Origin of the sequence: Caulobacter sp. Root487D2Y, assembly GCF_001427165.1 — a bacterium.
In the GTDB taxonomy this organism is placed as follows: domain Bacteria; phylum Pseudomonadota; class Alphaproteobacteria; order Caulobacterales; family Caulobacteraceae; genus Caulobacter.
Genome location: NZ_LMFD01000011.1, coordinates 56,627 through 108,055 on the forward strand (window position 1 = coordinate 56,627; position 51,429 = coordinate 108,055).

64 protein-coding genes and 1 tRNA gene (2 of these 65 only partly in view) are annotated in these 51,429 nt (G+C 69.0%); 38 read left to right on the forward strand and 27 right to left on the reverse strand.

Annotated elements, in window-relative coordinates; all coding sequences use genetic code 11:
- Positions 1 to 101, forward strand: partial view of a response regulator gene (locus ASD38_RS16180; RefSeq protein WP_082554672.1) — the 3' portion only. The gene continues 2,464 nt to the left of window position 1, outside the view; the window shows 101 of its 2,565 coding nt (coding positions 2,465–2,565); the start codon falls outside the window, past its left edge; its stop codon occupies positions 99 to 101.
- Here the strand turns inward: ASD38_RS16180 and ASD38_RS16185 are convergent.
- Positions 98 to 724, reverse strand: coding sequence for a DUF2306 domain-containing protein (locus tag ASD38_RS16185; RefSeq protein WP_056461578.1), 627 nt, complete (start codon positions 722 to 724; stop codon positions 98 to 100). The genes ASD38_RS16180 and ASD38_RS16185 overlap by 4 nt on opposite strands.
- A 136-nt stretch (positions 725 to 860) precedes the next feature.
- Between ASD38_RS16185 and ASD38_RS16190 the strand changes: the two genes are divergently transcribed.
- Positions 861 to 1,622 (forward strand): LytTR family DNA-binding domain-containing protein, encoded by a 762-nt coding sequence (locus ASD38_RS16190; RefSeq protein WP_056461931.1) that lies wholly within the window; start codon positions 861 to 863, stop codon positions 1,620 to 1,622.
- Positions 1,623 to 1,711: 89 nt separating this feature from the next.
- Here the strand turns inward: ASD38_RS16190 and ASD38_RS16195 are convergent, their stop codons facing one another.
- On the reverse strand, positions 1,712 to 2,152 hold the full coding sequence (locus ASD38_RS16195) for an RrF2 family transcriptional regulator (protein ID WP_056439046.1): 441 nt from the start codon (positions 2,150 to 2,152) through the stop codon (positions 1,712 to 1,714).
- A 113-nt stretch (positions 2,153 to 2,265) separates the two neighbouring features.
- Here ASD38_RS16195 and ASD38_RS16200 point away from each other — a divergent pair, with 113 nt between their 5' ends.
- Complete coding sequence (locus ASD38_RS16200) at positions 2,266 to 2,673, forward strand: group III truncated hemoglobin (protein ID WP_056439049.1); 408 nt, start codon at positions 2,266 to 2,268, stop codon at positions 2,671 to 2,673.
- Between the two features lie 32 nt (positions 2,674 to 2,705).
- Positions 2,706 to 3,929 (forward strand): NO-inducible flavohemoprotein, encoded by a 1,224-nt coding sequence (gene hmpA / locus ASD38_RS16205; RefSeq protein ID WP_056439052.1) that lies wholly within the window; start codon positions 2,706 to 2,708, stop codon positions 3,927 to 3,929.
- A 152-nt stretch (positions 3,930 to 4,081) separates the two neighbouring features.
- On the opposite strand, the gene ASD38_RS16210 is transcribed toward hmpA, so the two are convergent.
- Positions 4,082 to 5,233, reverse strand: coding sequence for an aminotransferase (locus tag ASD38_RS16210; protein WP_056461582.1), 1,152 nt, complete (start codon positions 5,231 to 5,233; stop codon positions 4,082 to 4,084).
- Between the two features lie 155 nt (positions 5,234 to 5,388).
- Here ASD38_RS16210 and ASD38_RS16215 point away from each other — a divergent pair, with 155 nt between their 5' ends.
- Complete coding sequence (locus ASD38_RS16215) at positions 5,389 to 5,646, forward strand: GlsB/YeaQ/YmgE family stress response membrane protein (RefSeq protein WP_056439057.1); 258 nt, start codon at positions 5,389 to 5,391, stop codon at positions 5,644 to 5,646.
- 75 nt (positions 5,647 to 5,721) lie between these two features.
- Here ASD38_RS16215 and typA read toward each other — a convergent pair whose 3' ends face one another.
- Together typA and ASD38_RS16225 are read right to left on the reverse strand one after the other, a co-directional pair.
- The gene (typA, locus tag ASD38_RS16220) at positions 5,722 to 7,557 is read right to left on the reverse strand and encodes a translational GTPase TypA (protein WP_056439060.1); all 1,836 of its coding nucleotides are present in this window, start codon (positions 7,555 to 7,557) and stop codon (positions 5,722 to 5,724) included.
- Positions 7,558 to 8,123: 566 nt separating this feature from the next.
- A complete protein-coding gene (locus ASD38_RS16225) occupies positions 8,124 to 9,056 on the reverse strand; it encodes an N-formylglutamate amidohydrolase (protein WP_056461584.1) in 933 nt (310 codons plus the stop codon).
- A 178-nt stretch (positions 9,057 to 9,234) separates the two neighbouring features.
- On the opposite strand from ASD38_RS16225, the gene cpdR reads away from it, so the two are divergent.
- The 3 genes from cpdR to ASD38_RS24920 all read left to right on the forward strand — a co-directional run bounded on the left by cpdR (position 9,235) and on the right by ASD38_RS24920 (position 11,364).
- Positions 9,235 to 9,591, forward strand: a complete 357-nt coding sequence (gene cpdR, locus ASD38_RS16230; protein ID WP_012284930.1) for a cell cycle two-component system response regulator CpdR — start codon at positions 9,235 to 9,237, stop codon at positions 9,589 to 9,591.
- Positions 9,592 to 9,702: 111 nt separating this feature from the next.
- Positions 9,703 to 9,777, forward strand: a tRNA-Val gene (locus ASD38_RS16235).
- Between the two features lie 387 nt (positions 9,778 to 10,164).
- On the forward strand, positions 10,165 to 11,364 hold the full coding sequence (locus tag ASD38_RS24920) for an OmpA family protein (RefSeq protein WP_056461587.1): 1,200 nt from the start codon (positions 10,165 to 10,167) through the stop codon (positions 11,362 to 11,364).
- A 261-nt stretch (positions 11,365 to 11,625) separates the two neighbouring features.
- Here the strand turns inward: ASD38_RS24920 and ASD38_RS16245 are convergent, their stop codons facing one another.
- The 4 genes from ASD38_RS16245 to motA form a co-directional block, all read right to left on the reverse strand.
- A complete protein-coding gene (locus tag ASD38_RS16245) occupies positions 11,626 to 12,021 on the reverse strand; it encodes a DUF6491 family protein (RefSeq protein ID WP_056439066.1) in 396 nt (131 codons plus the stop codon).
- Positions 12,022 to 12,051: 30 nt separating this feature from the next.
- Positions 12,052 to 13,872, reverse strand: a complete 1,821-nt coding sequence (mnmD, locus tag ASD38_RS16250) for a tRNA (5-methylaminomethyl-2-thiouridine)(34)-methyltransferase MnmD (protein ID WP_056461590.1) — start codon at positions 13,870 to 13,872, stop codon at positions 12,052 to 12,054.
- An 86-nt stretch (positions 13,873 to 13,958) separates the two neighbouring features.
- The gene (locus ASD38_RS16255; protein WP_056439070.1) at positions 13,959 to 14,279 is read right to left on the reverse strand and encodes a hypothetical protein; all 321 of its coding nucleotides are present in this window, start codon (positions 14,277 to 14,279) and stop codon (positions 13,959 to 13,961) included.
- 135 nt (positions 14,280 to 14,414) lie between these two features.
- Positions 14,415 to 15,284: a flagellar motor stator protein MotA gene (gene motA / locus ASD38_RS16260; protein ID WP_056439073.1), complete on the reverse strand. Its 870-nt coding sequence runs from the start codon at positions 15,282 to 15,284 to the stop codon at positions 14,415 to 14,417.
- A 194-nt stretch (positions 15,285 to 15,478) separates the two neighbouring features.
- Between motA and ASD38_RS16265 the strand changes: the two genes are divergently transcribed.
- A complete protein-coding gene (locus ASD38_RS16265) occupies positions 15,479 to 16,831 on the forward strand; it encodes an MFS transporter (RefSeq protein WP_442857042.1) in 1,353 nt (450 codons plus the stop codon).
- 4 nt (positions 16,832 to 16,835) lie between these two features.
- Here the strand turns inward: ASD38_RS16265 and ASD38_RS16270 are convergent, their stop codons facing one another.
- Together ASD38_RS16270 and ASD38_RS16275 are read right to left on the reverse strand one after the other, a co-directional pair.
- Positions 16,836 to 17,852 carry a SphA family protein gene (locus ASD38_RS16270; protein WP_082560773.1) on the reverse strand — a complete coding sequence of 339 codons (1,017 nt, stop codon included), beginning with the start codon at positions 17,850 to 17,852 and terminating at the stop codon, positions 16,836 to 16,838.
- A gap of 125 nt (positions 17,853 to 17,977) precedes the next feature.
- Positions 17,978 to 19,264, reverse strand: a complete 1,287-nt coding sequence (locus ASD38_RS16275) for a lytic murein transglycosylase (RefSeq protein ID WP_056461596.1) — start codon at positions 19,262 to 19,264, stop codon at positions 17,978 to 17,980.
- Positions 19,265 to 19,378: 114 nt separating this feature from the next.
- Between ASD38_RS16275 and ASD38_RS16280 the strand changes: the two genes are divergently transcribed.
- The 7 genes from ASD38_RS16280 (at position 19,379) to ASD38_RS16310 (ending at position 23,211) form a co-directional block, all read left to right on the forward strand.
- The gene (locus tag ASD38_RS16280; protein ID WP_056461599.1) at positions 19,379 to 19,774 is read left to right on the forward strand and encodes a DUF805 domain-containing protein; all 396 of its coding nucleotides are present in this window, start codon (positions 19,379 to 19,381) and stop codon (positions 19,772 to 19,774) included.
- Positions 19,775 to 19,906: 132 nt separating this feature from the next.
- A complete protein-coding gene (ykgO, locus tag ASD38_RS16285; RefSeq protein WP_018061125.1) occupies positions 19,907 to 20,032 on the forward strand; it encodes a type B 50S ribosomal protein L36 in 126 nt (41 codons plus the stop codon).
- Positions 20,032 to 20,649, forward strand: a complete 618-nt coding sequence (locus ASD38_RS16290; RefSeq protein WP_056461602.1) for an HAD family hydrolase — start codon at positions 20,032 to 20,034, stop codon at positions 20,647 to 20,649. The genes ykgO and ASD38_RS16290 overlap by 1 nt, the downstream gene beginning before the upstream one ends.
- A gap of 79 nt (positions 20,650 to 20,728) precedes the next feature.
- A complete protein-coding gene (locus ASD38_RS16295) occupies positions 20,729 to 21,604 on the forward strand; it encodes an NAD(P)-dependent oxidoreductase (RefSeq protein WP_056461605.1) in 876 nt (291 codons plus the stop codon).
- A gap of 74 nt (positions 21,605 to 21,678) precedes the next feature.
- Positions 21,679 to 21,948 (forward strand): DUF2312 domain-containing protein, encoded by a 270-nt coding sequence (locus ASD38_RS16300; RefSeq protein WP_018112952.1) that lies wholly within the window; start codon positions 21,679 to 21,681, stop codon positions 21,946 to 21,948.
- Between the two features lie 145 nt (positions 21,949 to 22,093).
- Complete coding sequence (locus ASD38_RS16305) at positions 22,094 to 22,453, forward strand: hypothetical protein (RefSeq protein WP_056439088.1); 360 nt, start codon at positions 22,094 to 22,096, stop codon at positions 22,451 to 22,453.
- Positions 22,454 to 22,731: 278 nt separating this feature from the next.
- Complete coding sequence (locus ASD38_RS16310; RefSeq protein WP_082554684.1) at positions 22,732 to 23,211, forward strand: winged-helix domain-containing protein; 480 nt, start codon at positions 22,732 to 22,734, stop codon at positions 23,209 to 23,211.
- Positions 23,212 to 23,224: 13 nt separating this feature from the next.
- Here ASD38_RS16310 and ASD38_RS16315 read toward each other — a convergent pair whose 3' ends face one another.
- Positions 23,225 to 24,700: a sigma-54-dependent transcriptional regulator gene (locus ASD38_RS16315; RefSeq protein ID WP_056439094.1), complete on the reverse strand. Its 1,476-nt coding sequence runs from the start codon at positions 24,698 to 24,700 to the stop codon at positions 23,225 to 23,227.
- Positions 24,701 to 24,888: 188 nt separating this feature from the next.
- Between ASD38_RS16315 and ASD38_RS16320 the strand changes: the two genes are divergently transcribed.
- Positions 24,889 to 25,101, forward strand: coding sequence for a hypothetical protein (locus ASD38_RS16320; RefSeq protein ID WP_056439097.1), 213 nt, complete (start codon positions 24,889 to 24,891; stop codon positions 25,099 to 25,101).
- A 6-nt stretch (positions 25,102 to 25,107) separates the two neighbouring features.
- Here the strand turns inward: ASD38_RS16320 and ASD38_RS16325 are convergent, their stop codons facing one another.
- Positions 25,108 to 25,512, reverse strand: a complete 405-nt coding sequence (locus ASD38_RS16325) for a hypothetical protein (RefSeq protein WP_056439100.1) — start codon at positions 25,510 to 25,512, stop codon at positions 25,108 to 25,110.
- A 173-nt stretch (positions 25,513 to 25,685) separates the two neighbouring features.
- On the opposite strand from ASD38_RS16325, the gene ASD38_RS16330 reads away from it, so the two are divergent.
- The 5 genes from ASD38_RS16330 to ASD38_RS16350 all read left to right on the forward strand — a co-directional run bounded on the left by ASD38_RS16330 (position 25,686) and on the right by ASD38_RS16350 (position 30,942).
- Complete coding sequence (locus tag ASD38_RS16330) at positions 25,686 to 26,336, forward strand: hypothetical protein (protein WP_056439726.1); 651 nt, start codon at positions 25,686 to 25,688, stop codon at positions 26,334 to 26,336.
- A gap of 70 nt (positions 26,337 to 26,406) precedes the next feature.
- On the forward strand, positions 26,407 to 28,197 hold the full coding sequence (locus ASD38_RS16335; RefSeq protein WP_056461608.1) for a M3 family oligoendopeptidase: 1,791 nt from the start codon (positions 26,407 to 26,409) through the stop codon (positions 28,195 to 28,197).
- Between the two features lie 12 nt (positions 28,198 to 28,209).
- A complete protein-coding gene (locus ASD38_RS16340; protein WP_056439107.1) occupies positions 28,210 to 28,572 on the forward strand; it encodes a nuclear transport factor 2 family protein in 363 nt (120 codons plus the stop codon).
- A 3-nt stretch (positions 28,573 to 28,575) separates the two neighbouring features.
- On the forward strand, positions 28,576 to 29,958 hold the full coding sequence (locus ASD38_RS16345; RefSeq protein WP_056461612.1) for an ABC1 kinase family protein: 1,383 nt from the start codon (positions 28,576 to 28,578) through the stop codon (positions 29,956 to 29,958).
- Between the two features lie 129 nt (positions 29,959 to 30,087).
- Positions 30,088 to 30,942, forward strand: a complete 855-nt coding sequence (locus tag ASD38_RS16350; RefSeq protein WP_056461937.1) for a pirin family protein — start codon at positions 30,088 to 30,090, stop codon at positions 30,940 to 30,942.
- Positions 30,943 to 30,946: 4 nt separating this feature from the next.
- On the opposite strand, the gene ASD38_RS16355 is transcribed toward ASD38_RS16350, so the two are convergent.
- Together ASD38_RS16355 and ASD38_RS16360 are read right to left on the reverse strand one after the other, a co-directional pair.
- Positions 30,947 to 31,531: a hypothetical protein gene (locus ASD38_RS16355; RefSeq protein WP_056461614.1), complete on the reverse strand. Its 585-nt coding sequence runs from the start codon at positions 31,529 to 31,531 to the stop codon at positions 30,947 to 30,949.
- Positions 31,521 to 32,033, reverse strand: coding sequence for an RNA polymerase sigma factor (locus ASD38_RS16360; RefSeq protein WP_056461617.1), 513 nt, complete (start codon positions 32,031 to 32,033; stop codon positions 31,521 to 31,523). Before ASD38_RS16360 ends, ASD38_RS16355 begins: the two co-directional genes overlap by 11 nt.
- A gap of 143 nt (positions 32,034 to 32,176) precedes the next feature.
- Between ASD38_RS16360 and ASD38_RS16365 the strand changes: the two genes are divergently transcribed.
- From ASD38_RS16365 to ASD38_RS16400, 8 genes are all read left to right on the forward strand, one after another.
- On the forward strand, positions 32,177 to 32,650 hold the full coding sequence (locus ASD38_RS16365) for a PaaI family thioesterase (protein ID WP_056439119.1): 474 nt from the start codon (positions 32,177 to 32,179) through the stop codon (positions 32,648 to 32,650).
- Between the two features lie 3 nt (positions 32,651 to 32,653).
- Positions 32,654 to 33,577: an alpha/beta fold hydrolase gene (locus ASD38_RS16370; protein ID WP_056461620.1), complete on the forward strand. Its 924-nt coding sequence runs from the start codon at positions 32,654 to 32,656 to the stop codon at positions 33,575 to 33,577.
- A 215-nt stretch (positions 33,578 to 33,792) separates the two neighbouring features.
- Positions 33,793 to 34,812, forward strand: a complete 1,020-nt coding sequence (locus ASD38_RS16375; protein WP_056461623.1) for a glycosyltransferase family 9 protein — start codon at positions 33,793 to 33,795, stop codon at positions 34,810 to 34,812.
- A 60-nt stretch (positions 34,813 to 34,872) separates the two neighbouring features.
- Positions 34,873 to 35,103, forward strand: a complete 231-nt coding sequence (locus ASD38_RS16380; protein WP_056439128.1) for an aa3-type cytochrome c oxidase subunit IV — start codon at positions 34,873 to 34,875, stop codon at positions 35,101 to 35,103.
- Between the two features lie 120 nt (positions 35,104 to 35,223).
- On the forward strand, positions 35,224 to 36,366 hold the full coding sequence (locus tag ASD38_RS16385; protein ID WP_162252143.1) for a Re/Si-specific NAD(P)(+) transhydrogenase subunit alpha: 1,143 nt from the start codon (positions 35,224 to 35,226) through the stop codon (positions 36,364 to 36,366).
- A gap of 132 nt (positions 36,367 to 36,498) precedes the next feature.
- Entirely contained in the window at positions 36,499 to 36,834 is a 336-nt protein-coding gene (locus ASD38_RS16390; RefSeq protein WP_056439131.1) for an NAD(P) transhydrogenase subunit alpha, read from the forward strand.
- A gap of 27 nt (positions 36,835 to 36,861) precedes the next feature.
- Entirely contained in the window at positions 36,862 to 37,752 is an 891-nt protein-coding gene (locus ASD38_RS16395) for a hypothetical protein (RefSeq protein ID WP_056461626.1), read from the forward strand.
- Position 37,753: 1 nt separating this feature from the next.
- On the forward strand, positions 37,754 to 39,172 hold the full coding sequence (locus ASD38_RS16400; protein WP_056461630.1) for an NAD(P)(+) transhydrogenase (Re/Si-specific) subunit beta: 1,419 nt from the start codon (positions 37,754 to 37,756) through the stop codon (positions 39,170 to 39,172).
- Between the two features lie 91 nt (positions 39,173 to 39,263).
- On the opposite strand, the gene ASD38_RS16405 is transcribed toward ASD38_RS16400, so the two are convergent.
- From ASD38_RS16405 to ASD38_RS16420, 4 genes are all read right to left on the reverse strand, one after another.
- Entirely contained in the window at positions 39,264 to 39,545 is a 282-nt protein-coding gene (locus ASD38_RS16405; RefSeq protein WP_056439140.1) for a DUF2442 domain-containing protein, read from the reverse strand.
- Positions 39,542 to 39,808, reverse strand: a complete 267-nt coding sequence (locus tag ASD38_RS16410) for a DUF4160 domain-containing protein (protein ID WP_056439143.1) — start codon at positions 39,806 to 39,808, stop codon at positions 39,542 to 39,544. Before ASD38_RS16410 ends, ASD38_RS16405 begins: the two co-directional genes overlap by 4 nt.
- A 147-nt stretch (positions 39,809 to 39,955) precedes the next feature.
- Complete coding sequence (locus tag ASD38_RS16415; RefSeq protein ID WP_056439146.1) at positions 39,956 to 40,306, reverse strand: UrcA family protein; 351 nt, start codon at positions 40,304 to 40,306, stop codon at positions 39,956 to 39,958.
- Between the two features lie 48 nt (positions 40,307 to 40,354).
- Positions 40,355 to 40,705, reverse strand: a complete 351-nt coding sequence (locus ASD38_RS16420; RefSeq protein WP_056439149.1) for a UrcA family protein — start codon at positions 40,703 to 40,705, stop codon at positions 40,355 to 40,357.
- Positions 40,706 to 41,033: 328 nt separating this feature from the next.
- Here ASD38_RS16420 and ASD38_RS16425 point away from each other — a divergent pair, with 328 nt between their 5' ends.
- Entirely contained in the window at positions 41,034 to 41,822 is a 789-nt protein-coding gene (locus ASD38_RS16425) for a M23 family metallopeptidase (RefSeq protein ID WP_056439152.1), read from the forward strand.
- A 68-nt stretch (positions 41,823 to 41,890) separates the two neighbouring features.
- Positions 41,891 to 42,835 (forward strand): alpha/beta fold hydrolase, encoded by a 945-nt coding sequence (locus ASD38_RS16430; protein WP_056461633.1) that lies wholly within the window; start codon positions 41,891 to 41,893, stop codon positions 42,833 to 42,835.
- A 217-nt stretch (positions 42,836 to 43,052) separates the two neighbouring features.
- On the opposite strand, the gene rpsU is transcribed toward ASD38_RS16430, so the two are convergent.
- Positions 43,053 to 43,292 (reverse strand): 30S ribosomal protein S21, encoded by a 240-nt coding sequence (rpsU, locus tag ASD38_RS16435; protein WP_155856916.1) that lies wholly within the window; start codon positions 43,290 to 43,292, stop codon positions 43,053 to 43,055.
- Between the two features lie 180 nt (positions 43,293 to 43,472).
- Here rpsU and ASD38_RS16440 point away from each other — a divergent pair, with 180 nt between their 5' ends.
- Positions 43,473 to 44,141, forward strand: a complete 669-nt coding sequence (locus tag ASD38_RS16440; protein WP_056439160.1) for a COQ9 family protein — start codon at positions 43,473 to 43,475, stop codon at positions 44,139 to 44,141.
- Here the strand turns inward: ASD38_RS16440 and ASD38_RS16445 are convergent.
- Positions 44,138 to 44,845: an aspartate/glutamate racemase family protein gene (locus ASD38_RS16445; RefSeq protein WP_056461638.1), complete on the reverse strand. Its 708-nt coding sequence runs from the start codon at positions 44,843 to 44,845 to the stop codon at positions 44,138 to 44,140. The genes ASD38_RS16440 and ASD38_RS16445 overlap by 4 nt on opposite strands.
- Before the next feature lie 93 nt (positions 44,846 to 44,938).
- Here ASD38_RS16445 and ASD38_RS16450 point away from each other — a divergent pair, with 93 nt between their 5' ends.
- A complete protein-coding gene (locus ASD38_RS16450) occupies positions 44,939 to 45,325 on the forward strand; it encodes a RidA family protein (protein WP_056461641.1) in 387 nt (128 codons plus the stop codon).
- Positions 45,326 to 45,457: 132 nt separating this feature from the next.
- Here ASD38_RS16450 and ASD38_RS16455 read toward each other — a convergent pair whose 3' ends face one another.
- Positions 45,458 to 45,844 (reverse strand): VOC family protein, encoded by a 387-nt coding sequence (locus ASD38_RS16455; RefSeq protein ID WP_200941408.1) that lies wholly within the window; start codon positions 45,842 to 45,844, stop codon positions 45,458 to 45,460.
- A gap of 224 nt (positions 45,845 to 46,068) precedes the next feature.
- Here ASD38_RS16455 and ASD38_RS16460 point away from each other — a divergent pair, with 224 nt between their 5' ends.
- Positions 46,069 to 46,704, forward strand: coding sequence for a hypothetical protein (locus ASD38_RS16460; protein ID WP_056439169.1), 636 nt, complete (start codon positions 46,069 to 46,071; stop codon positions 46,702 to 46,704).
- On the opposite strand, the gene ASD38_RS16465 is transcribed toward ASD38_RS16460, so the two are convergent.
- Both ASD38_RS16465 and purE read right to left on the reverse strand, forming a co-directional pair.
- Positions 46,701 to 47,798, reverse strand: a complete 1,098-nt coding sequence (locus ASD38_RS16465; protein WP_056461644.1) for a 5-(carboxyamino)imidazole ribonucleotide synthase — start codon at positions 47,796 to 47,798, stop codon at positions 46,701 to 46,703. The two genes, ASD38_RS16460 and ASD38_RS16465, sit on opposite strands and share 4 nt — an antisense overlap.
- Complete coding sequence (purE, locus tag ASD38_RS16470; RefSeq protein ID WP_056461646.1) at positions 47,798 to 48,301, reverse strand: 5-(carboxyamino)imidazole ribonucleotide mutase; 504 nt, start codon at positions 48,299 to 48,301, stop codon at positions 47,798 to 47,800. Before purE ends, ASD38_RS16465 begins: the two co-directional genes overlap by 1 nt.
- Before the next feature lie 283 nt (positions 48,302 to 48,584).
- Between purE and ASD38_RS16475 the strand changes: the two genes are divergently transcribed.
- The gene (locus ASD38_RS16475; protein ID WP_056439177.1) at positions 48,585 to 49,304 is read left to right on the forward strand and encodes a GGDEF domain-containing protein; all 720 of its coding nucleotides are present in this window, start codon (positions 48,585 to 48,587) and stop codon (positions 49,302 to 49,304) included.
- A 74-nt stretch (positions 49,305 to 49,378) separates the two neighbouring features.
- On the forward strand, positions 49,379 to 49,858 hold the full coding sequence (locus ASD38_RS16480) for an OsmC family protein (RefSeq protein ID WP_056461649.1): 480 nt from the start codon (positions 49,379 to 49,381) through the stop codon (positions 49,856 to 49,858).
- Here ASD38_RS16480 and ASD38_RS16485 read toward each other — a convergent pair.
- The 3 genes from ASD38_RS16485 to ASD38_RS16495 form a co-directional block, all read right to left on the reverse strand.
- On the reverse strand, positions 49,855 to 50,076 hold the full coding sequence (locus tag ASD38_RS16485; protein WP_056439183.1) for a YdcH family protein: 222 nt from the start codon (positions 50,074 to 50,076) through the stop codon (positions 49,855 to 49,857). The two genes, ASD38_RS16480 and ASD38_RS16485, sit on opposite strands and share 4 nt — an antisense overlap.
- Before the next feature lie 79 nt (positions 50,077 to 50,155).
- Positions 50,156 to 50,605: a TIGR02444 family protein gene (locus tag ASD38_RS16490; RefSeq protein ID WP_056461652.1), complete on the reverse strand. Its 450-nt coding sequence runs from the start codon at positions 50,603 to 50,605 to the stop codon at positions 50,156 to 50,158.
- A gap of 22 nt (positions 50,606 to 50,627) precedes the next feature.
- Positions 50,628 to 51,239, reverse strand: coding sequence for a UbiX family flavin prenyltransferase (locus ASD38_RS16495; protein WP_056439189.1), 612 nt, complete (start codon positions 51,237 to 51,239; stop codon positions 50,628 to 50,630).
- Between the two features lie 130 nt (positions 51,240 to 51,369).
- On the opposite strand from ASD38_RS16495, the gene ASD38_RS16500 reads away from it, so the two are divergent.
- Positions 51,370 to 51,429: the 5' portion of a YdcH family protein gene (locus tag ASD38_RS16500; protein ID WP_035072566.1), read on the forward strand. 114 nt of this gene lie beyond the right edge of the window; only the first 60 of its 174 coding nucleotides appear in the window; its start codon is at positions 51,370 to 51,372; the stop codon falls past the right edge of the window.

Genomic DNA, 51,429 nt, shown 5'->3' on the forward strand with positions numbered 1-51,429 from the left:
TCGCCAAGCCGATCGACCTGCGCGACCTGCTGTCGGTGCTGGTCCAGGTGCTGGACAGGCAGGGCGCGACCCAGGCCGCCGCCGAAACCGTCAGCGCCTAGAGCCTTTCCCGACCTGATCGCGCCGGACGGCCAAGGCCGCCGCGCAGATAGAGCTCGATCAGGATCAGGTTCGGGATCCACGCCAGGAACGATGAGGCGCGATAGGCGTCCAGCGGCGCCATCCCCAGCATCGGCAGCACCACGATGTAGATCCGCAGGGTGACCGCGGCGAAGGTCATGGCGAAGGAGCGCAGCATCCAGGCCCGGTGGTCGTCGAAGCGGCGCGCCATCGCCAGGCGCCAGCCCTGGAGGTTGGCCGTGATCCAGCAGACGGCCAGGCTGGCGAAGCCGACCGTCGCGATGGGGCCGGCCGTCGTACCGAAGGCCATGACCAGGCCGCCGATCCCGCCGGCCAGGCAGCCGACCACGTAGACGCGTCCCAGCGTCCGATGCAGGGCGGGAAGGCGCCGCCGGACCCAGGGCAGGAACTGGATCGGCCCCACCAGCAGCGCCGTCGCCGCTCCGGCCACATGCACGTCCAGCCACGGCCGCGCGAACAGGTTGGCCAGGATGTCGGGCGACAGCAGCCCGACGCGCGGCAGGTAACGGTAGGAAAACAGCGCCACCGCCGCGCTCATCAGCGCATACAGGGTCCAGAGGCTCCAGGTCAGGCGTCGGGTCATGCGGATCTCCAGGGTTTAGCGGAGATTGCGAAGGTCGCCGACCGGCGCTAGGCGAGGTTGCGTGAGCGGCGCCAATTCTGCGCGAACGGGACGGCGGCGGCCATTTGCTGGGTTGGGGGCGATTTTCGGGGTGACGATGCGGGCTGACCCACGAGCGACCGTCAAGCGCGGGGCGGCGGACCTGGCGCTGCTGCTGGCGATCGGCCTGTTCATGGGCGCGGTCGGGCCGTACGGCACCGACGGCCTGCCGCCGCGCCAAGTCTATGTCTACTGGCTGCTGTGCATCGTCGGGGGCGGGCTGATCGGCGTCGCCGTCGACGAGACGATCGGGCGGCGGGCGCCGGGGTTCTGGCGCCGGCTGCTGGCCACCACCGTGCTGATGACGCCGCCGACCACCCTGCTCGTGATGGCGGCGGGTCATGTCGTGGCGGGTGGAGCGCTGAGTCTGGCGCGCTATTGGCCGCTGCTGTGGCAGGTGTTCCTGATCTCCATTCCGGTCATGGCGATCCGGGCCCTGGTCTGGCGGCGGCCGCCGCCCGTGGTCGAGACCCGGGTCGTCGTCACGCCGCCCCTGCCGGAAGCCGAGGCGGCCTTCCGCCGCCGGCTGTCGGCGCGGCGAAGGGCGGCGCGGTTGATCGCCATCGAGGCCGACGACCACTATCTGCGCGTCCACACCGACGCGGGGTCGGAGATGATCACCCTGCGCCTCGCCGTCGCCCTGGACGAGCTGTCGGGCGCGCACGGCTTTCAGACCCATCGTTCGTGGTGGGTGGCGGCCGAGGCGATCGAGGGCGCGCGCTGGCGGCGCGGCGGCGGCGAGCTGCGCCTGGCCGGCGGCCTGACCGCTCCGGTCAGCCGGAGCCACGCGGCCACCGTCAAGGCGGCCGGCTGGTTCTGAAGCAACCGCGCGATCGCGCGGATTGCTCGAGGTTTTCGTTTTCGCATCGCGTTTGCGGAAAACCGGTCGCCACTTTTCCGCGCGGTGCTCTAGGCGGGCAGCGCCGCGGGGTCGGTGATGCCGAACAGCGACCGCATCTGGTGACGCTGATCCAGCAGGTCTTCCAGGCTGTACTTGTCGAGCACCGCCATGAAGGCCGCCGTCGCCTCGTTCAGGACGCGGGGCAGGGTGCAGGCGGGGGCGATCACGCAGCCGTCGCAGTCGACCAGCTGGAACCCCTCCTCGGTCTGGCGCACCACCTGGCCGATGCTGATCTGGTCGGCGGGCCGGGCCAGGGCGACGCCGCCGCCCCGACCGCGCACGGTGCGCACGAAGCCGGCCTTGCCCAGGTCCTGCACCACCTTCATCAGATGGTTCTGCGAGATCTTGTAGAGGCCAGCGATCTCGCCGATCGACGACAGGCCGTCGTCGCGCGCCGCCAGGTGCAGCAGCACCCGCATGGCGTAGTCGGTGTAGCGCGTCAGGCGCATCGGAACTCCAGCCGCCGCCGCCTAAGGGCGATTACGTATAACAAGTATTTCTATTGCATGTTCTGAGGGCGGCTCATAGATGCACTTGATAAGCATCAATTAGGCCTCCCGCCATGGACCCCCGTCAATCCGCCGAGATCGAAGCCGTGCTGCCGGCGCTGTTGGAGCGCTTCTACGCCCGCGTGCGTCAGGACGCCGAACTGGGTCCGGTGTTCAATGATGCGATCGGCGACTGGGATCATCACCTGGGCGTCCTGACCGACTTCTGGTCGTCGGTGATGCTGGCCAGCGGCCGCTACAAGGGCAATCCGATGCAGGCCCACATGCGGCACGGCGCCCGGATCCACCCGGAGATGTTCGAGCGCTGGCTGGCGATCTGGACCGAGACCACCGACGAGATGGTCTCGCCGCCGGTCGCCGCCGACATGCAGGCCAAGGCCGCCCGCATCGCCCAGAGCCTGAACCTGGCCATCACCTTCCGCCTGCCCAAGGCCGAACCTGTCCAACCCGCGGTCTCCTGACCGCGCCCACTACCCAAACACGGAGAAACACTATGGCGGCTGCGCTTAGCGCGGACACGATCACGCGCGTCAAGGCCACGGCTCCGGCCCTGGCCGAGCATGGCGTCGCGATCACCCTGGCGATGTACGCCCGGCTGTTCCAGGACGACCACATCAAGGCCCTGTTCAACCACGCCAACCAGAGCAGCGGCGCCCAGCCCAAGGCTCTGGCCGGCGCGGTGCTGGCCTACGCCCAGAACATCGACAATCTCGGCGTCCTGCTGCCGGCGGTCGAGCGCATCGCTCAGAAGCATGTCGGCTACCACATCCTGGCCGAACACTATCCGTTCGTCGCCACGGCCCTGCTGGGCGCGATCAAGGACGTGCTGGGCGACGCCGCCACCGACGAGATCCTGGCCGCCTGGGGCGAGGCCTTCTGGTTCCTGGCCGACATCCTGATCGATCGCGAAGCCAGGATCCGCGCCGAGATCGAGGCCGTCGACGGCGGCTGGACCGGCTGGCGCGACTTCGTGGTCGCCGAGAAGATCCGCGAAAGCGCGGTGATCACCTCGTTCGTGCTGCGGCCCAAGGACGGCGGGCCGGTGATCCCGCACAAGCCGGGCCAGTACCTGACCTTCCGCTTCGACCTGCCCGACGCGCCCCAATTCTCGCTGCAGGGCGAGAAGCGCAACTATTCGATCTCGGCCGGCCCCAACGACGAGAGCTACCGCATCTCGGTCAAGCGCGAGGACCTGGGCGCGGCCTCGCGGTTCCTGCACGACCAGATCCGGATCGGCGACATCCTGCAGGCCACTCCGCCGGCCGGCGACTTCTTCCTGGCCGACCGGCCGGACCGTCCGGTGGTGCTGCTCAGCGGCGGGGTCGGCCTGACGCCGATGGTCAGCATGGTCGAGCACATCGCCAAGGCCCATCCGGAGCTTGAAGCCCACTTCGTGCACGGCGCGCTGAACAGCCGCGTCCACGCCCTGGACGGCCACGTCCGGACCCTGGCCAAGGACCACGGCGGCGTCTCGGTCACCACCTTCTACAGCGAGCCTCTGGCGGGCGACCGGGCCGGCCAGACCCACGACGTCGACGGGCTGATCACCCTGGATTGGCTGAAGGCGAACACGCCGTTCGACCAGGCCGACTTCTATCTGTGCGGCCCCAAGCCGTTCCTGCGGACCTTCGTCGACGGTTTGGCGGGGGCGGGCGTGCCGGCCGACCGGATCCACTACGAGTTCTTCGGCCCGACGGACGAGGCGCTGGCGGCGTAGGGCGTTGCGCGACGCCCCCTCCGTCACGATGCGTATTCGCATCGCGCCACCTCCCCCGCTTCGCGGGTGAGGAGGAAACGGATCAGCCTCTCCTCCCCCGTGCAACGGGGGAGGTGGCGGGCGAAGCCCGACGGAGGGGGCGTTCCGCCCCCCTAGCCCCGCGCCCTCGCCAACCGCGCCACCGCCTCGTCCAACGTCCCATCGGCCTTGGCGAAGCACAGGCGAAGGATGTGGCGCACCGGATCCTCCGCATAGAAGGCCGAGACCGGGATGCTGGCCACGCCGTGGTCGCGCACGGCCCGCAGGGCGAAGGCCCGGTCGTCCTCGTCGATCCCCGAGGCCTTCAGGTCGACATTGAGGAAATAGGTCCCGCCGCTGTCGAGCACCACGAAGCCGGCGGCGCGCAGCCCCGCCGCCAGGCGGTCGCGCGAGCGCTGCAGGCCGGCGGGCATGGCCTCGAACCAGTCGCCGGGCTCCCCAAGTCCAAAGGCCACGGCCTCCTGCAGGTTGGGCGGGGTGGTGAAGGTCAGGAACTGGTGGGCGCCGGCCAGGGCCCTGGTCAGGGCGGGGGCGGCGCAGAGGAAGCCGACCTTCCAGCCGGTCATGCCGAACATCTTGCCGGCCGAGCCGATCTTCACCGTGCGCTCGCGCATGCCGGGATAGCCGATCAGCGGCCTGTGCTCGCGGCCGTCGAACACCACGGCCTCCCAGACCTCGTCGCAGACGGCGACGGCGTCGTGCCGAACGCAGAATTCCGCGAGCAGGGCCAGGTCCGCGTCGGGGGTGACGACGCCGGCCGGATTGAGCGGGGTGTTCAGCACCACCATCCGCGTCTTGTCGCTGAACGCCGCCTCCAGCATCGCCCGGTCGAACCGCCAGTGCGGCGGCGTAAGTCTTACGAGCTTGGGCGTGCCGCCGGCCCGCTTCACCATCGGCAGGTAGGCGTCGTAGAGCGGCTGGAACAGCACCACCTCGTCGCCGGGCGAGATCAGGCTCAGGAACGCCGCCGCCAGGGCTTCGGTCGCGCCGGAGGTGACGACGATCTCGCTCTCCCAGTCCAGGTCCAGCCCCTGGGCGCGGCCATAGTGGGTCGCCACGGCCTGACGCAGGGCGGGCAGGCCGCGCATCGGCGGATACTGGTTCGTGCCGGTCAGCAGGGCCTCGCCGGCCTTGCGGCGCAGCGCCATCGGGCCCGCGTCGTCGGGAAAGCCCTGCCCCAGGTTGATCGCCCCCGTGTCGCGCGCCAGGCCGCTCATCTCCTCGAAGACGGTGGTGGGCAGGTCGGCATAGACCGGGTGGACCATGGCGGGCGTCTCCCAAAGCGCGCGTACCGGGAGAGCTTGCCTAGCATGGGTTGGAGATCATGGGCTTGCTCAAGTTCCGTCGGCGGACGCGAGCCGCAACCAACCGAGCGCTTGGGCATTTTCTCCGGCAACCTTGGCTGCGGGAAACAAACGACATGAACGGCGTGGGCTTCATTGGCGCGATCATCATCGGCATCTTCGCCGGCTGGATCGCCGAGCAGATCATGGGCCGCAATCACGGCCTGATCACCAACCTGATCGTCGGCCTGGTCGGCGCCCTGATCGGGGCGTTCCTGGCCAGCGCCCTGGGCATTCACTTCATGGGCTGGATCGGCAGCCTGATCATCTCAACGATCGGGGCGATCGTGCTGCTGTTCCTGCTGGGCCTGTTCCGGGGCCGAAACCGGGTGTGACGCCACGAAAAAGCCCGCCGTCCGGAAGGGGCGGCGGGCTTCTCGATCGTCCGGCCCGGAAGCTCCGGGAACCGACTATTCTTCCTTGACGCGACGCTTGCGGAACGACGGGTTCAGGATCTGCTTGCGCAGGCGGATGCTCTTCGGGGTCACTTCCACCAGCTCGTCTTCCTCGATGTAGGCGATGGCCTGTTCGAGGGTCATGCGGCGCGGTGGGGTCAGGCGGATCGATTCGTCCTTGCCCGAGGCGCGGACGTTGGTCAGCTGCTTGGCCTTCATCGGGTTGACGTCGAGGTCGTCCTGACGGGCGTTCTCGCCGATGATCATGCCCAGATAGCACTTCTCGTTGGCGCCGACGAACATAGTGCCGCGCTCTTCCAGGTTCCACAGCGCGTAGGCCGCGGTTTCACCGTCAGAGTTCGAGATCAGCACGCCCTTGCGCTGTTGGTCGAAGGCGCCCTTGTAGGGCTCGTAGTGGCTGAACACGCGGTTCAGCACGCCCGAACCGCGCGTGTCGGTCAGGAATTCGCCCTGGTAGCCGATCAGCGAACGCGACGGCGCGGTCAGCTGGAGGCGGGTCTTGCCCGCGCCCGACGGGCCCATGTCCTTCAGCTCGGCCTTACGGAGCGACAGCTTCTCGATCACGATGCCCGAGAACTCGTCGTCGACGTCGATCATGACGTCTTCCATCGGCTCCAGGCGCTTGCCGGTTTCCGGATCGGTCTGGAACACCACGCGCGGACGGCTGATCGACACTTCGAAGCCTTCGCGACGCATGTTCTCGATCAGGACGCCCAGCTGCAGTTCGCCGCGGCCCGACACTTCATAGGCGTCGCCCTCGCTGGTCTCGGTGACCTTGATGGCCACGTTCGATTCGGCTTCCTTCAGCAGGCGGTCGCGGATCACGCGGCTCTGGACCTTGTCGCCTTCGCGGCCGGCCAGCGGGCTGTCGTTGACCGAGACGGTCATCGAGATGGTCGGCGGATCGATCGGCTGGGCCGGCAGGGCGTCGGTCACTTCCAGGGCGCACAGGGTGTCGGCCACGGTGGCCTTGGACATGCCGGCGATGGCGACGATGTCACCGGCTTCGGCGCCCTCGTCGACCGGCGAGCGCTTCAGACCGCGGAACGCCAGCACCTTGGTGATGCGGCCGCGCTCGATTTCCTTGCCGTCGCGGTCCAGGGCGTGGATGGCCATGCCGGGAACGGCCTTGCCGCTCTCGATGCGGCCCGTCAGCAGGCGGCCCAGGAACGGATCGGATTCGATCAGCACGTTCAGGATCTGGAACGGCTCGTCTTTCTTGGCGATCTGCTTGGGTTCCGGCACGTGGCGCACGATCAGGTCGAACAGCGGGGCCAGGTTGTCGTTGGGCACGTTCATGTCCAGCGTGGCCCAGCCGGCGCGGCCTGAGGCGTAGATGTGCGGGAAGTCCAGTTGCTCGTCCGTGGCGCCGATGGCGGCGAACAGATCGAAGGCGGCGTTGTGGACCTTGTCCGGATCGGCGTGGGCGCGGTCGACCTTGTTGATGCAGAGGATCGGGCGCAGGCCCATCTTCAGCGCCTTGGTCAGCACGAACTTGGTCTGCGGCATGACGCCTTCCTCGGCGTCGACCAGCAGCACGCAGCCGTCGACCATGCCCAGGATGCGTTCGACTTCGCCGCCGAAGTCGGCGTGGCCGGGGGTGTCGATGATGTTGATGCGGGTTTCGCCCGCCTCGCCGTGCCACAGGACGCTGGTGCACTTGGCCAGAATGGTGATGCCGCGCTCGCGCTCCTGGTCGTTGGAGTCCATGGCGCGCTCGGTCGTCGCCTCGTTGGCGCGGAACACGCCCGATTGGGCCAGAAGCTGATCGACGAGAGTGGTCTTGCCATGATCGACGTGCGCGATGATGGCGATGTTTCGCATGGACATGGAGAAGGCGAACTTTCGGGGAGGAACAAATGGGTTTGACGCTGCGCGCGTCAGGCGCGCGGCTTTTACGCGACTGCGCGACGTTTATCCACCCCACCCCTGCGTGACAGATTGGCTAGGAAACCGGTGTCACTCCCAAACCCCTTAAATTCATGGGGTTTGCGAAAGTTGCGGACGGATGTCGTTTCTTCGGCAACTAATTGTGCAGCGCAGCATTGATCTCTGAATCGGCCAAGCTTGGAGATCGGCGTTCTCTGTCCCTTGTGTTACAAAGGGTTTCACGAGGTGGGTGCGAGAAAAAAGACAACGCTGTCTGTCGATTTCGCTTGATGCATTTCGCACCGCACCCTATAAACGACCTGTGAGGCGGCGCTGCCGCCTCTGCCCTTCCTGGGCGTTTCCTCCCTAATGAACTGCCCGGCTTTCGAGCCGGGCTTTTTTTTGGCCTGGGTTCTAGCCGCGCGATCCTCGCCCTTTTGAGCCCGTCATCCTCGGACTTGGTCCGAGGGCCCCGCGTTCACCCGCACTGTCGAGGCGGGTGGATCGCCGCTAGCGTCCGCCCTGTCTTAAAGCAGCTCGGCCCAGTCGGTCGCGACCAGCCGCGCCGTCACCGACTCGATGTCCGCCTTCAGCCGCGCCAGGCCCTCGGTCGGCTCGCGGGTCGTTTCGTTCATATAGAGCGCGCGGTTGATCTCGACCTGGATGGCGTGCGTGCGCCGCGTCGGGCGGCCATAGTGTTCGGTGGTGTAGCCGCCGGCATAAGGGGCGTTGCGGGCCACGCGATAGCCCAGCCCCTCCAGGGTCTTTTCCATCAATCCCGTCAGCTTGGGGCCGCAGGCCGCGCCGAAGCGGTCGCCCAGCACGATGTCGCAGGGGCCGCCGCCGCGCGCTCGATGGCCGCGCGCCGCCGCCGCCGGCATCGAGTGCCAGTCGACCAGGATCGCCAGGCCGTGGGCGTTGCGCGCCTGGGCCAGCAGGCGGTCCAGCGTGTCATGATAGGGCCGGTGGGCGGTTTCGATGCGGGCCTTGGCCTCGGCGAAGGTCAGCTTGCGGGCGTAGATCGGGCGGCCCTCGCCGGCCACCCTGGCGATCGCGCCCAGCCCGGCCGCCACGCGCGCCGTGCGGGCCTGGGCGAAGTCGGGGAGGGCGTCCTCGAACATCGCCGGATCCAGCTCCCAGGCGTCGCGGTTGAGGTCGATATAGGCGCGGGCCAGCCTGGCGCGGATCACGCAGACCCCCAGGGCGGGCGCGCCGGCGATCAGGTCGTCGACGAAGGCGTCCTCCGAGCCGCGCAGATCCTGCGCGGTCAGCCGCGCCGCGGCCATCATGTCGGGCGGATACAGCCGTCCGGAGTGGGGCGAGGCGAACACCAGCGGCGTGGGGGGCGGCTGAGCCGCCTCGGAACCGGCGATTTGAGCCCGCGCGACCTCGAAGGCCGGCGAAAAGCCGTGCTCCGCCGTCGCCGGCGTTTCCGAAGCGATCGGCTCCCATGCGGTCATGGGCTTATTGTCGCGGTCCGACGGTTCCGGGTCAAACGCCAACGGCTCGCTGTATAGGAGGCGGAAGCCGGCGCCGAAGCGTTAGCTGTGGACAGCGCGGGTCCGGTTCATCCGCGATTTACCGTCCTTGTCTAGAATCTCGCTTTCCAATTCCGCCTATCGCCTGGAAACTGACCGCATGGCCCGCATCCTCCTCGCCGAAGACGATGACTCCCTCCGCGGGTTCCTGGCGCGGGCGCTCGAGCGCGCCGGCTTCGAGGTCACCGCCTGCGCCGACGGCGAAGAGGCGGTCCAGCATCTGGACACCCCCTGGGATCTGCTGCTGACCGACATCGTCATGCCCGGCATGGACGGCATCGAGGTGGCCCGCCAGGCCGCCGCCCGCGACCCCAGCCTGCGCATCATGTTCATCACCGGCTTCGCCGCCGTTGCCCTGTCGGCCCAGGACCGCGCCCCGGCCGGCGCCAAGGTGCTGTCCAAGCCCGTCCACCTGCGCGACCTCGTCTCCGAGGTCGAAAAGATGATGGCCGCGTAAAAAGTTTTCAGGCGGCCGGAAACCTGGGTTGCGCGACGGCTAAGCCGCCGCTATACCCCCACACCTTCCCGCCCGGGACGCTTTTTAAAAGCGCTTCCAGGCCGCTTTGGCGGACGCGTAGCTCAGCGGGAGAGCACTACGTTGACATCGTAGGGGTCACAGGTTCAATCCCTGTCGCGTCCACCATTCCCTTCTCCCCATTCAGATCAACCTGTCGTCGGCTCAGGCGTTATCATGACGCCGGACTGTCGCCTCCCAGGTCCTCGGATCCGCCTCGCCGGCTCGGCCGCGTCGCGCCCAAGCCGAGGCGTTCGCCGGCCAGGGCGCCCGGCGGTGACGCCAATCGCTCCGGCACAGGCGGCGGCGCGCGGAGACCACAACCGGGGCGGTTCCGGAATGAACGCCGCTATTCTTGAGCGGCCGTTCCCCGGTTCCCGGGAGGTTGCGTCGTTATTTCGACGAAATGGCGCGAATGTGGCGCCTTGGCCACACCTGAATTCAATCCTGACGCGTTGTCGTCGTGAGGTTGCTCTCCGGGCTGGCCTCAAGACATTCACGTAGAGGGTTCACATCATGAAAATCCGGTTGCTGGCTGGTGTTGCGACGCTTGCGCTCTGCGCCGCGTCGGGCGCCTCCGCCCAAATGACGTTGAGCGGATGGTACGTCGCCGGCGACGTCGGGTACCATTGGCCCGCCGGCGTCAAGGCCACGTCGTCCACCACTAATTCGGAGTGGAGCTTCTCCCCCGATGACGATTGGGCGGGCTTTGGCCGTATCGGCTACAAGCTGACCCCCAATTGGCGCGTCGAAGGCGAATACGGCTATCGCCCCGGCGACCAGTCGGGCGTTCATGGCTCGGGCACGCCGTCGGGTCTCTGCACCCCAGGCGTCCAACGCACCGCCGCCGCGCCGATCTGCGGTGGCGTGGATGGCGAACTGCTGGCCTCCACCCTGATGGCCAACGTCATTTATGACTTCATGCCGGAATCAAGCTGGCGTCCGTTCATCGGCGCTGGTCTGGGCACGGCCTGGGTCCACAACAAGGTCTACGGTCAGCTGTCGAACGTTCCGGCCGGCGCGGCCCAGTTCCAAAACACCAGCATCGACGACGTCGACCAGGCCCTGGCCTGGCAAGGCATCCTGGGCGTCTCCTGGGACTTCGCGCCGAACTGGTCGCTGGATCTGACCGGCCGCTATCTGGAGACGGACGACCTGCAATGGGGTTCGGTGACGACCAATGTCGGCGGCCCCGGCCACTTCGGCGCGGTGACCGACGTCGGCACCTTCGAAGGCAAGTACAAGGACACCTCGCTGACGCTGGGCGTCCGTTACACCTTCGGCTCGCCGCCGCCCCCGCCGCCCCCGCCGCCCCCGCCGCCCCCGCCGCCGCCCCCGCCGGAACCGGCTCCCCCGCCGCCCCCGCCGCCGCCGGCCTACGAGGCGCGTGAGTTCGTGGTCTACTTCCCGTTCGATCAGTACGTGCTGACGCCGGAAGCCCAGGCCGTGGTCTCGCAAGCGGCTGACTACGCCAAGGGCGGCAACGCGACGAAGATCACCGTGGTCGGCCACACCGACACCTCGGGATCTCCGAAGTACAACGCCAAGCTCTCCGAGCGCCGCGCCAAGGCCGTCGCCGACGGTCTGGTCGGAGCCGGCGTCCCGGCCACCACCCTGGCCGTGGATTGGAAGGGCGAAAGCGAACCGGCCGTCGCCACCGGCGATGGTGTGAAGGAACCGCTGAACCGCCGTTCCACGATCTCGATCAACTTCTAAAGATCGCGATCCAGACGAATGAGAAGGGCCCGGCGGCGACGCCGGGCCCTTTTTCTATTCCTCCCCCGCGAAGCGGGGGAGGTGGCGCGGCGCGAAATACGCGCCGTGACGGAGGGGGCTAGCGCGGCCGGTCATTCCCCCAAAAAGAAAGACGCCCCCGAGGGGATCGGGAGCGTCATCGTCCGGATTCCCGAGAGGGCGTCGGGGACCGGTCAGGCCGACATTCTGCGGGCGTCGGCTCTTTTGGCGAGCGTCCGCGCGTCAGGGGCGCATGTTGTCCGGCAGGGCGGCGGCCTCCTCGGCCGTCAGGGCCCGTATCGACCCCACGGGACAGCGCAGAGGCCCCGCGCCGGTGCGGGTGATGATCGTGGCGTGCTGGCCTTCGCAGATCTGGCTGCTGAAGTCCGTGGCGAAGGCGATGGTCTGGTACATGCCCAGGCCCGGACACTTGTTGGCCACCGTCACTTCGAACACCGCGCCCGTATTGAGCCTCACATAGACCAGACGATCCTTGTCGGTGGCCCATTTCTGGATGCGCTCGGTGCGGAAGCATTGTCGTTTGGATTTGGCGTCCGCGGCGGAGGCCTGAACGTCGGTCATCGCGAAACCGGCGAGCGCGACCGCCGAGGCGGCGAGGACGAGGAACATGCGCTGCATGGCGTTCTCCTGTTTCCCCGTTCAGGCCGATTATACCGCTCTAGGTTCGGCGCGCGACGAAAATCGCGCGGGCTGGACCAGGTCCGACAGGGCGCGGGGCAGGGGCGAGGGCAGGGCGAGTATGCGCGCCGTCAGGTGCTCGGCCAGAAGGGGCGCCAGGCAAAAGCCGCGCCCGCCCAGGCCGCCCAGGACGAACAAACCCCCGATGGCTCCACTGGCCGCGTCGGGGACCGCGCCGGCCAGCGGCAGGTGGTCGGCGGTCGCCGCGCGCAGGGCGGCGCGGCCTCGCAACGGCGCGTCGGCGAGCCGGGCGGCCAGGTCGGGCAACCCCTTGGCCAGGGCCTGAAGGTTGCGGCGATCGTCGGCCGGGCGAGCCTCGGTCTCGACGACGTCGCGGTCGTGGGTGGCCCCGAACAGCAGCCCGTCGCGGGTGGGGACCACATAGGCGCCGAAGGCGGCGGGGGCTTGCGCCGGACGGTCGGTCCAGGTCGTCTGGCCGCGCACGGGCCGGATCGGGGCGGAAGGCCACAGCAGGGCCTGGTCCGCGCCGCCGGCCAGCACCACCGCGTCGACCTCGGCCAGCAGGCGATCCTCCGGGTCATGCAGGCGCCAGACGCCGTCTTCGTGGGTCAGCCGCGCCACCCGCGCCGAGGTCGCCGGTCCCCGCCAGGCCTCGATCACCCGCGCCGGCTCCACCACCAGGGCGTGGGCCATATCCAGGGCGGCCTCGACCGGCTCGCCCAGCCGCGCCGTGGCGGCGTCGGCCCCGAGCACGCTCATCGCGTCCGGTTCGAACAGATCCTGGGCCGCGACGGCGGCGTGGCGCTCGGCGTCGCGCGGGGCGACCGCCAGCTTCAGAACGCCCCGGTCGATCACCGCCTCGGGCAGTCTGGCATAGAGGGCGACGGCGCGGGCGAAGGCCTGGGCCGGCAGGGCGGCGCGCGGGCCGCCGCCGGCGTCCAGGGCCGGGGTGACCAGGGCGGCGGGATTGCCCGAAGCCGGGGCATGGCCGTCGTCGAACACCGCGACCTCCAGGCCCTCGGCGCGGGCGGCGCGGGCCATGGCGGCGCCGGCGATCCCGCCGCCGATCACCGCCAGGCGGCGCGGACGGGCGGGGGCGGCCGGCGCGCCCGGAAAAACCGCCTCCAGCCGTTCCTTCTTGCGGCCGAAGCCCGGACGCTTGTCGACCTGGAAGCCGGCGGCCGCCAAGCCGCGCCGCACCGCGCCGGCCACGGTGAAGGTGGCGGCCCGCGCGCCGGGCGCGCTGCGGGCGGCCACGGCGGCCAGGATCTCCTCGCGCCACATGGCCGGGTTCAGGGCGGGGGAAAAACCGTCCAGAAACCAGGCGTCGGCCTGGCCATCCCAGGCGGCCAGGGCGTCCTCGACGTCCATCACCGCCAGGTCGAAGGTCGCCTCGAACCCGGGCAGGTCGATGCGGTGAAAACCCCGCGCCCGACCCGGCCAGTGGTCGAGCAGCACCTCCGCCGCCTCGCCCAGCTCCGGCCAGACCGCCAGGGCCCGGGCCGCCTCGTCGCGGGTGATCGGGTGGGCCTCGATCGAGAAGAGGTGCAGGCGTTGACCCGGGGCCTTTTCCCGCCGCCACAGGTCCAGCAGGGCGGCGATGTTCAGGCCGGTCCCGAAGCCCAGTTCACCGACGGTGAAGTGGTCGCGGCCCCGCCAGGCGGCCGGCAGGCCGCAGCCGGTCAGGAACACCGCGCGGGTCTCGGCCAGGCCGTCGGCGCTGGAGAAATAGACGTCGCCGTACAGGGCCGACTGGGGCATGCCGTCGTCGCGCCAAACCAGCGGAGAGTCGGCCGGCGGTGCGTCGAGAGGGGCGGCGGGATCGCTCATGGGCCGCTTATAGGGCGCGACGCACCCATAGAAGAAGGGCCGCCCTCGCGGACGGCCCTTCCGATCGTTCGAAAACCAGGCCGGCCTTAGTGGGCGGGCGCCGGCTCGGTCTTCTTTTCGGTGGTGGTGGTCGTGGTGGTGGTCGTGCCGGGCGCTTCGGCGGCGGTCGTGGCATCCGGGGCGGCCGGAGCCGCGGCGGCGTCGGCGGCGGCTTTGTTGGCGTCGGCGGCGGCGGTGGTGGCGTTCTGAGCCGCGTCCGTGGCGGTGCTGGCCGAGGCGGCGGCGTCCTGGGCGGCCTTCGAGTTGGCGTCGGCGGCGGTGTCGGTCTTCGGACCGCAGGCGGCGAGCGACAGGGCCGAGACGGCCACGCCGGCGATCAGGATCGAGCGGAGAATCTTGGTGGTCATAGGGGCTTCCCTTGCGACTGCTTTTCTGGCGATCGCGACCCGTCTGGGTCGCGTCGCAAGGTCACAGAACATCAGTTCGGGAGCAGGGGCAAGACAATTGTTCACGGATCCGTGATCGGTCCGTGATCGTGCCGATCAAGGCTCCGCGGGGATGGCCTGCAGGGCTTCTTCCAGCTCCAGGAAGCTGGGTTGAGCCTCGCTCGGGACGCTGCCGCGGCCGATCTCGACGCTGATCTGGGCGGCGTTGCCGTGAAGGTGGGCGACCAGGACCGACTGGATGATCTTGTAGAACGAGCCCTCCTCGTCGACCACGGCGGTCAGGCGCGTGGCGAACGGTCCGACCAGGCCGTAGGCCAGGAACACGCCGAGGAAGGTGCCGACCAGGGCGCCGCCGATCATCGCGCCCAGCACGGCCGGCGGCTCGGTGATCGAGCCCATGGTCTTGATGACGCCCAGCACGGCGGCGACGATGCCGAGCGCGGGCAGGGCGTCGGCCAGGCTTTGCAGGGCGTGGGCCGGGGCCAGGCCTTCATGATGGTGCTTTTCGAGCTGCTTCTCCATCGCGTCCTCGACCTGGTGGGGATCCTCCAGATTCATGGTCATCATCCGCAGGGTGTCGCAGATGAAGTCGACGGCGAAATGGTCCTTCATGATCCTGGGATAGCGCAGGAAGATTCCGCTCTCGTGCGGCCGCTCGATGTGGCTTTCCAGGGCGATGACGCCCTTGGACTTCATCGTCTTGGTCAGCAGGAACAACAGGCTGAGCAGGTCGCGGTAGTCCGGGGTCTTCCACTTGGGACCCGCGAAGATCTTGCCGAAACCGGCGCCGGTGGCCTTGATCACCGTCATCGAGTTCGAGACCAGGAACGAGGCGATGCCAGCGCCGAGAATGCACATCAGCTCATGCGGAGCGGCCTCGATGATCACGTCCATCTTGCCGCCGGACATGATGAAGCTGCCGAACACGAGCGCGAACAGCAGGACGATGCCGATGATCTGGAACATGATGAAGAGAGCCCCGGGTAACTTCAGCCGGGATCATCGCTTTTAATGCTTAATCCAAGGTGAGCGGGGCCTTCCGGCCCGGTTGCGCCTTTCGCCGCACCCGCCTAACAGATGTTTGACGTCGTCTCGCGGGGCCGGCCGGACCGGCCGACGCCCCCGTGGAGATTGTCCGGGTTGGGAGGGAAGGCATGAGCATGGCGAACCCGGAGGCCAATCTTCTTCCTGGGCGTCTTGATGACCGCGCCAAGGGCCGCGCCTTCGCCATCCTGTTCGCCGTCCTGCTGTCCAGCGCCGCCGGCAACACCGCCCTGCAGACCGTGCTACCGGCCATCGGCCGCCAGGTCGGCATTCCCGACGTGCTGATCAGCTCGATCTTCTCGCTGTCGGCCCTGCTCTGGGGCGTGATGTCGCCGGTGTGGGCGCGGATGTCCGACAAGCGCGGCCGCAAGCCGATGGTGGTCCTGGGCATGGCCGGCTTCGCGGTGTCGATGCTGGGCTTCGGCTTCTTCATCCTGATGGGACTGAAGGGACTGATGGTCCCGCTGGCGGTGTTCGCCGGGGCGGCCCTGTCGCGGGCGATCTTCGGCCTGGTCGGCAGCGCCTCCAACCCGGCGGCCCAGGCCTATGTCGCCGATCGCACCGCGCCGGCCGAGCGCACCAACGCCCTGGCCACCATGGCCTCGGCCAGCGGCCTGGGCACGATCCTGGGTCCGGCCGTCGCGCCGTTCCTGGTCTTCCCGCTGCTGACCCTGTCGGGGCCGATGTTCTCGTTCGCGGTCATCGCCGGCGTCGTCCTGATCCTGGTTATGCGCGGCTTGCCGGAAACCCAGGACGAGATCCCCGAGCGCCCGGACGACAGCCAGACCGTGAGGGGGGGCGGCAAGCCGCGGGCCCGCGTGCGCTGGAACGACCGGCGGATCATGCCCTTCATCGTCTACGGCTTCCTGCTGGCCAGCGCCCAGACGGTGAACCAGCAGACCCTGGGCTTCATGGTCATCGACAAGCTGAACATCTCCCCGGCCAAGGCCGCCGCCTTCGCGGGGGTCGCGATGATGGCCGGGGCGGTGGCCAGCCTGCTGGCCCAATGGGGCCTGATCCGCATGTTGCGGCTGACCCCGCGCCAGCTGTTGTGGCTGGGCGCCGGCTGCGCGGCCCTGGGCAATCTGGCGGTCGCCTTCTCGCCCGACTACCACACCCTGGTCGTCGGTTTCGCCCTGTGCAGCCTGGGCTACGGCTTCGCCAGGCCCGGCTTCACGGCCGGCGCCTCGCTGTCGGTGGGGCATGAGGAGCAAGGCGCGGTGGCCGGGGCGATCAGCGCCATCAACGGCGCCTCGGTGATTATCGCCCCGGTGCTGGGCGTGGCGCTGTACAAGTGGGCGCACCCGTCGCCCTACCTGATGAACGTCGCGGTCTTGGCCGGCCTGGTCGCCTACGCCCTGATCGACCCGGTCATGCGCCGGGTCGGCGACGCGACCGCCCCGCGCGAGGCCCGCGACGAGGCCCAGGTCGTCGACGCCAGCTCGATCGACGCGACGGGGCCGCACTAGAATCCTAGGGCGGCGGCGCGGCCGGCATCTTCAGGCTCAGCGGCACGGTCAGGCCCAGCCAGAACGAGTCGCCCTCCATCCGGTTGGTGGCGTTGAACTCGGTGAAGGCCCGGGCCCGCAAGGTGGCGGGCATGTGGCCGATCTTGAAGGTGTAGGCCGCCGTGGCGCCCACGCCGGTGACCTCGCCCTGGAACGGGCCGAGCACCGCGCCTGGACCCCGGTCGGCGCTGACCTGCTTGAAGTAGTAGCTCTGCAGCCCGGCCGACCACCGGGGCGAGAAGGTCTTCTCGATCGCCGCCTCCAGGTGCATCTCGGTCCCGGTCGTGTAGTCGGTGTGGGGGTTCTCGCCGTTGAGGGTCAGGCCGGCCTTGCCGCTGACGTCCCAGCCGCTCTTGGGGTCATGCCAGCTGACCGCGAACGAGGAGTCGAGCGCCCAACGGTGGAATGCCAGGTTGGCCAGCTCGTCCTTGCGATAATCGCCGATCGGGACATTGAGCATGGTCGAGACCTGATAGTGGACGTTCCCCTTGCTCCAGCCCAGCATGGCGGTGGCGATCGGATCGCCGATCACGGTGGCGGAGTCGCCGACCCCGCCGCCGACCTGGGCGCCGCGCGGGCCGGTGAGGAAGACGTCCGCGTCGACATCGACGTTGCCGACCGGCAAGGCCGCGCCCAGGCCCACGGTCACGCCGTGCAGGTCGGTGGTCGGCACCCACAGCACGGTGGCGAAGTCGGCCAGGATATCGGCGTCCACGCCCGCCACCACGTTACCGCCCAGGGGCAGTTGCTTGGCGCCGCTGAGGCTGCCCTTGTAATAGTAGAGCTCGTTGTCGAAGAAGACGCCCCGCAGCGGCGGCATGACGGCGTTTCCCGGTCCTCCCGAACCGAGCAGATAGAGACTGGCGCCGCTTTCGGACGCTTGGGCCTGGTGGGCTCCCGCGGCAAGGGCGAGGCTGAGGCCGACGCCCAGTCCCTGGACGAGGCGGCGGGCGGCGGATCGGACGTTCGGCTCCTGGCCCATGATCCCGGTCTCCGTGGCTTAGGCCTCGAAGAGTGGTCGGGCGCGATCCGAGCGGCCATAGGGCGGATTGCTGAGTCGTCCTTGCGGCGCGACGGTAATCCAGACCCCGGAATATCCCTGAACCGCTAGCTGATCCCCGCCTGGGCCTTCAGCCGCGCCACCATGTCGGACGACAGGTAGCCGTCGGCGGGCAGTCTGCGGTCGGCCTGCCAGGCGCGCAGGGCCTTGCGGGTGCCGGCGCCGATCACCCCGTCCGCGGGGCCGGGATCGAAGCCCAGACGACCCAGAGCGATCTGGGCGGCCATGCGGTCGGCCAGGCCCAGCGGCGCCTCGACCGGCCAGGTCGCGACCAGCGGCCCGCCGCCGGCGAAGCGGTCGGCCAGCAGGCCGATCCCCAGGGCGTAGGACGTGGAGTTGTTGTAGGTGCGGATCGCGAAGTGGTTGGGCAGGGCCAGGAAGGCCGGGCCCGACCAGCCGGCCGGCAGGATCAGGCCGGCGGGCGAGGCGGCGTCGGCGGGCGTCCAGGGCAGGCCGTCGGCGCGGCGCACGCCCTTGGCTTCCCACCACGACGGGAGCTCGCGCGGACCCTCGGCCAGGCCGTAGTCAAAGCCGGCCGGCAGGATCACTTCCTTGGCCCAGCCGACGCCCGGCTTCCAATTGCCCTTCTTCAGCAGGTTGGCGGCCGAGGCCAGGCTGTCGCTGTCGCTGCCCCAGATGTCGCGGCGGCCGTCGCCGTCGTTATCGACGGCGGTGGACAGGTAGTTGGAGGGCAGGAACTGGGTCTGGCCCATGGCCCCGGCCCACGAGCCCCTCAGCTGGGCGCGCGTGACCTCGCCCGAGGCGATGATCTTCAGGGCGGCGATCAGCTCGCCCTCGGCCCAATTGCGGCGGCGGCCGTCGGCGGCCAGGCTGGCCATCGAGCGCACGACGTCGAAATTGCCCTGGATCTTGCCGAACGCCGATTCCATGGCCCAGACGGCCAGCAGGATGTCGCGCGGCACGCCGTAGCGGCTCTCGACGCCCGGCAGGAAGGTCAGGGTGTCGCGCTTGTCGCGGCCGACGGCCACGCGATCGTCGCTGATCACGCCCTTGATATAGTCGCCGACCGGCTTGGAGAATTCCGGCTGGCGGCCGTCCAGCGAGATCACCTTGGGATCGGGCGTCACGCCGTCCAGCTCGCGGTCGAGCAGCTGCTGCGTCAGGCCGGCGGCCAGGGCCTTCTGCTTGAAGGCGGCCAGCCACGTGTCGAAGCCGACCACCTGACCGGCGGCCGGCGGGGCGGGGACCGGCGTGGCGGGGCCCGGCGGCGGCGCGGGCGGGGCCGGCGGCGAGACCGACGGCGCCAGGGGCGCGTTGGCCGAGGTGTCGGCGCAACCGGCCAACAGCAGAACGAGGAAAACGCGTCTATCCATGGCGGCAGGCTACCGAGGTTCGTGACAGGGCTGCAATCACAAGGGCGACAGACCGGTTAAGTTCCGCTTTGATGCGCCAAGGCGAAGCTTTTCCGCGTCGTGTCGGGGGATGGAATGGGGTTTCTCAAGGGGCGCACGAACCGCGCGACCTACTGGTTGTCGCTGGGCGTGATCGGCGTGCTGATCGCGATCACCGTCTTGGTCTTCCATACCCAGGTCAAGATCAGCGAGATTCTGCTCATCTGGGTGTGCGTGCCTCGGCTGCACGACATCGGGCGCTCGGGCTGGATCGCGGGCGGGGTTTTCCTGACAGAGATCGTGGTGGCGGTTGGCGTGGTCTTCCTCATCCCCGATCCGGACATGTCCGCCGCCGGCCTGGGCGTGGTGGTGCTGGTGATCGCGGCGCTGCTGATCTGGCTCGGCTGCATTCCAGGTCACCGGACCACCAACGCCTTTGGCGACCCGCCGGGGCGCGGAATTGGAATTCGTCCGAAGTCCAGTTCGCTCTAATCGCCGCGTCGGCGGCGTCCCGCATTGACTCAATCCCCTGTCCTGCTTATACGCACGCCCTCCGAAACATCCCGGATGTTCCTTTCGCCCTCATGGCGGCCGCGAACCTCTCCGCTGAGTATAGAGACGGTCATGAAGGTTCGTAGCTCGCTGAAGTCGCTGAAGTCGCGTCACCGCGACTGCAAGATGGTTCGCCGCAAGGGCGTCATCTACATCATCAACAAGACCGACCCGCGCTTCAAAGCCAAGCAAGGCTAATGACGCCCGCACGGCCTCCCAGGGCGCTGCTCTGGGACGTCGGCAACGTCATCGTGCGCTGGAATCCGCGCACGCTCTACGCGAAGATCTTCAAGGAACCGGCCGATCTCGACCGGTTCCTTTCGCATGTCGGGACCCTGGATTGGCATTCGGCGACCGACCGCGGCGTGACCTTCGCGGACAACATCGCCGCCCTGAGCGCCCAACACCCGCACCATGCCGAGCCCATCGCCGCCTGGTGGGACCGCTGGCCCGAGATGTTCTCCGGGACGATCCCCGAGACCGAGGCGGTCATCGAGGCCCTGGCCGAGCGCGACGTGCCGCAGTTCGCCCTGACCAACATGTCGACCGAGACCTGGCCCGACGTGAAGGCCATGAGCCCGGTTTTCCGTCATTTCCGCGCCGCGGTGGTCTCCGCCGAGGAACGGGTCATCAAGCCCGAGCCGCGGATCTACGAGATCGTGCTGGAACGCACCGGGCTGGAGGCCGCCGATCTGCTGTTCGTCGACGACAGCGCCGCCAACATCGCCGCCGCCGCCGCCCTGGGCTTCCACACCCACCACTTCACCGATCCGGCGACGCTGCGGCCGGCGATCGAGAAGTTCGGCTTGCTCTAGACGCGACGGCGCTTAAGTAGCCCTCAGTCTGGATGAGGCGGAGCGCCTGCTCCGCGCAGGGCCTTTTCGGGAGCTTCCCATGCACATCGGTTTCATCGGCCTGGGCGCCATGGGCGCGGCTATGGCCGCCAACCTGCTGGACAAGGGTCACGCCGTGACGGTGTGGAACCGCTCGCCGGGCCCGGTCGCCGAGCTTGTCGCCCTGGGCGCGAACGCCGCCGAAGACGTCGGGGCGGCGCTGCGGGTCGACATCGTCCTGTCCATGCTGGCCCACGACCAGGCGGTCCGCGACGTTCTGCTGGACAGCGGAGCCCTGGCCGAGGCGCCCAGGAGCCTGGTCCACGTGAACCTGGCCACCATCTCCACCGCCCTGGCGCGGGAACTGGCCGAGACGCACGCGGCGCTGGGGCTGGGCTATGTGGCCGCGCCGGTGTTCGGCCGACCGCCAGTGGCCCGGGCCGGCGGGCTGAACGTGCTGGCGGCCGGCGCGCCCCAGGCGGTGGCCACGGCCATGCCGGTGCTGGAGGCCTTGGCGACCAAGGTCTGGCCGATGGGCGAGGACCCGGTTCGCGCCACCGCCGTCAAGATCGCCGGCAACCTGATGATCGTCTCGGCCGTCGAGGCCATGGGCGAGGCGACGGCCCTGGGCGCGGCCCATGGCGTGCCCGCAGCCGACCTGCTGGACATGCTGACCAACACGATCTTCGCCGCCCCGATCTACAAGATCTACGGCGCCATGATCGCCGAGGGGCGCTACCACCCGCCGGGCTTCGCCGCCGACCTGGCGCTGAAGGACGTCCGCCTGGCCCAGGCCGCCGGCGACGAGAAGGGCCTGGCCCTGCCGCTGGCCGATCTGGTCGAGGGCGGGCTGGAGACCCTGCTGTCGGGCGAGGGCGAAACCCCGGACCTGGCCGCCCTGGCCGAAGTCTCGCGCGGACGTGTGGAAGGGCGCTGAATCCACCTTCCACTCGCGGCCCGTTGCCACTAGGTTCCGCGCCTCCCGTTTCCGGACTTTCGCGAGAATTCTTCATGGCCGACGACGCCGCGCCGCACGCCGACGTGCTCAACTCCACCGCTCAGGGCCAGCTCAAGAGCATCATCGACCGGGTGGAGCGCCTCGAGGTCGAAAAGACCGAGATCGCCGAGCAGATCAAGGAAGTCTACGCCGAGGCCAAGGGCAACGGCTTCGACGTCAAGATCCTGCGCAAGGTGGTCCGCCTGCGCAAGACCGACCGCGCCAAGCGCCAGGAAGAGGACGCGATCCTGGACCTGTACCTGTCGGCCATCGGCGAGATCTAGGACTAAGGCGGGGACACACACTCGCCCCGCGGCATGGAAATCCTGCCGTGGCCGTGCCGCGAGTGTGTGTCCCCACCTCGTTCCACGACTGAAGCCTGCATTTTTCCGCGTGCGTCGCGTCGCCGACGCCCGCTAGTCTGCCCGCATGCGCGCCAAGAAGCCGCCCGATCCCCGAGCCCAAGCGCGCAAGGCCGCCCTGAACGCCCTCAAGCGCGCCCAGCGCACGGCCGACAAGGCCGGGATCGCGCTGTCCGAATGGGAAGGCGAGTTCCTGGGTTCGGTCGCCCAGCGCATCGAGACCTACGGCCGGGCGTTCGGCGATCCCGAAAAGGGCGGCGCCGGCCAGGCCATGTCGGTCAACCAGACCATCAAGCTGAAGGAAATCGCCGCCAAGGCGAAAGGCGAGCGCAAGCCGATGTCCCGCGGCAAGGGATTCGGCCGTCGCGACTCGACGCGACATGGGCGGTCGCCCGAACCCTCGACGGAAGAGTCCGACGACGAATGACCGGCCAAGGCCAAGCTTTGGCCTAGGGTGAATCCCGCACAAAGTGCGCGGTAAATGCCCGAACCCTGCGAAAATGGTCACCGTTTCTCACCAAACTCGCGACTTGGGAGAACGGCGTTAGGTTTTCGGTAACGAAACGGGCCGACATTTGGACCCCGCGTAAAGTATTGCTTTTAATCGATTTTATCGTCCGTCCGCGCCGTAGAAAATGGCTGCGACTGACGCCGCGACAGCGTGACCGCGGTGGGGAGTCTCACGCCTTCATGGGCAGCCCAAAGATGGCGACCACGATCTACGACTATCTGCTGCGACGGAAAGCCGACCTGGAAGTGCGCATGCTCGAGGCCCAGCGCCGCGCCCAGGCGCCGTTCGAGGACGAGCTGCGCGCGATCAGCCTGGCGCTCGGCGCGATCGAACGCGGCGGCCTGGCCGCCAGCGCCCACGCCGGCGCTCAGGGGGGCGTGGTGGAGGGCGAACCCGCCAGCTTCGCCAGCGGCGCGTCGCGGCGCGGCCGCAAGCCGCGCTCGGCCCGCGAGATGATCCTGCTGGTGCTGGGCAACGGCGACGCGGCGATCGCGGCGTCGGAAATTTCGCGCAAGCTGACGCGGCGGTGGGGCCGCGCCATCCCGCTGGCGGCTGTGATGCTGGAGCTTCAGGGCCTGGAACAGGCGGGTCTGGTCCGCCGGTCCAAGGACGAATGGGTCCGGGTCGACGAACCGGTCGAGGCCGAGGCCTCGCCGCTGGCGATCAGCGCCTGACCGAAACCACCGGTTACGACGCTTCCTTGAAGTCGACCTCGATGCCTTGCTCGCGGACCTTGCGATAGAGGGTCGAGCGGCCGATGCCCAGGCGTCGGGCCACTTCCGACATGTGTCCGGCATAGACCTCGATGGCGTGCTGGATCAGGTCGCGTTCGATCTCCTCCAGGGTCCGCAGGTGGCCGCGGTCGTCGAGGATGCGCACGGGCGCCTCCTGGGCCGGGGCGCGGGCCATGGCGGCGTGGGCGGCCTGCAGCACGGACGGCAGGTCGGGCTTGGAGCCGCCCGAGGCGACGGGCTCCGGAAGCGGGGCCACGATCCCCGAAATGGCCGGGAAGTCGTAGGGCTGCAGATAGGGGGCGTCGGCCAGGATGATGGCGCGATAGACCGCGTTCTCCAGCTGGCGGACGTTGCCGGGCCAGTCGAAGGCGGTCAGGCATTGCAGGGTCTCCGGCGCGGCGCCGACCACCCGCTTGCCCTCTTCGACATTGAAGCGGCGCACGAAGGCCTCGACCAGGGCCGGGATGTCCTCGCGGCGTTCGCGCAGGGACGGGGCCTCGATCGGGAAGACGTTCAGGCGGTAGTAGAGGTCCTCGCGGAACCGGCCCTGCTCGACGGCGTGGGCGACGTCGCGGTTGGTGGCCGAGACGATGCGCACGTCCACCTTCTGCGAGCGCTTGGAGCCGATCGGATCGATCTCGCCCTCCTGCAACGCGCGCAGCAGCTTGACCTGCATGTCCAGCGGCAGCTCGCCGACCTCGTCGAGGAACAGGGTGCCGCCGTCGGCCTCCTTGAACTTGCCCAGGTGCTTGTCGGTGGCGCCGGTGAAGCTGCCCTTCTCGTGGCCGAACAGGATCGACTCGACCAGGTTCTCCGGGATGGCGCCGCAGTTGACGGCCACGAACGGCTTGCCGGCGCGCTCGGACCCGCCGTGCACGGCGCGGGCGATCAGCTCCTTGCCGACCCCGCTCTCGCCGGTGATCAGGATGGGGATGGAGCTTTTGGCCGCGCGCTCGCCCATGCGCTTGACCAGGGTCATGGCCGGCGAGGTTCCGATTAGGTCGGCGAAGGTGGTGCGGTTGCCGGCGCGCTTGGTCAGGCGCTCGACCTCGCCCTTCAGGTCGCCCATCGACAGGGCGTTGCGGATCGACACGGTGATCCGCTCGGGGCTGGCGGGCTTGATGAAGAAGTCGGTGGCGCCGGCCTGCATGGCCTTGACCACGGTGTCGACGCCGCCCGAGGCGGTCAGGACGATCACGGGCTGCACGAAGCCGCGCGCGCGCATTTCCTTGAGGGTGTCCTGGCCCGACAGGCCCGGCATGACCAGGTCCAGCAGGACGACGTCGACGGGCGCGCCGCTGGCCAGATGGGCCATGGCCGCGTCGCCGTTCTCGGCGTGCGAGACCGCGAAGCTTTCGCGCTCCAGGACGGCCTGGATCAGCCGTCGTTGAGTCGGATCGTCGTCGACGACGAGAACCGTCTTGGTCATTGCAGACACCCGTTGAACCGGCCGCGTCCGACATGGGACAGGGCTCTTGTTGGCTCAGAGTGATACAGGCGCGGAGTAAAGACCGGGTTTCGGAGACGTGAGTCAGGCGTTAACCGGCGCGCTTAACGAGGTATGACCATCGGGCGCGGCGCGAACGGCGACCGCGACAGGGTGGAGGGGTAGGGCGCATGAGTTCGGAAGCACACGACCTGGCCGAGTGGTGCCAGCGACAACGGGCCGAGGCCCTGCGCCAGATCGATCTGTTCGGCGCCGGCGGCGTGAAGGCCGTTCTTCAGATGCCGGATGGCTCGACGCAGGAGATCACCTCGAGCGTCGTCACCCATCAGACGGAAAACGCGGCGATGTTCGAGCGGATCGCCTCGGCCCTGACGGCGGCCTAGAAACCCTCAGCCCGCCACCTTGCCGGCGGGCACGCGACGGACCACGCCGCCGCTGTTCTGGCTGACCAGACGCGCGTCGATGCGGGTCTCGCCCTCGGCGCCGATGTGGCAGACGCCGACGAAGCGGCTCCTGCGCTGGGTCTTCTTCTCGGTGGTGACGGCCTCGAAATTGACGTCCATCGCGCCCGACGGGTCCCCGCCGTTGGCGTCCATGTGGGTGACCTCGATGCCGTTCAGCGGCCCGATCTTGAATTTCTCCTTGAGGCGCGCGGTGCAGCTGTTGAACACCACCACGGTGCGGACGGTCTGGGACAGCCAGCCCATCTGCCGGGCGGGGGGCTTGTCGGCGGCCGTCGCCGGCGAGGCGAGAAGGCCCACGGCCAGAACGACGGAAGCGGCGACCCTGATCATCGATTTGCCCTCGCCGACGCCCCTGGTCGACCGGCGATATCCTAAGGCGCGACTCGCCGGCGCGCCCTTTAATTCGCGGTAATGCGGACGGCCCTGGTCGGCCCCCAAGCGGCGACTGTTCAGGGATCGCGATCCGACCTAGCCTCGCCTTCCAGCGTGGCGTGGAGGGGATGATGTTCGTTGGCCATTACGCGGCCGCCCTGGCGGCGAAGGCCGTCCAGCCCAAGGCGCCGTTCTGGACCTATGTGCTGGGCGCCCAGCTGGTCGACGTGGCCTGGGCCGGCCTCGTCCTGGCCGGGGTCGAGAAGATGAGCCTGGATCCACATCTGCCCGGCAGTCCGCTGGTGCTGTCGTTCATGCCCTACACCCACAGCCTGCCCGCCGCCGCGGCCTGGGCGCTGGCGGCGGGCCTGGCCTCGCGGCTCCTGCTGAACCTGCCGCGTTTGGCCGCGATCACCGTGGGGCTGGTGGTGCTGTCGCACTGGGGGCTGGATTTCCTGGTCCATCGGCCCGACCTGCCGCTGGGGTTCGGCGGGCCCAAGGTGGGGCTGGGCTGGTGGAACCATCCCGCGCCCGAACAGGCGTTGGAGATGGGCCTGCTGGCGGTGGCCGCCACGGCCTGGGGCTGGCGGCGCGGCCTGCAGGGCCATAGCGGTTGGACCACGCCGTTGTTCATCGTGCTGCTGGCGAGCCTGCAGCTGATCAGCATCCTGGCCCCGCCGACCGGCGGCGCGCCGCAGATGGTGATCGCCTCGCTGTCGGCCTATCTGCTGGTGACGCTGTTCGCGTGGCTGATGGACCAGACCGAACGGCGCGGTCGCTGAAGCCGTCGGATCGACGGAAAGCCCAAGGCCACGATTGCGCGTCTCTTTCGACGGGGCCATATCCGAGGCCATGAACGCGCCCTTCAAGACCGACGCCCCGCCCGAGTGGAATCTCGCCGACCTCTATGCCGGTCGCGACGATCCGAGGATCGAGACCGACCTGGCCGCCGCAAAGGCCGCCAACGACGAACTGGCCTCGCTGGAGGGGCTGTTCCTGCAGGCGCGTGGCGAGCCCGAGCGCCTGGGCGTGCTGCTGGATCGCGGGATCAAGCTGTACGAGCAGGCGACCAACGGCCTGTGGGCCGTGGGCGCCTATGCCGGCCTGGCCGCCTCCACCGCCCGCGACGACCCCGCCTGGGCCAAGTTCGAGGCCGACCTGCGGGCGCGCTCGTCGCAGATCGCCTCGGAGAGCCTGTTCTTCTCGCTGGAGCTGAACCAGCTGGAGGACGGCGAGCTGGAGGCGGCGCTGAAGGCCCATCCGGCCGCCGTCCGCTGGACGCCATGGCTGCGCCGCCTGCGCCTGTCGCGTCCGCACGAACTGACGCCGGACCTGGAGCGCTACATCGTCGATCGCGGCCCGGCCGTGGCCAACTGGGTGCGGCTGTACGACGAGACCCTGGCCAAGCTGACCGCCCAGGTCGGCAAGGAAAGCCTGACCCTGCCCGAGGCGTTGAACCGCCTGTCGGACCCGGACGGCAAGCGCCGCAAGGCCGCCGCCGACGGCCTGGCCAAGGCCCTGGAGGAACGCGCCTCGACCCAGGGCCTGGTCATGAACACCCTGGCCTTCGAAAAGCAGGTCGAGGATCGCTGGCGGCGGTTCGACAGCCCGGCCCAGTCGCGCCACCTGGCCAACGAGGTCGACGGCGACGCGGTCGACGCCCTGGAGCAGGCCGTGGTCGAGGCGTATCCGCGCCTGTCGCACCGCTACTACGCCCTGAAGGCCAAGGTCATGGGCCGCGAGACCCTCGACTACTGGGACCGCAACGCCCCCCTGACCGCCGCCGCGCCCAAGAGCTACGACTGGACCGAGGCCCAGGGCATCGTGCTGGAAAGCTTCCAGACCCTGGCCCCCAAGTTCGCCGACACCGCCCAGACCTTCTTCGACCAGCCGTGGATCGACGCCCGGCCGCGCGCGGGCAAGCAGTCGGGGGCCTATTCGCATCCGGTCACCGCCGAGCGGCACCCCTATGTGTTCATGAACTACATGGGCGAGCGGCGCGACGTGCTGACCCTGGCCCACGAGCTGGGCCACGCCGTGCACCAGACCCTGTGCGCGCCGCTGGGCACCCTGCTGGCCGACACGCCCCTGACCCTGGCCGAGACCGCCTCGATCTTCGGCGAGGGCCTGGTGTTCGACCGCTTGCTGGCCGAGGCGACTCCGAAGGACCGCATGGGCCTGCTGGCCGGCAAGATCGAGGACGGGCTCAACACCGTCGTGCGCCAGATCGCCTTCCACCGCTTCGAGCGCCGCTTCCACGAGGCCCGCAAGGACGGCGAGCTGTCGCCCGACCAGATCGGCCGGCTGTGGCTGGAGGTGATGGCCGAGAGCCTGGGCCCGGCCGTGACCCTGAACGCGGGCTACGAGCACTACTGGGCCTATGTCAGCCACTTCGTGCACGCGCCGTTCTACGTCTACGCCTACGCGTTCGGCGACCTGCTGGTGCGCGGCCTGATGGAGAAGCGCCGCGAGGATCCGGAGACCTTCGCGCCGCTGTACGAGGACCTGCTGGCGGCCGGCGGCACGCGGACCTATGTGGAGGCGCTCAAGCCCTTCGGCCTGAACCCGCGCGAAAAGGCCTTCTGGACCGCGGGCTGCGCCCAGCTGGAACGGCTGGTCGACGAGTTCGAAGCCCTGGTCTGACGGAGCGCGACGATGCCCACCAAGGAACGCCTGGCGGAGTTCATCGCCACCGTCGAACGCAACGCGCACGTCGAGGCGATCGAACGCTTCTATGCGCCGGACGCCTCGATGCAGGAGAACAACGCCCCGCCGCGCGTCGGCCGCGACGTCTTGGTGGCGCACGAGGCGGCGGCCCTGGCGCGGCTGTCCAAGATGGACACCCAGCCGGCGGTCATGGTGCTGCACGACGGCGACAACGTCGTGATCCAGTGGGTCTTCCTGATGACCAACAAGAACGGTGAGACCCTGCGGTTCGAGGAGCTGACCCATCAGGTGTGGGACGGCGACAGGATCGTCCGCGAGCGGTTCTTCTACGACTCCCGGCAGTTCGGCTAGGCGATGGCCAACGATCCGCGCGACCCGATCAAAGACCCTGAGCGCGACCGGTTCTCCGGTCGGCTGACCCGTTTCGCCAAGGTCGGGGCGGGCCTGTCGGGCGCGGCGGTCAGCTACGGCGCCAACAGCCTGTTCGGCGGTGACAGCGCCGACGCCCGCAACGCCAAGGCCTTGAGGGCCGCGCTCGGTGGCCTGAAAGGGCCGCTGATGAAGGCGGCGCAGATGTTCGCCACCGTGCCGGACCTGCTGCCGCCCGAGTTCGCCGCCGAGCTGGCCGAGCTGCAGACCAACGCCCCGGCCATGGGCTGGCCGTTCGTCCGCCGACGGATGGCCGCCGAACTGGGGCCTGACTGGGCCTCCAGGTTCCAGAGCTTCGAGCACGAGGCCGCCGCCGCCGCGTCCCTGGGGCAGGTGCACCGCGCCGTCGGCCCCGACGGCCGCGCCCTGGCGGTGAAGCTGCAGTATCCCGACATGCAGAGCGCGGTCGAAAGCGATCTCGGCCAACTGCGCAGCCTGTTTGGCCTGTTCAAGCGCATGGACGGCTCGATCGACCCGTCGGAGATGATCGTCGAGATCGGCGACCGGCTGCGCGAGGAGCTGGACTACGAGCGCGAGGCCAAGCTGATGGCCGTCTATGGCGGCTTCTTCACCGGGCGCGCCGAGATCCAGGTGCCCCAGCCCGTGGCCGCCCTGTCGACCAAGCGGCTGCTGAGCATGACCTGGCTGGAGGGGCGAGGGCTGCTGGCCTTCAAGGACGCCCCGCAGGAAACCCGCGACCGCATCGCCGCCCTGCTGTTCGAGGCCTGGTGGAGCCCGATGACCAAGCTGGGGATCATCCACGGCGACCCGCACCTGGGCAACTACACCTTCGGCGGCCCAGAGGGCGGCGATGGGGCGGCGCATCTGAACCTGCTGGACTTCGGCTGCATCCGCATCTTCCCGCCGCGCTTCGTGGCCGGGGTGGTGCGGCTGTATCGCGCTCTGTCCAACGACGACCGCGCCGAGCAGACCGAGGCCTATCGCAGCTGGGGCTTCGCCAATCTCAATGATGAGCTGGTCGACGTGCTGAACGTCTGGGCCCGCTTCATTTACGGCCCGCTGCTGGACGACCGGGTGCGCAGCGTCGCCGACGACGTGCCGCCTGGCGAGTACGGCCGCCGCGAGGCCTTCAAGGTGCGCCAGGCCCTGAAAGCCAAGGGACCGATCACCATCCCCCGCGAGTTCGTGTTCATGGACCGCGCCGCCATCGGCCTGGGCGCGGCCTTCCTGCACCTGGGCGCGCGGCATAACTGGAAGGCGCTGTTCGAAAAGTCGCTGGAGGGCTTCTCGGAGGAGGGGCTGGCGACGCGGCAGGCGGCTGTGCTCAGCGCGGCCGGGGTTTCCTAGCGGCGACTCTCCGCGTGGTCCTCGTCCTTCGACAAGCTCAGGATGAGGATCAATTGAAAATCGGCTGTTTAGGAAACCTCATCCTGAGCTTGTCGAAGGACGAGGTTTCCGGGCCAAGAAAGAATGATCATGACCCCTCGCACTCTCAAGCGCCTCCACCCCGCCCAGCGCGACGACATCGGCGACTTGACCACCCGCCGCCCGCTGCCCGGTCCGGCGATCCCGCAGCTGGATCCGTTCCTGTTCCTCAACCACCACGGCCCGCAGGTCTATCCGCCCAATAACCACGGCCTGCCGTTCGGGCCGCATCCGCATCGCGGTTTCGAGACCGTGACCTTCATCCTGGAGGGCGAGCTGTCGCACCTCGACAGCGGCGGCCATGAGAGCGTCATCGGCCCGGGCGGGGTGCAATGGATGACTGCCGGCAGCGGCCTGGTCCACGCCGAGCTGTCGCCGGCCAGCTTCAAGCAGGCGGGCGGGCCGCTGGAGATCCTGCAGCTGTGGGTGAACCTGCCCAGCCGGCTGAAGATGACCGCGCCGAACTATCTGGGCCTGCAGGGCGCGGAGATTCCCAAGGTCGAGACGGGTGGGGCGACGATCGAGGTCGTCTCCGGCCAGGTCGGGGGCGTGACCGGCCCGTTCCCGTCGCTGATCGGCATCGAGATGAGCGTCGTGCGCCTGGCGCCCGGCGGCGCCGTCAACCTGCCGGTGGCGCGGGGCCGGGCGGTGTTCCTGTACGTGGTCTCGGGCGAGATCGCGGTCGGCGGCCAGGTCGCGACGCGCTGGAACCTGGTCGAGCTGAACGACGACGGCGACGCGGTGGCCTTCGATGCGCCGACCGGCGCGGTGGTCCTGCTGGGCCATGCCGAGCCGATCGGCGAACCGGTCTTCGCCCACGGGCCGTTCGTGATGAACACCCGCGAGGAGATCATCCAGGCGATCGACGACTACAACGCGGGCAAGTTCGGGAACGTGCCGGGGTAGGCGCCTACTCTCCATACTCCGCCAGCAACCGCTCCAGCCGCCGCTGCTCGGGCTTCATCACCAGGAAATAGCGCAAGGTGTTCCAGCCCAGGCTCGCCGCCAGCGCCACGCCGCAGACCAGACCGGCCTGCCAGCCGGCCGCGGTGTTCATTCGGCCGTCCTCGATCAGCTTCTGGATGGCCATGGCCAGCGGAAACATGAACACCGGCAGCATGATCCAGAACAGCTGGAAATTCTTGCGGGCGGCGCGGTTGGCGGCCAGCAGCGCCGCCACGGTGTCGCGCAGGGGCGCGCCGGTGTCGCGGCGGCGGCGGAAGCAGCGCAGCGTCACCCCGCCGGCCACCACCCAGCACACGCCGAGCATGGCGATCCCGGGCCAGCCCGCGCCGGTCTGCGACCGCAACACGGCCGCCAGGGCGACGACGGTGAACAGGGTCAGGGCCGCGGTCGGGATGCCGGCCAGCAGCAGCTCCGTGCGACGACGGGTCTTCAGCGTTTCCATCAGTTGCTCCTTCAAAAGGGTCCGAAGTTCCGCTCCGGGGGTGTTGGCCTCCGAGCGCCAGGCCTGTTCGAGACGGTCAAACTCCATCGCCGTCCTCCTTCACCAGGATCGTCAGCCGGGCGCGGATGCGGGTCAGCCGCGCGCCGACATTGGTTTGAGTCAGGCCGTGCAGGCCGGCGATCGCCTCGTAGGCCAAGCCGTCCAGCGACAGCAGGATCAGCGACCGGTCCACCGGCGACAGGGTGCGGATCGCCGCGTAGAGCCGCTCCAGCAGGCCCGCCTCGGGCGCGTCCGGAGGGGCCGGCCGCAGGGCCAGCTCGGCCGCCACCCCGTCCTGGCGCCGCCGCCGCCGGGTCTCGCCGCGCCGCCAGGTCAGGGCGGCGTTGTGAGCCACGCGGTGGACGAAGGTGGCGTCGGCGCTCTCGCCTCGAAAGCGCGGTCGGGCCTTCCACAGCGCCACGGTCAGCTCCTGCATCAGGTCGTGCTGGTCGGCGGACTCGGCGAAGGCGCGGGCCACCCGGCGCAGGGCGCCCAGGTGCGGCGTCAGCCACGCCGCGAAAGCCTCGTCCTCCTGCCGTCCGGCGCCCATGGCCCGTCCCGTGTTCAAAAGGCCCGTTTTCAGAAGGTTAGACGCCGGCGGACGCGCCGTCCTTACAAGGACGCTCGCGGGGCGCGATGAAACTTCGCGCGCGTAATGCTTGCCACGCTTCAAACGCTTGTTAGACTTCGCCCATGTCCGACGATCTCACAGACGCCCAGGCCGCCGCCATTCCCGAGGGCTACAGCCAATTGAACTGGTCGCGCGGCTTCGGCCGGCAGATCGGGCCGCTGTACGAACAGCGGGCTGGACCGGGCGAGGCGACCCTGGGCTTCCGGGTCGAGGAGCACCACACCAACGGCCTGGGCAACTGCCACGGCGGCATGCTGATGAGCTTCGCCGACATGGCCTGGGGCCGGATCATCTCGCTGCAGAAGTCCTACAGCTGGGTCACGGTGCGGCTGAACTGCGACTTCCTGTCGGGCGCCCAGCTGGGCGACTTCGTGGAAGGCCGGGGCGAGCTGATCTCCGAGCAGGACCTGGTGTTCACCGTGCGCGGCCGCATCTGGGCCGGCGAGCGGACGCTGATGACCGGCACGGGGATCTTCAAGGCCCTGTCGCCTCGGGCGCCAAGACCCGGCGAAATCGCCTTTACGGAAAAAGCTTAAGCCATGGCCGACGACCGTCCCGCGCCCACCTCGCCGCTGGGTCCGTTCAACGGCGCGAAGCCGCCGGCTCCGGCCTGGTTCGAGGCCGCCGTCGCCGTCGAGCCCGAACGCTCGCGCATCCCGGTCGAGGGGGCTCAGATCGAGCTGCTGACCTGGGGCGAGGTCGGCAAGCCGGGCCTGCTGTTCCTGCACGGCAACGGCGCCCACGCCGACTGGTGGAGCTTCATCGCCCCGTTCTTCGCGGCGGACCGGCGATGCGCCGCGATCTCGTGGTCGGGCATGGGCGGCTCGGACTGGCGGCCGGCCTATTCGGCCCAGTCCTTCGCGGCCGAGATCTTCGCGGCGGTCGAGGCGGCCGGGCTGGAGGCGGGCGGGACCAAGCCGATCCTGGTCGGCCACTCGTTCGGCGGCTTCCCGACCCTCTATTGCGGCGTCGAGCATGCCGATCGGCTGCGCGGGATCGTCATGGTCGACAGCAGCATCCAGCCGCCGGAGAAGCGCTGGCGCGGCCCGCCTCCGCGCCCCGACGCCGCCAACCGGGTCTATCCGACGCTGGAGGAGGCGCTGGCCCGCTTCCGGCTCGCGCCGCCGCAGGGCTGCGAGAACCTCTACATCGCCGACCACATCGCCCGCGGCTCGCTGAAGCAGGTCGAGGGCGGCTGGACCTGGAAGTTCGACCCGGCCATCTGGCAGCGGTTCTCGATGCCGGATCTGGGCCTGCTGCTGCCGCGCATCGCCTGCCCGGCGGCGGTGATGTGGGGCGAACGCTCGGCCCTGATGCGCGAGGAGACGCTGGACTACATGTTCGGCGAGATGCCCGACACTGTCCTGCGCGTCGCCATCCCCGACGCCGACCACCACGTGATGGTCGACCAGCCGCTGGCCTTCGTGGCGGGGCTGCGCGGGCTTCTGGCGGGGTGGGCTTAGAGGGGCGTCCTCGACGCCTCCAATAAATAGCACCGTCATTCCGGGCCTTGTGCCCGGAACCCCTGGCTCAGCCGACGGTGAAGCGCCTTGGCGCGCTGGCGCGCCACACCTCCGCACGCGCGGCGGCTAGAGGGGTTCCGGGCACAAGGCCCGGAATGACGGCTGAAAGGGGAGGGCCAGATGACATCCTCCCGACCGCCCGCTAAGTCCGTTTCATGAGCACCGCCCAGAAAGCCGGCCCCGTCCTCGTCTATGCCCCCGATCGGGGGATCGGCGACCTGATGTGGCACCTGCCGACCTTCCGGGCCATCGCCGCTCGGACGCCCGAGGGGCAGGTGGTGCTGGTCGCGCGGCCGTCGAGCCGGGCCGCCGAGGTGCTGGCCGTCGAGCCGTCGATCAGCCGCGTCGTCTTCGCCCGCCACTTCTCCGGATCGCTGAAGGGCGTGCGGGAGGTTCTCGACTTCTGGCGGATCTGCCGCGAGGTGAAACCCCGGTCCGTGTGGATCCTGGAGAAGATCGGCCGTCCCGCCCAGGCCGCCTGGCTGGCCGGGGTGCCCGAGCGGCGCGGGTTCGGCCTGGGTCACAAGAGCCAGGAGCAATGGCTGCAGGGGCCGTTCCTGCCCAAGGCCATGCGGCCGGACCATCGACTGGACAAGCTGGCGGCCTTCGAGGCCTTGCACGGCCTGAAGGTCGACAGCCGCGAGCCCGGTCTGCTGCTGGACCCCAAGGCCGTCGCCGCGGTCAAGGCGCGGTTCGGTGACCGGCCCGGTCCCTGGCTGGTGCTGGGCGTCGGGGCCAGCGAGCCGGCCCGCACCTGGCCCGCCGAGCGCTTCGCCGCCGTATCGACGGCTCTGGCCGATCTGTTCCCGACGGTGTTCTGGCTGGGCGGCCCCGGCGACGCTCCCCGCGTCAAGCCCGCGATCGACGCGCAACCCCTAGCCGGGCGCGACATCCTGGCTTGCGACCTGCCGCTGGACCAGGCCGCCGCCCTGATCGCCCTGTCGGCGGGGTTCCTGGGTAACGACTCGGGGCCGCTGAACGTCGCCGCCTCGGTCGGCCGCCCGGCCGTCGGCCTGATGGGCACCAGCCCCGTGCCGGCCTATTCGCGCTGGCTCTCGCGTCTCGACGGCGGGGAAGGGCGAATCGCCGATATTTCGGTCGACGAGGCCGTCTTGGCTGTTCGAACCCGTTTCACCGAAGAGGCCTGGGGCGCCCGCGACATCCCGACGGCTTGAGCCCGCGCCCCGCACGTTGTAAGCGGCGGGGCGTTTTTCAATTCCACCTAGGACACACACATGGCCGGCGACTATCAACGCGGTGAAATGGACATCCACGAACAGTCCGCGACCTTCGAAGCCTTTGGCAAGATGACCAAGTGGGGCTCGTTGGCCGTCGCCGTCCTGTTGCTGACCATCACCCTGTGGTTCTGCACCGCGGCCGGCTTCATCGGCGGCGTGATCCCGGGAATCGTGCTCGCGATCGTGGGCGTTGTGTTCCTGCGCGAAAAGCCCGCCTCCGCCCACTGACACCGGTGGACATCGGTATTTTTTTGCCCCTGACGCGAGCGTAAGGCTCGACATCGGGCAAGAACATCCCCTAGAGAGACGCGCAAGCTCGTCGGAGCAAGCAGCGTCCTTGGGAGGGGTATGCCGATGGCCGTTATCGCCGTCACGAAAGAGACCCGCGGTGGGGAGACCCGGGTCGCGGCCACGCCCGAGACCGTCAAGAAACTGGCCGCGGCCGGCTTCTCGGTTGTCGTGCAGGCCGGGGCGGGGATCGCGGCCTCGTATCCGGACGCCGACTACGAGGCGGCCGGGGCCAAGCTGGCCAAGACGGCGAAAGAGGCCCTGAAGGACGCCGACGTCCTGTTCAAGGTCCGCGCCCCCGAAGCCGCCGAGATCGCCGCCCTGAAGACGGGCGCGATCGTCGCGGCCGCGCTCAATCCGCACCAGGACAAGGACACGCTGAACGCCCTGGCCAAGGCCGGCGCCAGCGCCCTGGCCATGGAGTTCATCCCGCGCATCACCCGGGCCCAGGTGATGGACATGCTGTCCTCCCAGGCCAACCTGGCCGGCTACCGCGCCGTGATCGAGGCGGCCGAGGCCTATGGCAAGGCCCTGCCGATGATGATGACCGCCGCCGGCACGATCGCCGCGGCCAAGGTCTTCGTGATGGGCGTGGGCGTGGCCGGCCTGCAGGCCATCGCCACCGCCCGCCGTCTGGGCGCGGTGGTCACCGCCACCGACGTGCGTCCCGCCACCAAGGAGCAGGTCGAGTCGCTGGGCGCCAAGTTCCTGGCCGTCGAGGACGACGAGTTCAAGAACGCCCAGACCGCCGGCGGCTACGCCAAGGAAATGTCGAAGGAATACCAGGCCAAACAGGCCGAACTGGTCTCCTCGCACATCGCCAAGCAGGACATCGTCATCACCACGGCCCTGATCCCCGGCCGCCCGGCCCCCAAGCTGGTCTCGGCCGCCCAGGTGGCGTCGATGAAGCCCGGCTCGGTGCTGGTCGACCTGGCCATCGAGGCCGGCGGCAACGTCGAGGGCGCAAAGCTGGGCGAGGCGGCGGTCACCGCCAACGGCGTCAAGATCCTGGGCATCCCGAACCTGCCCGGCCGCATCGCCACCGACGCCTCGGCGCTGTACGCCCGCAACCTGTTCGCCCTGTCGAGCCTGTTCCTAAACAAGGAAGGCGCCTTCGCCCCCGACTTCGAGGACGAGATCCTCAAGGCGGCCCTGGTCACCCAGGGCGGCGCGGTGGTGCACCCGTCGCTGCTGGCCGGCTAACTCACTGCGTGAACACCTCGTCCTTCGACAAGCTCAGGATGAGGTGTTCAAGGAGAGGGCGGGATCATTCCGCCCTCATCCTGAGCTTGTCGAAGGACGAGGGCGGTCGCACCGCCTCAAAGAGGGACTAAGATGGAAGCCGTCGACCCCACCGTGTTCCGCCTGGCGATCTTCGTGCTCGCCATCTTCGTGGGCTACTACGTCGTCTGGAGCGTGACGCCCGCCCTGCACACCCCGCTGATGGCCGTGACCAACGCCATCTCGTCGGTGATCATCGTCGGCGCCCTGCTGGCGGCCGCCGCGCACGGCGCCAACGCCGACCTGGACGGCGGCACGGTCGCCGCCTCGACCTGGATCTCCAAGGGGGCCGGCGGCGTCGCCGCCGCCTTCGCCGCGGTCAACATCTTCGGCGGCTTCCTGGTCACCCAGCGCATGCTGGCCATGTACAAGAAGAAAGAGAAGAAATAGGCGCGAAGGCAGCGGGGGCCTTCGGGCATGTTCAGCGCCATCAAGCGCATGGCCAATCGGACCGACGCCCTGCGGCGCATCGCGCTGGAGCGGTGGTGGGACGAGCTGCGCGGATCGCCCCGGGCCCGAGAGCCCGGGCGGCTGATCGCCCATGGCCGCAAGACCTACAGCCAGAACGACGAGGACGGCATCGTCCTGGAGATCTTCAACCGCATCGGCGAGGGCGACCGGCGGTTCATCGAGTTCGGCGTCCAGGCCGGGGTGGAGTGCAACACCGCCCTGCTGCTGATGGCCGGCTGGAGCGGCCTGTGGCTGGACGGCTCGGACAAGTATGTCGAGGCCGCCAAGGGGCATCAGGCCGTGGCCGTGGAGCAGGGCCGGCTGACGGTGCAGAAGGCCTTCGTCACGTCCGAGAACATCGACGGCCTGCTGGGCCCCTGGGCCGGCGGGACCGCCGCCAAACCCGCGTCCATCGACCTGCTGTCGATCGACATCGACGGCAACGACTACTGGATCTGGGAGGCGATCACCGCCGTGCGGCCGCGCGTCGTGATCATCGAATACAACGCCGCCTATCCGCCGCCCGTCGCCTTCGTCGCCGCGTACAAGGCCGACCGGGTCTGGGACGGCGGCAACTATCACAGCGCCAGCCTGACCAGCCTGGAGGCCCTGGGCCGCGCCAAGGGCTACGCCCTGGTCGGCTGCAATCTCTCCGGCGCCAACGCCTTCTTCGTGCGCGAGGACGAACTGACCGGCGCCGACGGCCAGCCTCGCTTCGCCGCGCCTTACACGGCGGCCAACCACTACGAGCCGCCGCGCTACGACCTCTCCGGCCTGCCTTCGGGCCATCCGCCACGGTTCGGCGTCAACGCCGCGCCGACGCTTTCCTCGTCGCCGCTCTTGGGGGCCAAGACCTGACATGAACGCCAATCTCGCCGCCATCCTCTACATCGTCTCGGGGGTGCTCTTCATCCTGGCGCTGCGCGGGCTGTCCAGCCCGGTGACCAGCCAATCGGGCAACCGCAACGGCATGATCGGCATGGGCATCGCCGTGCTGACCACCCTGGCCACGCTCTGGAAACAGGGCGCGCTGGACCCCGTGACCATCGGCCTGATCCTGGGCGGGATCGCGGTCGGCGGCACGGTCGGGGCGGTGATCGCCCGCAAGGTGGCCATGACCTCGATGCCGCAACTGGTGGCGGCCTTCCACAGCCTGGTCGGCATGGCCGCTTGTCTGGTGGCGGTGGCGGCGATCTACACCCCGGCGGCCTACGGCATCGTCGGCCCCGACGGCCACGTGCACCTCAACAGCCTGATCGAGCTGTCGCTGGGCCTGGCCATCGGCGCGGTCACCTTCACCGGTTCGGTCATCGCCTTCGCCAAGCTGAACGGCAACATGGGCGGCGCGCCGATCCTGCTGCCGGCCCGCCACCTGCTGAACATCGTCATCGCCCTGGCCATCGTCGCCATGGTGGTGGTGCTGGTGATCTCCGGCGGCTCGGCGATCTGGGCGTTCTGGGCGATTTTCGCCCTGAGCCTGCTGATCGGCGTCACCCTGATCATCCCGATCGGCGGCGCCGACATGCCCGTCGTCGTGTCGATGCTGAACAGCTATTCGGGCTGGGCCGCGGCGGCCCTGGGCTTCACCCTGGAAAACACCACCCTGATCATCACCGGCGCCCTGGTCGGTTCGTCGGGCGCGATCCTGTCCTACATCATGTGCAAGGGCATGAACCGCAGCTTCATCTCGGTGATCCTGGGCGGCTTCGGCGCCGACGCCGCGGCGGCCGGCCCAGGCGGCAAGGTCGAGGCGCGTCCCGTCAAGCAGGGCTCGGCCGATGACGCGGCCTTCATCATGAAGAACGCCAGCAAGGTGATCATCGTCCCCGGCTACGGCATGGCCGTCTCCCAGGCCCAGCACATCCTGCGCGAAATGGCCGACAAGTTGAAGGAAGAGGGCGTGGAGGTGAAGTACGCCATCCACCCTGTCGCCGGCCGCATGCCGGGCCACATGAACGTGCTGCTGGCCGAAGCCAACGTCCCCTATGACGAGGTGTTCGAGCTGGAGGACATCAACAGCGAGTTCTCGACCGCCGACGTGGCCTTCGTGATCGGCGCCAACGACGTCACCAACCCGGCCGCCAAGACCGATCCGCAGAGCCCGATCTTCGGCATGCCGATCCTGGACGTCGAAAAGGCCCGCACCGTGCTGTTCCTCAAGCGCGGCATGTCCAGCGGCTATGCCGGCGTCGAGAACGAACTGTTCTTCCGCGACAACACCATGATGCTGTTCGGCGACGCCAAGAAGATGGTCGAGGGGATCGTGAAGGGGCTCTAGGGCCTCGATCCTTCGCCAAAAGAAGAGGCCCCGGACGTTCCCGTCCGGGGCCTTGCTTTTTCCGCGCCGCGCGCCGCGCGCCGCGCGCCGGCTAGGCGACCGCGCCGTCGGCTCGCAATTCGCCCGCCGCTTCCAGTTTCAAGCGCATATTGGTCGGATCGGCATCGTAGCCGTTTGGCCAGGTCGGCGTGCCCATCTCCAGGAACACCCGCGCGAAGAACGCCTCGTCCGCTAGGGGGCGAGCCATTTCGCCCTGAGATCGCAAGACATCGCTGAGGTCGATGACGCCGCTGCTGCCGTCGGAGAAAGTGACGTCCAGGCGATGGCCTGAGAGGGCCTTCACCTTGACCGCCTTGACGAGCTTGATGGTCATTCCTGATCCAATCCTGGGATCCTGAAAGTTGGCTGATCAGCATAAGCCCGATCCCAGTTTTCCGCCAACGCGGCCTGGTTCAGGGCGATCCAATCGCTGACGAGACGCGCCGTGGCGCGCGGCAGGCCGCCGGCGATCACCCGGCCCGTGCGGATGTCGAACAGCGCTTCCCGGCCCTGATGCTCCGCGTGAAGATGAGGTGGATTGTGATCCCGAAAATTAATCCGGATCACGATCCCGAAGAAGATGGAAATAATCGGCATGGTCCGTGCGACCTCTCTGGCGCGGCCGCGCGGCCCGAAACAATGTTCTTCATTTGTTCGCGCGATGCAAGTTGGAGCGTCGCCCAAAAGAAGAGGCCCCGGACGTTCCCGTCCGGGGCCTTTTGCTTGTCAGGGTCATGCGGCGGCTCAGCGGGTGGCGATGGCCAGCGGGGTGGAGCGGATGGCGACGCGCAGGCCTTGGCGTTGCGACTTGGACAGTTGCCGGGCCGCCTGTTCGCGGACGGCGACCTTGCAGCCGGCCATGGTGAAGTCCGTGCCTGGATTGGTGCGGGCCTTGGCGCTGCAGACCTGTTCGCCGGCGGCTTCGACGCGGGCGGCGAATTCGGCGGCCTGGGCGGGGTTGGAGAGGTTCAGGCCGACCAGGGAGATGGTGGCGGTCGGCTCGGCGGCGTGGGCGTTCTGCAGCAGGCCCAGGGCGGGCACGGCGGCCAGGGCGACGGTGGCCGCGGCGGTCAGACGGGTCATGAACTTACGCATCGAAGTCTTCCTTTCTGGAGGGCGCTCTCGCGCCGGTGGTTGATGGGGTTAGCGGCTGGCCACTTGCAGCGACGACGGGGCGGCCGAGCGGCGCAGGTCGGCGCGCTGGGCGGCGGTCAGCTGACGGCGGACGTCCAGGCGGATCTGGGCCAGGCAGTCGGCCTCGCGGATGTTCGAGCGGATCTCGCGGCCGATGACCTGGCGGCACAGCGCCTGGCCTTGGGTGTCGACGCGGGTCCTGAGGACGGCCGCCTGGGCCGGGTCGCTCAGGTTCAGGTCGCCGACCAGGATGCGGGCGGTGGGCTCGGCGGCGTGGGCGTTTTGCAGCAGGCCCAGGGCCGGCACGGCGGCCAGGGTGAAGGTGGCCACGGCGGTCAGGCTGGTCATGAACTTGCGCATTTGAGTTGTCCCTCTGTCTGGGCGCGTCCCTGCGCTCCATGTCCAAAGGTATACTCGCGACTTCTCGTGAATACTCGTTACGTCTCATTCATGACGTGTAATTAAAGAAGTGTACTGAAAGTAATGTTCTAAAATTCCTGTAATGTGGCAACCGGTCATCTGTCGCCTGACTATGGTCATGCTTGATCAATGGTTAAGCTGCGCCGCCTTTTCGCCTCATGGGCGCGGCATAGAGCCCGCCTTCATCATCCCGAAAGGTCGCCCGTGGGATGGGAACGCGCTTTGGCGCGGTCTCTTTGGGGCGACCGATCGTCTGTGAGGATCACTCTTGGCGTCACGAGTCCTGGCCGCAACCTCGTCTCCCTATTCGCGCGCCGCGTTCGCCGCCGTCGGCGGCGCGATCGTGATCTGGGGCATGATCAACGCCGTTTCGGCCGTCGGCGCGATGAACGCCGGCTTGCAGCCGCCCGCGCCGGCCCCGGTGGTCACGCCCGTCACGGCGCCCGAGCCGCCGCCCCCGCCGCCCCCCGCCTTCGTGTTCGACGCCCCGCTGCCGGGCCATGTCGTCAATTCGCCGTTCGGCCTACGCCAGATGCCGTGGGAAGAGAACGGCCGCCTGCACGAGGGCGTCGACATCGCCGCCCCGGCCGGCGCGCCCGTCCATGTCGCCACCGACGGCGTCATCATGCGCAGCGGCGTGTCGTCGACCTACGGCCGGTTTGTCGAGGTGGGCCACAAGGACGGCTTCCACACCTTCTACGCCCACCTGGGCCGCGACGCGGGCCTCAAGCGCGGGACCTTCGTCAAGCGCGGGACCACCGTGGCCTATGTGGGCAGCAGCGGCCGCTCGACCGGCTCGCACCTGCACTTCGAACTGCGCAACAAGGCCGGCAAGCCGCTGAACCCGGCGCTGTTCATGGGCAAGACCTTCGCCGAGAAGGATGACCTGCCGCTGAAGGCCGCCGCCAGGGTGGGCCGCAAGGTGCGCCTGGCCCAGGTCTCGCGCTGGCCCGAGGGCGTGAAAGCCCCGGGCAAGATGGCGGCGAACGGCGAGGGCGGGGTCACCCGCGTCAAGGGCGGCCGCGTCCGCGTGCGGATCAACGTCGTCGACGGTTAGAAAAACGCCGCGGATCTAGGAGGTGTTCTGTCACTCGACGGACACTGACGCTCGGCTAGAGTGGCCGCATGCTAAGACACGTCGGACGCGCCCTTGCCGGATTCGCTCTTCTCATCGTCTCATTCATCGCCGTGGGCGGCCTGATGTCGGCGGCGGGTCATCCCGTGCCGCGCGGGACGATGGTCGACATCGGCGAAGGGCGAAGCCTCCGCCTGGTCTGCGAGGGGCCGCGCGGCGACCGTCCGGTGGTCTGGCTGGAGGCGGGAGCCTTCGGCTTCGCCGCCGACTGGGGCGCCACCCAGGAGGCCCTGAGCGCCGCCGGCTGGCGGTCCTGCGCCTATGACCGGGCGGGCATGGGCTTCTCGCCGCCCGGCCCGGCGCCGCGCGACGGCCTGGCCATCGTCGCCGACTTCGAGAAGCTGGTCGCCGCCTCGGGCGAGCCGGGACCGTTCATCCTGGTCGGCCACTCGATGGCCGGCCTGCGCCTGCGCCAGTACGCCGGACGCAATCCGGACAAGGTGGCGGGTCTGGTCCTGGTCGACGCCGCGACGGCGGACGCCTCGGAAACCGAAGCGTTCAAGCCTTTCATCCGGGTCTTCACCACGGCGTCGCGCTGGGCGGCGCGCGGGGCTTCGATCGGGCTCTACAAGCCGCTGGTCTATACCAGCCTGGGCGACAAGATCGGTCTGCCGCCGGCCGCCAAGGCCGAGAAGCGCTGGGCCTTCGCCAACGGTCCCCACAACCGCACCGCCGCCGCCGAGGTGGCCGCGTGGTCCCAGTCGGCGGAGCAGGCCGTCGCCGTGCCCGCCTATGACCCGAACTGGCCGGTGGCGGTGGTCACGGCGGGACCGGTCAAGGGGCGCGAAAAGCGCAAGGCGATGCAGGCCGCGCCGGCCGAGCGCTCCAGGCGCGGCTATGTCGACCACGTCGAGGCCGCGTCCCACACGCGACTGCTGGGGGAGACGTTCGCCGGGCATATCGTCAGGGCGGTGGAGTTCGTGGCGGGCGTTTAGGCGGCTAACACTTGCCCCCTACGGGCCTTCGGCCCTCTTCCCCCAGAGGGGGAAGAGGAGTCCGCGCTTTCGTCCTCCCGCCCCCTATGGGGGCGGACAGACGGCGAAGCCGTCAGGTGGGGGCAAGCGGGTGAGCCACCACCCATCCAGACAAAACAAAGCCCGCGTGGATCGCTCCACGCGGGCTTGGTGTTTCCGAAATCTCGGAAAGCGTCGCTTAACGCGCGCCGACCGGCTTCTTCGGCATCGGCAGCAGGCCTTCGCGCTGAGCGCGCTTGCGGGCCAGCTTGCGGGCGCGGCGGACAGCTTCGGCCTTTTGACGGGCGCGCTTTTCCGACGGCTTTTCATAGTGCACGTGCCGCTTCATTTCGCGGAACGAGCCTTCGCGTTGCATCTTCTTCTTCAGGGCCTTGAGGGCCTGATCGACGTTGTTGTCGCGGACGAAAATCTGGACCAGGGGTCTCTCTCCATTCGACGGCCCGACCATCTTCCCGAGTCCCTCTCAGGGGCCGGGCGGGCGAACAAAACCTGATAAGCCCGGAAAGGGATCTCCCGGGCGACGAGGGGCGGCTGATAGCAGAGGCGGGGGCCTCTGTCCATGGCGACGCGGCCTAAACTCCCGTGTAGACTCGGATTCATGAGCGACAAAACCGCCGATGCCTCTCGAGACCCGGGCGATTGGGCCGACACGACCGAGCAACGGGTGCTGGACGAGGCCCTGCGCCTGGCCCCGCGCCTGGGATGGAACCCCGGGATGGCCCGCGCCGCCGCGGTGGCCGCGGGGCTCAACGCCGGCGAGGCGCAACTGCTGTTGCCGCAAGGCCCGCGCGACCTGGCCGCCCTGCTGTCGCGCCGCCACGACAAGGCCGCCCTGGCGTCTCTGAAGGCCCTGGATCCGCCCCCGATCAAGATTCGCGACAAGATCCGAGCCGGTGTGGTCGCCCGCCTGGACGCCGCCCAACGCGACGCCGAGGCCCTGCGCAAGCTGGCGGCCTTCCTGGCCTTCCCGACCAACATGCCGCTGGCCCTGACCCTGATCTGGGAAAGCGCCGACGTCCTGTGGCGCTGGGCCGGCGATACGGCGACCGATGAGAATCACTATTCCAAGCGGGCGATCCTGTCGGGGATCCTGGTCTCGACCCTGGCCGTTGACATGGCCTCGGGCCGCGAGTCGGCGCTCAAGCACCTGGACGGCCGCATCGACAACGTCATGGCCTTCGAGAAGTGGAAGGCCGGGATCAAGCCGATGAACCTGGCGGCGGAGGTGGCCGCGGCGCTGGCGCGGATGCGGTACGGGCGGTCCTAGGGGTTCCCCAAAGCCCGGTCCACCGCAGCCATCGCGTGCAGCGTCGTGGTGTCGAACACCGGCACGGGGCTGTCCTTCTCTCCGATCAGCAGCATGATCTCGGTGCAGCCCAGGATGATCCCCTGCGCTCCACGCGCGACCAGCCGCGCGATCACGTCGCGATAGACCTCGCGCGAGGCGTCCAGCACCTGGCCGGTCACCAGCTCACGATAGATGATCCCATGCACCGCCGCGCGGTCCCGCGCCTCCGGGATCAGCACCTCCAGGCCGAATTTCGCCTCCAGCCGGCCGCGATAGAATTCCTGCTCCATGGTGAAGGCCGTGCCCAGCAGGCCGACCCGGGTGAGACCCGCCGCCTGGATCGCCGCCGCCGTCGGGTCGGCGATGTGCAACAGGGGGATCTTCACCGCCGCGTCGATGGCCCAGGCGCAGCGGTGCATGGTGTTGGTGCACAGGACCAGAAAGTCGGCCCCGCCCTTCTGCAGCGCCTTGGCGGCGGTGACCAGCTCTCCGGCCAGGGCGTCCCAGTCGCCGGCGTGCTGCAGGGCCTCGATCCGGGCGAAATCGAACGACCACATCAGGGTTCGGGCCGAGGCCACGCCGCCGACCCGGTCGCGGACCCCTTCGTTGATTAGCCGATAGTACTGGGCCGAGCTTTCCCAGCTCATGCCGCCGATCAGGCCTATCAGTGCTTGCTCGGCCATGCAGGACTCCGGGAAGGGCGTCACACCGACGGCGCTCTTTCCGCTAAGCTTAGATACGAAGCCTCGAAAGACAAACGCCCGGGAGACGCCGCCATGGAGACCGTGATCCACAATCCCACCGACGGGATCTACGCCGCCACCGACGACTATGTGCATGCCCTGGAAGTGCGTGATCCGGCCCGCATGCTGTTCGTCGCCGGGACGATGGGGCTGGACGCCCAGGGCGTGGCCGGGACCAGCCTGGAGCGGCAGCTGGAGCTGGTCTGGTCCAACCTGCGGACCATCCTGGCCAGCGCCGGCATGACCGTCGACAACATCGTGCGCCTGACCAGCTACCTGCGCGATCCGGCCTATGTCGAGGCCAACGGCGCGGCCCGGGTGGCGGCCCTGGGCGACCGGCGCATCCCGACCACGGCGATTATCGTCCAGACCCTGGCCGACGACTGGCTGATCGAGCTTGAGATCATCGCCATGGCGTGAGGGCTGGAGCGAAAACCTCGTCCTTCGACGGGCTCAGGATGAGGTTTTCTACTGTCACGGCCTGCACAATGGTCCTCATCCTGAGCTTGTCGAAGGACGACGACCAAGCACGATGCTTGAATGTCGACAGGCCTAGTCCTGCGGCGCGCCCGGTCGCCGCTGGCAAACATGCCAGAGCACGCCGCACGGATCGTAGACATAGGCCACGCGCAGGCCCCACGGCTGCATCGCCGGAGGCTTGGCCGGCTGGACGCCGAACCGGCCCGGCAGGTCCAGCGCCTGGATGTGCGCCCACCAGGCGTCCAGGTCGTCGACCATCAGCTGCATCATGAAGTTCTCGGCCCAGGTCTTCTCGTAATAGCGCTGCAGGATGAAGGCGCTGGCGCCCAGGCCGAAGATCGCCACCTCGCCGTCGAGCAGCGTCTTGAAACCCAGGGCCTGGTAGAACGCCTTGCTGACCGCGAAGTCCTTGGCCGGAAGGAAAGGACGCATCGCCTCCGCGCCGTCGGGAACCGCCATGCCGATTGTCTCCGCCCATTTCGGGTGCGGGGAGGCTGCTCCGGCGAGGTGACGGTGGCAAGAGCCCGCGCTTCCTCCATGAGGCCACACCCGATAGCTTGACCTTGAAAGGCTGAGTTCCCGCCCTTGGCCATTCGATTTCCGGACCAGGCGGCTGCCGGGGTGAAAAGTCAATTTCGCGCACCATCCACGATAGCAGGCGTTGGATCGAGGCCGCCGCGGGCATGGCGATGCTCGGCGGAGGCGCCGCGGTCCTTGGGCTGTGGACGGAGTTCGCGGTCCTGGCAGTGTTTGGCCTGCTCACGGTCGCCTTGGCGATGATCGCGATCCTTCTCCATCGCCGTTACGGCGATCAGCCCCTGCGAAGCCATGCGGCGCGCTCAAGCCGGGTGCGCGCGGAACTCGCCTCCTGGAGCGCGGCCCTGCCGCTCTCCGTGATCCTCGTCGCCCTGGCCTTCCAACCCTCGATCGAGCGGACCAGCCTGGTGTCGGGCAAGCCGATAGAGGTCAGATCGGCGTCCGGTCTGGTCATCATGCCGGATGGACGAAGCTTTCGGTTCACATGCGGAACGAGCGGGCATCGGCGCTACGACTGCCCGGCTTTGGCCAAATGGCGAGCGCTGCCCCGCTGGCCGGAGCCCCAGCATGTCGAGATGGAGGTCTTTGGCAGCCGAATCTACAATTTGCGCATGGACGGCGAGCTCATCGTCGACCGGAAAATCGACAACAGCGACAAGGGGTCGAGGGTTGCGATGGCGCTCGCGGGCGTCGCTCTCGCCGTCGCCGCGATCCGGGCGATCTGGCGTCGAGCCCGACAACTGACCAAGCTCCGGCCCTCCGGAAGGCCTCGCCGCGCCTAGTCCTTCAGTCCCCGCAGCCGGTTGACGTGCCCCATCTTCCGCCCCGGCCGAGCTTCGCCCTTGCCGTAGAGGTGGACGCGGGTCTCGGGCTCGGCGGCCAGCTTGGCCCAGGCCTCGACCTCGGGGCCCAGCAGGTTGGTCATCTCGACATGGGCGCGCGGGGCGGTGGGGCCCAGGGGCCAGCCGGCGACGGCGCGGATGTGCTGCTCGAACTGGTCGACCTCGCAGCCGTCCTGGGTCCAGTGGCCGGTGTTATGCACCCGGGGCGCGAACTCGTTGACCAGCAGCTTGCCGCCGGCCAGCTCGAACAGCTCCACCCCGATCACCCCGACATAACCCAGAGCGGTCAGGATCTTGGCGACGATGGCCTCGGCCTGGTCGCGGGTGGCGGCGCCGACGACGGCCGGCGCGCTGGTGCGGCGCAGGACGCCGCCCTCGTGGTGGTTGTCCGACAGCGGGTAGCAGGCGATCTCGCCGTCGCGGCCGCGGGCGGCGATCACCGACAGCTCGCGCACGAAGTCGGCGGGGGCCTCGAGGATGGCGGGCTGGCCGGCGATCTTGGCGAAGGCGGCGGCGGCGTCGGCCGGCCGCTGGATCCAGGCCTGGCCCTTGCCGTCATAGCCTTCACGGCGGGTCTTCAGCAGCGATGGGGCGCCGATCTTGGCGACGGCGGCGGCCAGGCCCTGGGCATCGTCGACGGCGGCGAAGGCCACGGTCGGCACGCCGATCTCGGCCAGGAAGCTCTTTTCGACGACCCGGTCCTGGGCGGCGGCCAGGGCCTTGGCGCCGGGCGCGACCAGCACGCCCTGGGCGGTCAGCTCGGCGACCGTGGCGGCCGGCACGTTCTCGAACTCGTAGGTGACGACGTGACAGACCTCGGCCAGGCGGCGGAGCGCCCAGCGGTCGTCATAGGGGGCGACGATCTGGCGCGAGGCCACGCGGCCGGCGGGGCTGTTCTCCTCCGGGTCGAGGATCACCACGTCGAAGCCCAGGCGGGCGGCGGCCAGGGCCAGCATGCGGCCCAGCTGTCCCCCGCCGAGGATGCCGATCGTGGAGCCGGGGGGCAAAGGAAAGACGGGCGGAGCGGAGGCCATCAGTCTTCAACGCTCTCGACGACGCTGTCGGTCTGCTGCGCCCGGAAGGCCGCCAGGCGCTGAGCCAGGCCGGCGTCCGAGAGCGCCAGGATCTGGGCGGCCAGCAGACCGGCGTTCCGGGCGCCCGCCTCGCCGATCGCCAGGGTGGCCACGGGGATCCCGCCCGGCATCTGGACGATGGACAGCAGGGAATCCAGACCGTTCAGGGCCTTGGACTGCACCGGCACGCCCAGCACCGGCAGGATGGTCATCGAGGCGACCATGCCCGGCAGGTGCGCCGCGCCGCCGGCTCCGGCGATGATCACCTTGTGGCCGGCGGCCTGGGCCCCCGTCGAAAACTCGACCAGGCGCTGGGGCGTGCGATGGGCGGAAACCACCTTGGCCTCGTAGGCCACGCCCAGGGCGTCGAGCGCGTCGGCCGCCTTCTTCATGGTCGGCCAGTCCGAGCGGCTGCCCATGACAATGACCACTTTGGGGGCGACGGGTGGCGTGGCGGTGGGCATCGGCGACGATTTCCCCAGAAAGCGGCGGTGGAGCGACCCTAGGGTTCTTAGGGCGCTCCGTGACCTGACGGCCGTGAATCGCGGGCCTTATAGCCGCTGGCGCCCAGGCTCCAAAGCCCGTTCTCACCCAAAGGTCCCGGCGAAAACCACAGCCGATCCCGACAGATAGTCCGCCGCCGCGACGCTGCGACACATGGTCGTCGCCATTGTCATGGTTAATGAAAGAACGCAGAAATACTGAAGCTTCACCACAAGTGATTCTCCGAGTGGCGTCCGTCATCCCATGAAGATCACCAGCGTTCGCACCGAATCCTTCTCCGCGATCCGTCGCCGGGCGCTGACCGAGGCCGCCGGGCCGGCGGTGGCGCGGGCCGTGGTCGCCGCCGATACGGCCGGGTTCCTGGGGCTGTCGGAAGCCGACCTGACCCCGCAGGTGCAGGCGGCCCTGAAGACCCTGATGGTCGAGATCGACGATCTGCGCAACGAGGTCGCCCGACTGAAGTTCAAGCTGGGCGAGGCTCAAGGCCTGGCCGACATGGACGTGCTGGCCCCGGTGCTGAACCGCCGGGCCTTCCTGCGCGAGATCAAGCGGGTCGCCGCCTTCGCCCAGCGCTACGGCTCGCCCGCCAGCCTGGTGTTCTTCGACCTGGACGGCTTCAAGGCCGTCAACGACCGCTTCGGCCACGCGGCCGGCGACGAGGCCCTGAAGGCCGTCGCCCAGCGCCTGCAGGCCAATGTCCGCGAGAGCGACGTGGTGGGCCGGATCGGCGGCGACGAGTTCGCCGTGCTGCTGGTCCAGGCCGACCAGCAGACCGCCACCTCCAAGGCCGAGACCCTGGCCGCCGCCGTCTGCGGCATGCCGGTGCAGTTGGGCGAATGGTCGGCGCCGCTGCGCCTCTCCTGGGGCGTGCGCGAGATCGAGGCGGGCGCCGACCCGGAAGTCGCCCTGGCCGAGGCCGACGCGGCGATGTTCCTCAAGAAACGCGTGCGCAAGGAAGCATAGTTCAGCCGGACGATGCTGTTTCGTTCGCCGAGCCTGACTATATCTGGCCTTCCCGTCGATCAGGAGGCTCGCTCATGTCCAAGTCGCACCGCTACGCCACGACCCTGACCTGGACGGGCGACACCGGCGAGGGCACGGCCAACTACCGGTCCTATGAGCGCGCCTACGAGATCGCCGCGGAGGGCAAGCCGGTGCTGCTCGGCTCGTCCGATCCCAGTTTCCGGGGCGATCCGGCCCGCTGGAACCCCGAGGAGCTGCTGCTGGCCTCGATCAGTTCGTGCCACCAGCTGTGGTACCTGCACCTGTGCGCCGTGAACGGCGTGGTCGTCACCGCCTATCGCGACGAAGCCAACGCGGTGATGGTCGAGGATGAGACCGGCGGCGGCCGCTTCGAGAGCGCCACCCTGCGGCCCCACGTGACGATCGCGGCCGGCTCCGACCCGGCCAAGGCCATGGCCCTGCACCACGAGGCCAACGCCAAGTGTTTCGTGGCCAACTCGCTGAACTTCCCGGTGGGGCACGAGGCGACGGTGACGGTCGCGGGCCGAGCCTAGGCGATGATGTCCGGCATCAGCTGATCCTCCAGCCGCACGATCTCGTCCTTCAGGGCCAGCTTGCGGCGCTTGAGGCGGGCGATCTGCAGCATGTCGGGCAGGGGGCGTTCCTCGAGGGCCGCGACCGCGTCGCCGAGGTCCTGGTGTTCCTCGCGCAATGTCGCCAGGCGCCGCTCGAGGGCGATGTCGCTGTCGTCTGAAGCGTCGTCGTCGTTCATGGACGCCCCTGCTGTCGTGCCCCGATGATCCCCATGGGGGCGGTGATAGATAGCAAAGCCTGACAGTGGGTAAAGGGTATCACGAAAGGGCGTCGGAAAGGGCGCGCAGAGCGGTCTCGCGCGGTGGATCGCCTGACGCCCGGGCGGCCTCCAGCAGGGCGTCGAACACGTCCAGCTTCGCGCCCGGTTCGCCGCTGAGGGCCTCCAGGCTTTCCATCAGCACCTTCTCGCCGTGCAGCTCGACCCCCTTCACGGCGTTGCGGAAATCCTCGCGCGGGCCGTCCTCGATCCCCGGCCAGGCCGGCTTGACCGTCCGGCGGATGGCCCGCAAGGGCGAGCCGACCTCGGCGTCCCAGCGCTTGACCAGCCGGGCGGCTTCCAGGACGTCGGCGGCGCGGCCCTCGCTGGCCCGCCAGGCGGCCCACAGCAGATAGGGCACGTTCTGGCCGTGTCCGTCCTGCAGCGACAGGCACGCCCGTGCGACAGACGGTCGCGCATAGACCTCCAGGGCCCACTGCCAAAGCCGCATCTTCGTTAACCCCTCGGCCTCTTCAGGCTTCACCAGTGATCGTCGCCAGGTCCTCGCCCCAACGTTTGACCGGCCGCCAGGACAGGCCGAACAGGTCGAACGCGCGGCCCACCGACTGGTCGACCATCTCGGCGATCGACTGCGGCTTGGCATAGAACGCGGGAAGCGGCGGAGCGATCACCGCGCCCATTTCGGCCAGCTTGGTCAGGGTGCGCAGATGGCCCAGGTGCAGCGGCGTCTCGCGGACCATCAGCACCAGCGGGCGGCGCTCCTTCAGCGTCACGTCCGCGGCGCGGGTCAGCAGCGAAGCCGTTACGCCCGTGGCGATTTCGCTCATGGTGCGCACCGAGCAGGGCGCGACGATCATGCCCAGCGTGCGATACGACCCTGAGGCGATCGCCGCCCCGATGTCGCCCACGCGATGGACGACGTCCGCCTTCTCATTGACCTCCCCGACGGAAAATCCGGTCTCCTGCGATAGGGTCAGGATGGCGGATTTCGACAGGACCAGATGGCTTTCGACGCCCAGTGCACGACAGGCGTCCAGCGCCCGCAGGCCGTAGACAACCCCTGACGCGCCAGAGATTCCGACGACAAGACGAGGCTTTTCCGGCGAGGCCAGCGGGTCCGACATGGTGAATTTTCGTCCGTCTTGGGAGCAAGCTGCGCCAGGTCAAGCGCCGCCGACTGCAATCATATGTGATCTGACAGCTTCGAACAGCGGGTGTTGACTTCGACCTTCCACCAGCAAGGAGCCGACAGCCATGGCCATCGAATCCCGTATCCGCGAGCTTGGGTCCCGTCACGAGAACCTCGACCGCACG

Bases quoted from the DNA above. Each gene is read 5' to 3' on its own strand.
- ASD38_RS16185 (WP_056461578.1), bottom strand. From the start codon at position 724: ATGACCCGACGCCTGACCTGGAGCCTCTGGACCCTGTATGCGCTGATG.
- ASD38_RS16190 (WP_056461931.1), top strand. From the start codon at position 861: ATGCGGGCTGACCCACGAGCGACCGTCAAGCGCGGGGCGGCGGACCTG.
- ASD38_RS16195 (WP_056439046.1), bottom strand. From the start codon at position 2,152: ATGCGCCTGACGCGCTACACCGACTACGCCATGCGGGTGCTGCTGCAC.
- ASD38_RS16200 (WP_056439049.1), top strand. From the start codon at position 2,266: ATGGACCCCCGTCAATCCGCCGAGATCGAAGCCGTGCTGCCGGCGCTG.
- hmpA (WP_056439052.1), top strand. From the start codon at position 2,706: ATGGCGGCTGCGCTTAGCGCGGACACGATCACGCGCGTCAAGGCCACG.
- ASD38_RS16210 (WP_056461582.1), bottom strand. From the start codon at position 5,233: ATGGTCCACCCGGTCTATGCCGACCTGCCCACCACCGTCTTCGAGGAG.
- ASD38_RS16215 (WP_056439057.1), top strand. From the start codon at position 5,389: ATGAACGGCGTGGGCTTCATTGGCGCGATCATCATCGGCATCTTCGCC.
- typA (WP_056439060.1), bottom strand. From the start codon at position 7,557: ATGTCCATGCGAAACATCGCCATCATCGCGCACGTCGATCATGGCAAG.
- ASD38_RS16225 (WP_056461584.1), bottom strand. From the start codon at position 9,056: ATGACCGCATGGGAGCCGATCGCTTCGGAAACGCCGGCGACGGCGGAG.
- cpdR (WP_012284930.1), top strand. From the start codon at position 9,235: ATGGCCCGCATCCTCCTCGCCGAAGACGATGACTCCCTCCGCGGGTTC.
- ASD38_RS24920 (WP_056461587.1), top strand. From the start codon at position 10,165: ATGAAAATCCGGTTGCTGGCTGGTGTTGCGACGCTTGCGCTCTGCGCC.
- ASD38_RS16245 (WP_056439066.1), bottom strand. From the start codon at position 12,021: ATGCAGCGCATGTTCCTCGTCCTCGCCGCCTCGGCGGTCGCGCTCGCC.
- mnmD (WP_056461590.1), bottom strand. From the start codon at position 13,872: ATGAGCGATCCCGCCGCCCCTCTCGACGCACCGCCGGCCGACTCTCCG.
- ASD38_RS16255 (WP_056439070.1), bottom strand. From the start codon at position 14,279: ATGACCACCAAGATTCTCCGCTCGATCCTGATCGCCGGCGTGGCCGTC.
- motA (WP_056439073.1), bottom strand. From the start codon at position 15,284: ATGTTCCAGATCATCGGCATCGTCCTGCTGTTCGCGCTCGTGTTCGGC.
- ASD38_RS16265 (WP_442857042.1), top strand. From the start codon at position 15,479: ATGGCGAACCCGGAGGCCAATCTTCTTCCTGGGCGTCTTGATGACCGC.
- ASD38_RS16270 (WP_082560773.1), bottom strand. From the start codon at position 17,852: ATGGGCCAGGAGCCGAACGTCCGATCCGCCGCCCGCCGCCTCGTCCAG.
- ASD38_RS16275 (WP_056461596.1), bottom strand. From the start codon at position 19,264: ATGGATAGACGCGTTTTCCTCGTTCTGCTGTTGGCCGGTTGCGCCGAC.
- ASD38_RS16280 (WP_056461599.1), top strand. From the start codon at position 19,379: ATGGGGTTTCTCAAGGGGCGCACGAACCGCGCGACCTACTGGTTGTCG.
- ykgO (WP_018061125.1), top strand. From the start codon at position 19,907: ATGAAGGTTCGTAGCTCGCTGAAGTCGCTGAAGTCGCGTCACCGCGAC.
- ASD38_RS16290 (WP_056461602.1), top strand. From the start codon at position 20,032: ATGACGCCCGCACGGCCTCCCAGGGCGCTGCTCTGGGACGTCGGCAAC.
- ASD38_RS16295 (WP_056461605.1), top strand. From the start codon at position 20,729: ATGCACATCGGTTTCATCGGCCTGGGCGCCATGGGCGCGGCTATGGCC.
- ASD38_RS16300 (WP_018112952.1), top strand. From the start codon at position 21,679: ATGGCCGACGACGCCGCGCCGCACGCCGACGTGCTCAACTCCACCGCT.
- ASD38_RS16305 (WP_056439088.1), top strand. From the start codon at position 22,094: ATGCGCGCCAAGAAGCCGCCCGATCCCCGAGCCCAAGCGCGCAAGGCC.
- ASD38_RS16310 (WP_082554684.1), top strand. From the start codon at position 22,732: ATGGCGACCACGATCTACGACTATCTGCTGCGACGGAAAGCCGACCTG.
- ASD38_RS16315 (WP_056439094.1), bottom strand. From the start codon at position 24,700: ATGACCAAGACGGTTCTCGTCGTCGACGACGATCCGACTCAACGACGG.
- ASD38_RS16320 (WP_056439097.1), top strand. From the start codon at position 24,889: ATGAGTTCGGAAGCACACGACCTGGCCGAGTGGTGCCAGCGACAACGG.
- ASD38_RS16325 (WP_056439100.1), bottom strand. From the start codon at position 25,512: ATGATCAGGGTCGCCGCTTCCGTCGTTCTGGCCGTGGGCCTTCTCGCC.
- ASD38_RS16330 (WP_056439726.1), top strand. From the start codon at position 25,686: ATGTTCGTTGGCCATTACGCGGCCGCCCTGGCGGCGAAGGCCGTCCAG.
- ASD38_RS16335 (WP_056461608.1), top strand. From the start codon at position 26,407: ATGAACGCGCCCTTCAAGACCGACGCCCCGCCCGAGTGGAATCTCGCC.
- ASD38_RS16340 (WP_056439107.1), top strand. From the start codon at position 28,210: ATGCCCACCAAGGAACGCCTGGCGGAGTTCATCGCCACCGTCGAACGC.
- ASD38_RS16345 (WP_056461612.1), top strand. From the start codon at position 28,576: ATGGCCAACGATCCGCGCGACCCGATCAAAGACCCTGAGCGCGACCGG.
- ASD38_RS16350 (WP_056461937.1), top strand. From the start codon at position 30,088: ATGACCCCTCGCACTCTCAAGCGCCTCCACCCCGCCCAGCGCGACGAC.
- ASD38_RS16355 (WP_056461614.1), bottom strand. From the start codon at position 31,531: ATGGAGTTTGACCGTCTCGAACAGGCCTGGCGCTCGGAGGCCAACACC.
- ASD38_RS16360 (WP_056461617.1), bottom strand. From the start codon at position 32,033: ATGGGCGCCGGACGGCAGGAGGACGAGGCTTTCGCGGCGTGGCTGACG.
- ASD38_RS16365 (WP_056439119.1), top strand. From the start codon at position 32,177: ATGTCCGACGATCTCACAGACGCCCAGGCCGCCGCCATTCCCGAGGGC.
- ASD38_RS16370 (WP_056461620.1), top strand. From the start codon at position 32,654: ATGGCCGACGACCGTCCCGCGCCCACCTCGCCGCTGGGTCCGTTCAAC.
- ASD38_RS16375 (WP_056461623.1), top strand. From the start codon at position 33,793: ATGAGCACCGCCCAGAAAGCCGGCCCCGTCCTCGTCTATGCCCCCGAT.
- ASD38_RS16380 (WP_056439128.1), top strand. From the start codon at position 34,873: ATGGCCGGCGACTATCAACGCGGTGAAATGGACATCCACGAACAGTCC.
- ASD38_RS16385 (WP_162252143.1), top strand. From the start codon at position 35,224: ATGCCGATGGCCGTTATCGCCGTCACGAAAGAGACCCGCGGTGGGGAG.
- ASD38_RS16390 (WP_056439131.1), top strand. From the start codon at position 36,499: ATGGAAGCCGTCGACCCCACCGTGTTCCGCCTGGCGATCTTCGTGCTC.
- ASD38_RS16395 (WP_056461626.1), top strand. From the start codon at position 36,862: ATGTTCAGCGCCATCAAGCGCATGGCCAATCGGACCGACGCCCTGCGG.
- ASD38_RS16400 (WP_056461630.1), top strand. From the start codon at position 37,754: ATGAACGCCAATCTCGCCGCCATCCTCTACATCGTCTCGGGGGTGCTC.
- ASD38_RS16405 (WP_056439140.1), bottom strand. From the start codon at position 39,545: ATGACCATCAAGCTCGTCAAGGCGGTCAAGGTGAAGGCCCTCTCAGGC.
- ASD38_RS16410 (WP_056439143.1), bottom strand. From the start codon at position 39,808: ATGCCGATTATTTCCATCTTCTTCGGGATCGTGATCCGGATTAATTTT.
- ASD38_RS16415 (WP_056439146.1), bottom strand. From the start codon at position 40,306: ATGCGTAAGTTCATGACCCGTCTGACCGCCGCGGCCACCGTCGCCCTG.
- ASD38_RS16420 (WP_056439149.1), bottom strand. From the start codon at position 40,705: ATGCGCAAGTTCATGACCAGCCTGACCGCCGTGGCCACCTTCACCCTG.
- ASD38_RS16430 (WP_056461633.1), top strand. From the start codon at position 41,891: ATGCTAAGACACGTCGGACGCGCCCTTGCCGGATTCGCTCTTCTCATC.
- ASD38_RS16440 (WP_056439160.1), top strand. From the start codon at position 43,473: ATGAGCGACAAAACCGCCGATGCCTCTCGAGACCCGGGCGATTGGGCC.
- ASD38_RS16445 (WP_056461638.1), bottom strand. From the start codon at position 44,845: ATGGCCGAGCAAGCACTGATAGGCCTGATCGGCGGCATGAGCTGGGAA.
- ASD38_RS16450 (WP_056461641.1), top strand. From the start codon at position 44,939: ATGGAGACCGTGATCCACAATCCCACCGACGGGATCTACGCCGCCACC.
- ASD38_RS16455 (WP_200941408.1), bottom strand. From the start codon at position 45,844: ATGGCGGTTCCCGACGGCGCGGAGGCGATGCGTCCTTTCCTTCCGGCC.
- ASD38_RS16460 (WP_056439169.1), top strand. From the start codon at position 46,069: ATGGCGATGCTCGGCGGAGGCGCCGCGGTCCTTGGGCTGTGGACGGAG.
- ASD38_RS16465 (WP_056461644.1), bottom strand. From the start codon at position 47,798: ATGGCCTCCGCTCCGCCCGTCTTTCCTTTGCCCCCCGGCTCCACGATC.
- purE (WP_056461646.1), bottom strand. From the start codon at position 48,301: ATGCCCACCGCCACGCCACCCGTCGCCCCCAAAGTGGTCATTGTCATG.
- ASD38_RS16475 (WP_056439177.1), top strand. From the start codon at position 48,585: ATGAAGATCACCAGCGTTCGCACCGAATCCTTCTCCGCGATCCGTCGC.
- ASD38_RS16480 (WP_056461649.1), top strand. From the start codon at position 49,379: ATGTCCAAGTCGCACCGCTACGCCACGACCCTGACCTGGACGGGCGAC.
- ASD38_RS16485 (WP_056439183.1), bottom strand. From the start codon at position 50,076: ATGAACGACGACGACGCTTCAGACGACAGCGACATCGCCCTCGAGCGG.
- ASD38_RS16490 (WP_056461652.1), bottom strand. From the start codon at position 50,605: ATGCGGCTTTGGCAGTGGGCCCTGGAGGTCTATGCGCGACCGTCTGTC.
- ASD38_RS16495 (WP_056439189.1), bottom strand. From the start codon at position 51,239: ATGTCGGACCCGCTGGCCTCGCCGGAAAAGCCTCGTCTTGTCGTCGGA.